At 67.9% G+C, this 57245-nt stretch carries 53 protein-coding genes and 2 pseudogenes (1 of these 55 cut by a window edge); 30 read left to right on the forward strand and 25 right to left on the reverse strand.

Annotation, left to right across the window (positions count from 1 at the left end; translation table 11 throughout):
* Together ACWCPQ_RS11290 and ACWCPQ_RS11295 are read right to left on the reverse strand one after the other, a co-directional pair.
* Nucleotides 1-142 carry the beginning of an amidohydrolase family protein gene (locus tag ACWCPQ_RS11290; protein ID WP_449897215.1) on the reverse strand. The gene continues 1055 nt to the left of window position 1, outside the view, so the window shows 142 of its 1197 coding nt (coding positions 1-142); it begins with the start codon at nucleotides 140-142; its stop codon lies beyond the left edge, outside the window.
* A gap of 38 nt (nucleotides 143-180) precedes the next feature.
* A complete protein-coding gene (locus ACWCPQ_RS11295; RefSeq protein ID WP_449897217.1) occupies nucleotides 181-1779 on the reverse strand; it encodes an AMP-binding protein in 1599 nt (532 codons plus the stop codon).
* Between the two features lie 90 nt (nucleotides 1780-1869).
* Between ACWCPQ_RS11295 and ACWCPQ_RS11300 the strand changes: the two genes are divergently transcribed.
* Entirely contained in the window at nucleotides 1870-2586 is a 717-nt protein-coding gene (locus tag ACWCPQ_RS11300) for an enoyl-CoA hydratase/isomerase family protein (protein ID WP_449897219.1), read from the forward strand.
* Nucleotides 2587-2605: 19 nt separating this feature from the next.
* Here the strand turns inward: ACWCPQ_RS11300 and ACWCPQ_RS11305 are convergent, their stop codons facing one another.
* A complete protein-coding gene (locus ACWCPQ_RS11305) occupies nucleotides 2606-3190 on the reverse strand; it encodes a TetR/AcrR family transcriptional regulator (protein WP_449897221.1) in 585 nt (194 codons plus the stop codon).
* A 357-nt stretch (nucleotides 3191-3547) separates the two neighbouring features.
* Between ACWCPQ_RS11305 and ACWCPQ_RS11310 the strand changes: the two genes are divergently transcribed.
* The 5 genes from ACWCPQ_RS11310 to ACWCPQ_RS11330 all read left to right on the forward strand — a co-directional run bounded on the left by ACWCPQ_RS11310 (nucleotide 3548) and on the right by ACWCPQ_RS11330 (nucleotide 7920).
* Nucleotides 3548-4816: a cytochrome P450 gene (locus tag ACWCPQ_RS11310; protein WP_449897223.1), complete on the forward strand. Its 1269-nt coding sequence runs from the start codon at nucleotides 3548-3550 to the stop codon at nucleotides 4814-4816.
* A gap of 64 nt (nucleotides 4817-4880) precedes the next feature.
* Entirely contained in the window at nucleotides 4881-5717 is an 837-nt protein-coding gene (locus ACWCPQ_RS11315; RefSeq protein ID WP_449897225.1) for a mycofactocin-coupled SDR family oxidoreductase, read from the forward strand.
* Between the two features lie 194 nt (nucleotides 5718-5911).
* Nucleotides 5912-6493, forward strand: a complete 582-nt coding sequence (locus tag ACWCPQ_RS11320; RefSeq protein ID WP_449897227.1) for a hypothetical protein — start codon at nucleotides 5912-5914, stop codon at nucleotides 6491-6493.
* A gap of 299 nt (nucleotides 6494-6792) precedes the next feature.
* Nucleotides 6793-7422 (forward strand): hypothetical protein, encoded by a 630-nt coding sequence (locus tag ACWCPQ_RS11325; protein ID WP_449897229.1) that lies wholly within the window; start codon nucleotides 6793-6795, stop codon nucleotides 7420-7422.
* 66 nt (nucleotides 7423-7488) lie between these two features.
* Complete coding sequence (locus ACWCPQ_RS11330) at nucleotides 7489-7920, forward strand: hypothetical protein (RefSeq protein ID WP_449897231.1); 432 nt, start codon at nucleotides 7489-7491, stop codon at nucleotides 7918-7920.
* A 15-nt stretch (nucleotides 7921-7935) separates the two neighbouring features.
* Here ACWCPQ_RS11330 and ACWCPQ_RS11335 read toward each other — a convergent pair whose 3' ends face one another.
* A complete protein-coding gene (locus ACWCPQ_RS11335; protein WP_449897233.1) occupies nucleotides 7936-8838 on the reverse strand; it encodes a serine hydrolase in 903 nt (300 codons plus the stop codon).
* Nucleotides 8835-9710, reverse strand: coding sequence for a LysR family transcriptional regulator (locus ACWCPQ_RS11340; protein WP_449897380.1), 876 nt, complete (start codon nucleotides 9708-9710; stop codon nucleotides 8835-8837). Before ACWCPQ_RS11340 ends, ACWCPQ_RS11335 begins: the two co-directional genes overlap by 4 nt.
* A gap of 163 nt (nucleotides 9711-9873) precedes the next feature.
* Between ACWCPQ_RS11340 and bla the strand changes: the two genes are divergently transcribed.
* Nucleotides 9874-10821 (forward strand): class A beta-lactamase, encoded by a 948-nt coding sequence (gene bla / locus ACWCPQ_RS11345; RefSeq protein WP_449897235.1) that lies wholly within the window; start codon nucleotides 9874-9876, stop codon nucleotides 10819-10821.
* A 99-nt stretch (nucleotides 10822-10920) separates the two neighbouring features.
* Here bla and ACWCPQ_RS11350 read toward each other — a convergent pair whose 3' ends face one another.
* Nucleotides 10921-13380, reverse strand: a complete 2460-nt coding sequence (locus tag ACWCPQ_RS11350) for an FAD-dependent monooxygenase (protein WP_449897237.1) — start codon at nucleotides 13378-13380, stop codon at nucleotides 10921-10923.
* Between the two features lie 134 nt (nucleotides 13381-13514).
* On the opposite strand from ACWCPQ_RS11350, the gene ACWCPQ_RS11355 reads away from it, so the two are divergent.
* Complete coding sequence (locus ACWCPQ_RS11355) at nucleotides 13515-14084, forward strand: TetR/AcrR family transcriptional regulator (protein ID WP_449897239.1); 570 nt, start codon at nucleotides 13515-13517, stop codon at nucleotides 14082-14084.
* Between the two features lie 11 nt (nucleotides 14085-14095).
* Here ACWCPQ_RS11355 and ACWCPQ_RS11360 read toward each other — a convergent pair whose 3' ends face one another.
* The 8 genes from ACWCPQ_RS11360 to ACWCPQ_RS11395 form a co-directional block, all read right to left on the reverse strand.
* The gene (locus ACWCPQ_RS11360) at nucleotides 14096-14740 is read right to left on the reverse strand and encodes a pentapeptide repeat-containing protein (protein ID WP_449897241.1); all 645 of its coding nucleotides are present in this window, start codon (nucleotides 14738-14740) and stop codon (nucleotides 14096-14098) included.
* A gap of 81 nt (nucleotides 14741-14821) precedes the next feature.
* Nucleotides 14822-16132, reverse strand: a complete 1311-nt coding sequence (locus ACWCPQ_RS11365) for an LLM class flavin-dependent oxidoreductase (RefSeq protein ID WP_449897242.1) — start codon at nucleotides 16130-16132, stop codon at nucleotides 14822-14824.
* 4 nt (nucleotides 16133-16136) lie between these two features.
* Nucleotides 16137-17390, reverse strand: a complete 1254-nt coding sequence (locus tag ACWCPQ_RS11370) for an acyl-CoA dehydrogenase family protein (RefSeq protein WP_449897244.1) — start codon at nucleotides 17388-17390, stop codon at nucleotides 16137-16139.
* 41 nt (nucleotides 17391-17431) lie between these two features.
* Nucleotides 17432-18424: a hypothetical protein gene (locus tag ACWCPQ_RS11375; protein WP_449897245.1), complete on the reverse strand. Its 993-nt coding sequence runs from the start codon at nucleotides 18422-18424 to the stop codon at nucleotides 17432-17434.
* Complete coding sequence (locus ACWCPQ_RS11380) at nucleotides 18421-20178, reverse strand: ATP-binding cassette domain-containing protein (protein WP_449897247.1); 1758 nt, start codon at nucleotides 20176-20178, stop codon at nucleotides 18421-18423. The genes ACWCPQ_RS11375 and ACWCPQ_RS11380 overlap by 4 nt, the downstream gene beginning before the upstream one ends.
* On the reverse strand, nucleotides 20175-21044 hold the full coding sequence (locus ACWCPQ_RS11385) for an ABC transporter permease (RefSeq protein ID WP_449897249.1): 870 nt from the start codon (nucleotides 21042-21044) through the stop codon (nucleotides 20175-20177). The genes ACWCPQ_RS11380 and ACWCPQ_RS11385 overlap by 4 nt, the downstream gene beginning before the upstream one ends.
* Nucleotides 21044-21997, reverse strand: a complete 954-nt coding sequence (locus ACWCPQ_RS11390; RefSeq protein ID WP_449897251.1) for an ABC transporter permease — start codon at nucleotides 21995-21997, stop codon at nucleotides 21044-21046. Before ACWCPQ_RS11390 ends, ACWCPQ_RS11385 begins: the two co-directional genes overlap by 1 nt.
* A complete protein-coding gene (locus tag ACWCPQ_RS11395) occupies nucleotides 21994-23544 on the reverse strand; it encodes an ABC transporter substrate-binding protein (protein ID WP_449897253.1) in 1551 nt (516 codons plus the stop codon). Before ACWCPQ_RS11395 ends, ACWCPQ_RS11390 begins: the two co-directional genes overlap by 4 nt.
* A 604-nt stretch (nucleotides 23545-24148) precedes the next feature.
* On the opposite strand from ACWCPQ_RS11395, the gene ACWCPQ_RS11400 reads away from it, so the two are divergent.
* The 13 genes and pseudogenes from ACWCPQ_RS11400 to ACWCPQ_RS11460 all read left to right on the forward strand — a co-directional run bounded on the left by ACWCPQ_RS11400 (nucleotide 24149) and on the right by ACWCPQ_RS11460 (nucleotide 38086).
* Complete coding sequence (locus ACWCPQ_RS11400) at nucleotides 24149-25756, forward strand: SMP-30/gluconolactonase/LRE family protein (protein ID WP_449897255.1); 1608 nt, start codon at nucleotides 24149-24151, stop codon at nucleotides 25754-25756.
* 7 nt (nucleotides 25757-25763) lie between these two features.
* On the forward strand, nucleotides 25764-26609 hold the full coding sequence (locus ACWCPQ_RS11405) for an SDR family NAD(P)-dependent oxidoreductase (RefSeq protein WP_449897257.1): 846 nt from the start codon (nucleotides 25764-25766) through the stop codon (nucleotides 26607-26609).
* 82 nt (nucleotides 26610-26691) lie between these two features.
* Nucleotides 26692-28071, forward strand: a complete 1380-nt coding sequence (locus ACWCPQ_RS11410; RefSeq protein ID WP_449897259.1) for an aromatic ring-hydroxylating oxygenase subunit alpha — start codon at nucleotides 26692-26694, stop codon at nucleotides 28069-28071.
* A gap of 39 nt (nucleotides 28072-28110) precedes the next feature.
* Nucleotides 28111-29934: a flavin-containing monooxygenase gene (locus ACWCPQ_RS11415; protein ID WP_449897261.1), complete on the forward strand. Its 1824-nt coding sequence runs from the start codon at nucleotides 28111-28113 to the stop codon at nucleotides 29932-29934.
* Between the two features lie 28 nt (nucleotides 29935-29962).
* Entirely contained in the window at nucleotides 29963-30883 is a 921-nt protein-coding gene (locus ACWCPQ_RS11420; RefSeq protein ID WP_449897262.1) for an SDR family NAD(P)-dependent oxidoreductase, read from the forward strand.
* Entirely contained in the window at nucleotides 30880-32586 is a 1707-nt protein-coding gene (locus ACWCPQ_RS11425) for a thiamine pyrophosphate-binding protein (RefSeq protein ID WP_449897264.1), read from the forward strand. The genes ACWCPQ_RS11420 and ACWCPQ_RS11425 overlap by 4 nt, the downstream gene beginning before the upstream one ends.
* A complete protein-coding gene (locus tag ACWCPQ_RS11430) occupies nucleotides 32586-34022 on the forward strand; it encodes an aldehyde dehydrogenase family protein (RefSeq protein WP_449897266.1) in 1437 nt (478 codons plus the stop codon). The genes ACWCPQ_RS11425 and ACWCPQ_RS11430 overlap by 1 nt, the downstream gene beginning before the upstream one ends.
* Before the next feature lie 9 nt (nucleotides 34023-34031).
* Complete coding sequence (locus ACWCPQ_RS11435) at nucleotides 34032-34562, forward strand: nuclear transport factor 2 family protein (protein ID WP_449897268.1); 531 nt, start codon at nucleotides 34032-34034, stop codon at nucleotides 34560-34562.
* Nucleotides 34555-35436, forward strand: a complete 882-nt coding sequence (locus tag ACWCPQ_RS11440; RefSeq protein ID WP_449897270.1) for an SDR family NAD(P)-dependent oxidoreductase — start codon at nucleotides 34555-34557, stop codon at nucleotides 35434-35436. The genes ACWCPQ_RS11435 and ACWCPQ_RS11440 overlap by 8 nt, the downstream gene beginning before the upstream one ends.
* A gap of 105 nt (nucleotides 35437-35541) precedes the next feature.
* Nucleotides 35542-36001 (forward strand): annotated as a pseudogene (locus ACWCPQ_RS11445) (nuclear transport factor 2 family protein).
* A gap of 130 nt (nucleotides 36002-36131) precedes the next feature.
* Entirely contained in the window at nucleotides 36132-36716 is a 585-nt protein-coding gene (locus tag ACWCPQ_RS11450) for a carboxymuconolactone decarboxylase family protein (RefSeq protein ID WP_449897272.1), read from the forward strand.
* Between the two features lie 75 nt (nucleotides 36717-36791).
* On the forward strand, nucleotides 36792-37193 hold the full coding sequence (locus tag ACWCPQ_RS11455; RefSeq protein ID WP_449897274.1) for a DUF427 domain-containing protein: 402 nt from the start codon (nucleotides 36792-36794) through the stop codon (nucleotides 37191-37193).
* Nucleotides 37190-38086 (forward strand): acyl-CoA thioesterase, encoded by an 897-nt coding sequence (locus ACWCPQ_RS11460; protein ID WP_449897275.1) that lies wholly within the window; start codon nucleotides 37190-37192, stop codon nucleotides 38084-38086. The genes ACWCPQ_RS11455 and ACWCPQ_RS11460 overlap by 4 nt, the downstream gene beginning before the upstream one ends.
* Here ACWCPQ_RS11460 and ACWCPQ_RS11465 read toward each other — a convergent pair whose 3' ends face one another.
* On the reverse strand, nucleotides 38087-38890 hold the full coding sequence (locus ACWCPQ_RS11465) for a FadR/GntR family transcriptional regulator (RefSeq protein WP_449897277.1): 804 nt from the start codon (nucleotides 38888-38890) through the stop codon (nucleotides 38087-38089).
* 566 nt (nucleotides 38891-39456) lie between these two features.
* On the opposite strand from ACWCPQ_RS11465, the gene ACWCPQ_RS11470 reads away from it, so the two are divergent.
* The gene (locus tag ACWCPQ_RS11470; RefSeq protein ID WP_449897279.1) at nucleotides 39457-41475 is read left to right on the forward strand and encodes a hypothetical protein; all 2019 of its coding nucleotides are present in this window, start codon (nucleotides 39457-39459) and stop codon (nucleotides 41473-41475) included.
* 115 nt (nucleotides 41476-41590) lie between these two features.
* Here the strand turns inward: ACWCPQ_RS11470 and aztD are convergent, their stop codons facing one another.
* From aztD to aztB, 3 genes are read right to left on the reverse strand one after another with little or no spacing between them, the layout of a single operon-like run.
* A complete protein-coding gene (gene aztD, locus ACWCPQ_RS11475; protein WP_449897281.1) occupies nucleotides 41591-42742 on the reverse strand; it encodes a zinc metallochaperone AztD in 1152 nt (383 codons plus the stop codon).
* A gap of 58 nt (nucleotides 42743-42800) precedes the next feature.
* A complete protein-coding gene (gene aztC, locus ACWCPQ_RS11480; protein WP_449897283.1) occupies nucleotides 42801-43718 on the reverse strand; it encodes a zinc ABC transporter substrate-binding protein AztC in 918 nt (305 codons plus the stop codon).
* Nucleotides 43715-45760, reverse strand: coding sequence for a zinc ABC transporter permease AztB (aztB, locus tag ACWCPQ_RS11485; RefSeq protein ID WP_449897285.1), 2046 nt, complete (start codon nucleotides 45758-45760; stop codon nucleotides 43715-43717). The genes aztC and aztB overlap by 4 nt, the downstream gene beginning before the upstream one ends.
* An 80-nt stretch (nucleotides 45761-45840) precedes the next feature.
* Between aztB and aztA the strand changes: the two genes are divergently transcribed.
* The 4 genes from aztA (at nucleotide 45841) to ACWCPQ_RS11505 (ending at nucleotide 49336) form a co-directional block, all read left to right on the forward strand.
* Nucleotides 45841-46488, forward strand: coding sequence for a zinc ABC transporter ATP-binding protein AztA (gene aztA, locus ACWCPQ_RS11490; protein WP_449897287.1), 648 nt, complete (start codon nucleotides 45841-45843; stop codon nucleotides 46486-46488).
* Between the two features lie 267 nt (nucleotides 46489-46755).
* Nucleotides 46756-47052, forward strand: coding sequence for a DUF6285 domain-containing protein (locus ACWCPQ_RS11495; protein WP_449897289.1), 297 nt, complete (start codon nucleotides 46756-46758; stop codon nucleotides 47050-47052).
* Complete coding sequence (locus ACWCPQ_RS11500; RefSeq protein WP_449897291.1) at nucleotides 47049-48050, forward strand: phosphotransferase family protein; 1002 nt, start codon at nucleotides 47049-47051, stop codon at nucleotides 48048-48050. Before ACWCPQ_RS11495 ends, ACWCPQ_RS11500 begins: the two co-directional genes overlap by 4 nt.
* An 8-nt stretch (nucleotides 48051-48058) precedes the next feature.
* Complete coding sequence (locus ACWCPQ_RS11505; RefSeq protein ID WP_449897292.1) at nucleotides 48059-49336, forward strand: acyl-CoA dehydrogenase family protein; 1278 nt, start codon at nucleotides 48059-48061, stop codon at nucleotides 49334-49336.
* Between the two features lie 60 nt (nucleotides 49337-49396).
* On the opposite strand, the gene ACWCPQ_RS11510 is transcribed toward ACWCPQ_RS11505, so the two are convergent.
* The 6 genes from ACWCPQ_RS11510 to ACWCPQ_RS11535 all read right to left on the reverse strand — a co-directional run bounded on the left by ACWCPQ_RS11510 (nucleotide 49397) and on the right by ACWCPQ_RS11535 (nucleotide 52610).
* A complete protein-coding gene (locus tag ACWCPQ_RS11510; protein ID WP_449897386.1) occupies nucleotides 49397-49543 on the reverse strand; it encodes a hypothetical protein in 147 nt (48 codons plus the stop codon).
* Between the two features lie 211 nt (nucleotides 49544-49754).
* A complete protein-coding gene (locus ACWCPQ_RS11515) occupies nucleotides 49755-49979 on the reverse strand; it encodes a hypothetical protein (protein WP_449897294.1) in 225 nt (74 codons plus the stop codon).
* An 83-nt stretch (nucleotides 49980-50062) separates the two neighbouring features.
* The gene (locus ACWCPQ_RS11520; protein WP_449897296.1) at nucleotides 50063-50440 is read right to left on the reverse strand and encodes a hypothetical protein; all 378 of its coding nucleotides are present in this window, start codon (nucleotides 50438-50440) and stop codon (nucleotides 50063-50065) included.
* Between the two features lie 525 nt (nucleotides 50441-50965).
* Nucleotides 50966-51376: a hypothetical protein gene (locus ACWCPQ_RS11525; protein ID WP_449897298.1), complete on the reverse strand. Its 411-nt coding sequence runs from the start codon at nucleotides 51374-51376 to the stop codon at nucleotides 50966-50968.
* A gap of 182 nt (nucleotides 51377-51558) precedes the next feature.
* Entirely contained in the window at nucleotides 51559-52284 is a 726-nt protein-coding gene (locus ACWCPQ_RS11530; RefSeq protein WP_449897382.1) for a cation transporter, read from the reverse strand.
* Nucleotides 52281-52610, reverse strand: a complete 330-nt coding sequence (locus ACWCPQ_RS11535) for an ArsR/SmtB family transcription factor (RefSeq protein ID WP_449897384.1) — start codon at nucleotides 52608-52610, stop codon at nucleotides 52281-52283. Before ACWCPQ_RS11535 ends, ACWCPQ_RS11530 begins: the two co-directional genes overlap by 4 nt.
* A gap of 151 nt (nucleotides 52611-52761) precedes the next feature.
* Between ACWCPQ_RS11535 and ACWCPQ_RS11540 the strand changes: the two genes are divergently transcribed.
* From ACWCPQ_RS11540 to ACWCPQ_RS11555, 4 genes and pseudogenes are all read left to right on the forward strand, one after another.
* Nucleotides 52762-53733 (forward strand): EamA family transporter, encoded by a 972-nt coding sequence (locus ACWCPQ_RS11540; protein ID WP_449897300.1) that lies wholly within the window; start codon nucleotides 52762-52764, stop codon nucleotides 53731-53733.
* A 46-nt stretch (nucleotides 53734-53779) separates the two neighbouring features.
* Nucleotides 53780-54058 (forward strand): annotated as a pseudogene (locus ACWCPQ_RS11545) (Lsr2 family DNA-binding protein); the annotation flags it as partial.
* 173 nt (nucleotides 54059-54231) lie between these two features.
* A complete protein-coding gene (locus tag ACWCPQ_RS11550; RefSeq protein ID WP_449897302.1) occupies nucleotides 54232-55491 on the forward strand; it encodes a carotenoid oxygenase family protein in 1260 nt (419 codons plus the stop codon).
* A gap of 18 nt (nucleotides 55492-55509) precedes the next feature.
* Nucleotides 55510-56400 (forward strand): GntR family transcriptional regulator, encoded by an 891-nt coding sequence (locus tag ACWCPQ_RS11555; RefSeq protein ID WP_449897304.1) that lies wholly within the window; start codon nucleotides 55510-55512, stop codon nucleotides 56398-56400.
* A gap of 184 nt (nucleotides 56401-56584) precedes the next feature.
* Here ACWCPQ_RS11555 and ACWCPQ_RS11560 read toward each other — a convergent pair whose 3' ends face one another.
* The gene (locus tag ACWCPQ_RS11560) at nucleotides 56585-57202 is read right to left on the reverse strand and encodes a TetR/AcrR family transcriptional regulator (protein ID WP_449897306.1); all 618 of its coding nucleotides are present in this window, start codon (nucleotides 57200-57202) and stop codon (nucleotides 56585-56587) included.
* Nucleotides 57203-57245 lie beyond the last annotated feature (43 nt).

Consider the following 57245-nt stretch of genomic DNA (forward strand, 5'->3'; position numbering starts at 1 on the left):
CGATCTTGGTGCGGCCGTTGATCTCGACGTACTGGATGGCGCCCTTGTACTTCTCCGGCAGGTGCCGGGTGAGCGCTTCCTTGGTCTCGTAGAGATGGTTGTCCGCGTCGAAGAGCTGGTACGGCAGCTCGACTCTACTCATGGAATCCTCCTTGGCTATTTATGAGAATCGTATTCTCATCAACGCTCGGTCGCAACGGCCTCGTCGCGCGCTGCGGCCAGATCGCGCCGGACGACGAACTTCTGGATCTTTCCGCTGGGGGTCCTTGGGAAATCGGTGACGATATGCAGTTCCTCGGGCCACTTCTGTCTGGCCAGTCCCGCCTGCGCGAAATGCGCCCGCAGCGCCTCGATATCGGGTTCGGGCCGATCGGGCAGACAGCGCACGACCGCGGCCGTCCGCTCGCCGAGGCGCGGGTCGGGGACCGCTACCGCGATCCCCTCGGCCACGCCGGGCAGGGTGAGCAGCACCTCCTCCACCTCGAGGGCGCTCACGTTCTCACCGCCCCGGATGATGACGTCGGATTTGCGGTCGGTGATGGTGAGGTAGCCGTCCGCGTCGAGAACGCCGATATCGCCGGTGTGGTACCAGCCCTCGGCGTCGAAGGCGCCGGCGGTGAGCTCGGGGTCGGTGTAGCCCAGGCACAGATCTGGGCCGCGGCTGATGATCTCCCCGTCCTCGCTCACCCGGAACTCCACCCCGGGCAGCGCGTTGCCGTCGGTGAACAGGCGTTTGTCCGCCGGTGCGGTGGAGAGGGATCCGGTGATCGACGGGTGCTCGGTACTGCCGTACGAGCGGAACACCGTGATACCGAGCTCTTCGAGGCGGGTGCTCACCGCCGCCGGTACCGCCGCCCCGCCCAGTCCGGCGTAGCGCAGTTGCGCGAGGTGGGTGGGTCTGTAGTCGGGATGATCGAGCAGACTGGTGACGAAATAGCTCACGCCGCCGCCCACGCAGATGTTCTCGCTCGCCATCAGTTCGAGTACCCGGCCGGGGTCCCAGAGGTCGAGCAGATGGATCGGGGCGCCGTCGAGCACCGGGATCAGCAGCGCGTTGAGCATGCCGATGAAATGGCCCACCGGTGCGGAGGTGAGTTGGTCACCGCGATCGGACGGGTACATCCCGGCCAGCTGGCGCACTTCGTAGCCCAGGGTGTTGTGACTGTGCACCACGCCTTTCGGGGCCCGGGTGGTGCCCGAGGTGAACGCGATACACGCGGCACTGTCCGGATCGGTGCGCAGGACACCCGTCAGCGGTTCGGGATCGAGCAGGTCGTCGAAATCGCGGCCGACCACTCCGACCACCGGTACCGCCGCGCACAGCCGCGGGTCGAATTCGTTGTGGCCGAAACGTTCACAAGTGATGAACGCCGTCGGGGCGACAGCGTTCAGGATGTAGCCGAGTTCCTTGCGTCCGTAGAAATGCGCGATCGGCACCACCGTGGTGCCCAGTAGCGCGGAGGCCCAGTAGGTGGCCGCCGCCTCCATCCAGTTCGGGAGCTGGAACGCGACCACATCGCCCGGCCCGACCCCGCGCCGTCGCAGGCCGGCGGCCAGGCGGCGTGCGATCCGTTCGACCTCGGCGAATGTTCCCGACCAGGGCCGGATCCGCGAATGGACGCGGAAGGTCGCGCCGGGGGCGTTCGCCAGGCTGCGGGCCAGCAGTTCGCCGAGGGTCTCGTCGGTCCACCAGCCCGCTTCGCGATAGCGCAGAGCCAGTTCGGGGAGGACTTCGCGTACGGGTGCGCCGGGCCCGCCCGTGCGCCGTGGCTGCGGCATATCGAACTCCCGATCCGGCCGCCGGAAATCAGCGGAAAGTATATGGTTCTCTAGGTAAGAGAATCATATTTCCGCCGAGGAGAACAAGTAGTGATCGAGCTCGAACTGGCGGACGGTCTGGCCGTCGTCACGATCAATCGACCGCAGGCTCGCAATGCCATCGCCCTCGACACGATGGACGAGCTGGACAAGGCCGTGGACGGTGCGGCCGGTGCCCGGGCCCTGGTGATCACCGGCGCGGGTGACCGAGCCTTCGTATCCGGTGGCGACCTCAAGGAACTGGCCGCGCTGCGGACGGTGCAACAGGCCTCGGCCATGGCGAACCGGATGCGGGAGGTCTGCGACAAGATCGCGGGCTTCCCGGGGCCGGTGATCGCCGCGCTGAACGGACATGCGCTGGGGGGCGGCGCCGAGGTGGCGGTGGCTGCCGATATCCGGATCGCCGCGGCCGATATCGAGATCGGCTTCAATCAGGTGGCGCTGGCGATCATGCCCGCCTGGGGCGGTGCGGAAAGGCTGACCCGGCTGGTCGGGCGCGGCCGGGCGTTGTTGCTGGCGGGATCGGGGGAGATTCTGTCGGCCCCGGACGCCGAGCGTCTCGGTCTGGTGGACCGGGTGCTACCGCGTGCCGAATTCGACGACGGCTGGCGGGCCCTGGCCCGATCCCTGGCCAACCCCTCGGCGGCCTCGATCAAACGCGTCGTCGACGGGGCGGGCCCACAGGAGGCCGTGGCCGCCTTCGCCGAACTCTGGGTGGCCGACGCGCACTGGGCGGCGGCCGACCGGGTGATGAACCGCGGTCGATGAGGCCGGGATGCGCCGCCGGTCAGGCCCCGTTCTCGAGGAAACCGATCTCGCGTTCGGCGAACGCGAAGGTTTCCGCGTGCCCCGCCGTCATCCCGAGCGCCTGCTCGAGCACGACCATCCGGGCCGCGCTGGTCATCAGGACCGAGAGCACATCGGCCGGGAAGCGGCCGGTGTCGACCCCGTATCCGTTGAGCAGCCGGGCCAGTGCCTCGGTCTGCGCGGCCCGGAACTGTTCGGAGTAGCGCACGACCTCGGCCCGGATCGCCGGTTTGTGGTTGGCCAGGCCGACGAATTCCATGGTGAACCGGGCCGCGGTGGTGTCGGTGCTGAACTCCCACAGCGCGTGCAGCGGCCGGTCCGATTTCAGGACCTGGGCCAGGGTTTCCAGGCCCTGTTCGGCGCGGCGGCGGAAGAGGTCCAGGAAGAGGTCGTCCATCGACCGGAAGTAGTAGTGCACCAATTGTGGTTTGAGGCCGGCGTATTCGGCGACCCGGCGCGAGGTCACCGCGGCCCAGCCCTGTTCCAGCATCAGCTGTTCGGCGGCATCCATCAGGACGCCGCGGTTCTTGGCAACGGGCGCGCCGAGCCGGCGGGGTGATGACATGTTTCGGCCTCCTCTGGGCTTTTCGTATTACCACGCCGGTCAAGGGATCGCCGGGAATCCTATCCCGCCCGTGACGACTGTTGACGCGCTCCCGCCGTGCATGCTATGCATGTGCTCAGCATCACATCTGAGCGCTCGCTCAGCAAGGGTCGTCCCGAATCGGAACCGGGATACGGCTGTGGCCTCGGATGGAGTGTGTGACGGCGCGAGGAGGCGGCTGTGGGCGACCCGGAGCAGCAGCGCGCGCCGCGGACGGCTTCCGGCGGCGACAGTCCCCGAGGGCCGCGGAGCAGACGAGCCGTATCAACCCGTGATCCACGGTCGGCGACAAGATTCCGTTGATATCAGGAGGTTCCCGTGACCGATTTCGATACGGTCGACTACTTCACCGATCCCGCGCTGGTACCCGACCCACATCCGTACTACGACCATCTGCGGGCCAAATGCCCGGTCACCCAGGAACCCAACTACGGAGTCTGGGCCGTCACCGGGTACGAGGAAGCCATCGACGTACTGCGCGATTCGGACACTTTCTCCTCGTGCATCGCCGTCGGCGGCCCGTTCCCACCGCTGCCGTTCACCCCCGAGGGCGACGACATCACCAGCCAGATCGCCACGCACCGCGAACAGCTGCCGATGCACGAGCACATGGTCACCATGGATCCGCCCGATCACACCGCCGCCCGGTCGCTGCTCAACAAACTGCTCGTTCCCTCGCGCCTGAAGGAGAACGAGGAGTTCATGTGGAAACTCGCCGATAAACAGCTCGACGAGTTCATCGACGCCGGCCGCTGCGAATTCCTGTCCGCCTACGCGAAGGTCTTCACCCTGCTGGTGATCGCCGACCTGCTGGGTGTGCCGGAGGAACACCACGAAGACCTGCGGATCAACCTCGCCGGTGGGCCGACTGTGGGCTCCATCGACAAGGAGATCGTGCCCGTCAACCCGCTGGAATGGCTGGACAATCTGTTCAGTGAGCTCATCTCCGACCGGCGCTCGCACCCGCGTGACGATGTACTCACCTCGCTGGCCCAGGCGAAATACCCGGACGGCTCCACCCCCGAGGTGATCGATGTGGTGCGTACCGCGACGTTCCTCTTCGGTGCCGGTCAGGAGACCACCGCGAAACTGCTCGGCAGTGCCATGCAGTTCATGGTCATCCGCCCCGATCTACAGGACGCGTTGCGCGCCGACCGCAGCCGTATCCCCGTTTTCATCGAGGAGACTCTGCGGATGCAGGCGCCGGTGAAGAGCGGTTTCCGGCTCGCGAAGAAGCCGGTGGAAATCGGTGACGTACCGCTGGAAGCGGGTTCGCTGGTGATGGTCTGCCCCGGTGCGGCCAACCGCGACCCGCGCCGTTTCGAGAACCCGCACCTGTTCGATCTCGACCGCCCGAACTTCCGCGAGCACATGGCCTTCGGCCGCGGTGTACACACCTGCCCGGGCAGCCCGCTGGCGCGGGTCGAGGGCCGGGTGTCGCTGGAACGGATCCTGGACCGGATGCTCGATATCCGGCTCGATCCGGAGAAGCACGGTTCGCTCGACGACCCGACCTTCAACTTCGAGCCGACCTTCATCCTGCGCGGTCTGACCGACCTGCACATCACCTATACGCCGAAATCCTGAAACGACATTCACCGCAACACAAGCCGGTGGGCCATCGCCACCGGCACGAGGAGAAGAGGTAGTCATGACCGGACGGGTCGAAGGCAAAGTCGCCTTCATCACCGGCGCGGCCCGCGGCCAGGGGCGCAGCCACGCGGTGCGGCTGGCCGAAGAAGGCGCCGACATCATCGCCATCGATATCTGCAAACCTATCGATACGGTGGAGATCCCCCTGGCCACCCCCGACGATCTCGTCGAGACCGAGGAACTGGTCGAGGCCACGGGCCGCAGGATCGTCACCGCCGAGGTCGACGTCCGCGATTCGGCCGCCCTGAAGGCCGCCCTGGCCGAGGCGGTCGGTGAACTCGGCCGCCTCGACATCATCGTCGCCAACGCCGGAATCGCCAGTGGCGGAGATACGCTCGCCGAGACCGACGAACAGGTCTGGCAGGACATGATCGATGTGAACCTGAGCGGCGTGTGGAAATCGGTGAAAGCCGGCGTCCCGCACATCCTGGCGGGCGGACGCGGTGGCTCGATCGTGCTCACCAGCTCGGTCGGCGGCCTGAAGGCTTACCCACAGACCGGCCACTACGTCTCCGCGAAACACGGTGTGGTCGGCCTGATGCGCGCCTTCGCGGTGGAACTCGGCCAGCATTCGATCCGGGTGAACTCGGTGCATCCCACGCACGTGAGCACCGCGATGATCATGAACGAGAAGACCTTCGCCATGTTCCGGCCCGATCTGGAGAACCCGACCGCCGAGGATATGGCGCCTATCTGCCAGATGTTCCACACCCTGCCGGTGCCGTGGGTCGACCCGATCGATATCAGCAACGCGGTGCTGTACCTGTCTTCGGACGAGGCCCGCTATCTCACGGGCGTCACCTTGCCCGTGGACTGCGGATCGCTGCTCAAGTAGGCCGATCCGGTCCCACACCTGCGCGGGCCGGACGGCCGTGCCGTCCGGGCCGACGCGGATGCGACGGTATCTCGCCGAAGGACGGCGGAGCCGCGCCTCTCAGCAGTGGCGAGGGCAGGGGCCGCGGCGGTTCACGGCAGCCGGATACTCGACCGGCAGCGACCCACTCGGGGGCGCCGTCGGAAGGAGTGCGGATGGGGTCCGCGTACACCACCCGCGAAGTGGTGGACCGGCTGGTCGAACTCGGACTGGTCGACGCCTCGACGCCGGGCGAGGTCTTCGAGTCCGACGAGCTGGATCGGCCACTGAGCGATTTCGGCCATACCGACCAGGACGGGGTACGCACTCTGCTGAGCGAACTCGGTATCCGTTACTCGTTCAGCTACAAAGCCTTTCGTGGAATCCAGGACGTCGACGACGAGGCGCGGCTCTTCTGGTACCGCAGGCAATTGGAATCCGTCGTCGAATGCGCTCGAGGATCGGTGACCATCGCGGAGGTGCGTTTGGTCGAGATCGACGAAGGCGACTGGCGGCTGCGGTTCGACTGGAACGGAAAGACCGAGCAGTGGCCGGTCTATCCGGGTGCGGAGGACGAGGACTTCGAAGCCAGGCTGGTTTTCGCGACCTATCTGCACGGTATGGGCGCGCCGCCGGCCGGGATCTTCTGCTCGGTGGATCCGATCGACGAAGACAGCAGCGGGGAAGCCGTTTTCGGTGACCCCGAGGTGTTGAACCGGTTCGGCGAGCCTTTCGGTCTCACCTTCGGGGAATGCTGAGGGCACCCTCGAACCCGCCCGGTCCGCACGGGTGCGGCCCCTGCTGCGCGACCCGATGTCGGGTGAGTCCGCATCCCGGCTCGGAGGTGGGCGTTGCAGTGAGGACAGTGGCTGGGGCCACCGCGGTGCGATCGGACCGGATACTCGGCGCGAAGGTGGAATCCCATGAGAACCCGACACATTCATCGAGACGGAGCATCTTCGCGCTGGTCGGTGTCGGCGGATTGGATATCGTCCGGTCCGGCACCGATACTCGATCCGGCGTGTGGCCGGCGGGGCCGCCGCCGGAAGGAGGATACGTGGGTTCCGCACACACCACTCGCGATGTGGTGGATCTGATCGTCGAGCTCGGACTGGTCGATCCGGAGAAGCCGGAGGAGGTGTTCGAACACGGCGAACTCGACGAACCGCTGAACTATTTCGGCCATACCGATCGAAGTGCGGTACGCAGCCTGCTCAGCGAACTCGGTATCCGGTACACGTTCGACTACAAAACCTTTCGCGGTATCGAGGACTGCGCGGACGCGGACCGGCTCGACTGGTATCGGAGTGAACTGGAAACCGTCGCCGGATGTGCCCGGGGCGCGGTGACGATCGGCGATGTGCGGCTGGTCGAGAACGACGACGAGTGGGAACTGCGCTTCGAGTGGAACGGCGCGACCGAATCGTGGCCGGTGTACCCCGGTGACGAGGAGGAGAGTCTGGAGGCCTCGCTCACCTTCGCCACCTACGTGCCGGGTATGGCGGCGTATCCGGCCGGTGTCTTCTGCCTGGTGGATCCGATGGACACGGACTACAGCGGCGAAGCCGTCTTCGGCGTTCCCGAGGCGCTGAACCGGCTGGGCAGCCGATTCGGCCTGACCTTCACCGGGCCCGGGTCGTACAGTCCGGAGGCGCCGAACGAGTCCGGGCCGGTGGCCGCCGGCTGAGGCTCCGGCCGCGGCGGCGCCCGAATCGTGCCGGCCGGGCGCCGCGATCTGCCAGGATCGTCAGGTATGACGCCCTCGAGATTCCTGTCGTGCGCGATCCTCGCGGGACTGCTCCTGGTATCCACGGGCTGCGGTGCCGCGGCCGAACCGCCGGCATCCCCGTCGCTCGCGGAACTCGGTGTGCCGTTCACTCTGCCGGTCGGTGCGGCGGCGCGCCTCGACGACGACCGGGTGATCGTCTCGTTCGCCGAGGTACCGGACGACAGCCGCTGCCCGGCCGGTACCACCTGTGTATGGGAGGGCGACGCGACGGTGGTGGCCGAGGTGACCGTCGAGGGGCACCGCTCCCGTCCGGAACTCCATACCAGCCCTCGTTTCACCACCGAGGTCGTCGTGGACGGCTATCGGATCGCCCTGGTGGCACTGCGTCCTTCGCCACCGGGCGAGACGGTTCCGGTGGGTGACTACCGAGCGGATCTGCTGGTCACCGAGGCGTGACCGCCGCAAGCGGCGCTACGGTCGTTCAGCGGGCAGTGCCCGGCGCAGTTCGGTGACCGCGATCCGCGCCGCTTCGGCGATCGCCGCGTCGACCGCGGGCAGGGCGGGATCGGCGCGGGCGGCCCGGGTGAACACGGCCACCGCGACCGGATGTTCGTCCGGGAACTCCACCACGGCGACCTCGTTGCGGATGATGCCGATGGTCCCGGTTTTCCCGGCCACCGCGACACCCCGGTGCGGGAATCCGGCGGCGATCCGATGCGGCCAGACCTGGCGGCGCATGACCGCGCACGCGAAATCCGTCTGTTCCCGGGACAGCACTCGGCCGCGCCAGAGCGCGGACAGCAGCCGCGTCATCTCCTCGGGGGTGGTCGCGCTCGTATAGGCCGGATCGTAGGCGGAGACCGTCCAGGCCTCGTCGTTGTCGGCCAGCGCGGCGAACGCCTCGGCCGTGTTGTGGGTATCGGTATCGCGCACCAGGCTGCGCTGGATATCGGCGGTCCCGCCGACCAGCCGGGTGCTGTTCAATCCCAGTGACTCCAGCAGGTGGTGGACCGCGGCCGGTCCGATCTCGCCGAGCAGTTGATCCGCTGCCGCGTTGTCGGACACCGTCATCATGGAGGTTGCCAGATCACGCCGGCTCATCGTGATCGGATCGTGCAGGGCGGAGATCCCGGTGGGACCCGGCGTGCATTCCGCCGGGGTCAGGGTGAGCCGGGACAGCGGATCGAGGTCACCGGCGTCCACGGCGCGACAGAAGGCGAGCAGCAGCGGCAGTTTGTACACCGACGCGGTGACCACGCGTTCGGTTCCGCCGACCGAGACCTCGTCGCCACTGCCGTCGCAGCGGCGGGCGTGCAGCCGCCCGGTGCAGCCCGCGTCGGCGAAGACCGCGCGAATACGATCGGTCGTGGTCACCGCAGGCGTTCCCGGTAGAGGACACGGTCCAGGGCGTCGGCCTGTTCCTCGGCGCCGGGCCGGTGGATCACCCGGCAGCGCAGGGCGACCGCCTGCGGCGCCATCCGCAACCAGGCGACACCCGGTATATCGGACGGTGCGGTGGTGGTCAGCCCGAAGCTGGTCCCGGCGGCTACGGCCGCGAGGACGGCCCGGTCGTCGTGCACGGTGACCGTCTGGACGTCGAGCCCGCGTTCCCGTAGCAGATCCCGGACCGTATCGGAGGCAGGGGGATTGGCGGCGCGGGGGTAGGCGGCATACGTGAGGTCGGCCAGCATCGGGAACGCCGGGCGCTCGGTGGCCGCGCTGCGGTGACCGGCCGGTACGACGATCCAGCGGGGGAGTTTCACCACGGATCGGGTCTCCACGCCGTCGACCAGCGCCGGATGCTCGATCACCGCCAGATCGCACAGCCCCGACCGGACGGCCGCCACCAGGTCGACCGTCGTCCCCATATCGGTGGACACGGCTTCCCCGGCGGTGTTCCCGGTGCGCAGTACGGTCACACAGGCGGTGACCATCCGGTCGGGTAACGCCGAGGTGGCACCCCAGTGCACCGTGCCGCGGGTGCGGGCGATCCGCTGCGCTTCGGCGAGCAGCCGTTCCGCGTCGTCCACCAGCAGCCGTGCCCGCGGCAGCAGTTGCCGGCCCGCCGCGGTGAGCACCGCGCCCTGCCGGGTGCGGTGGACCAGTTCGACGCCCAGCCGGTTCTCCAATCGCCGCAACCCCTGCGACAGCGGGGGCTGGGTCATATCCAGTACGGTGGCGGCCCGTCCGAAATGTCCTTCATCGGCGATCGCGACGAAATAGCCGAGGTGGCGGATCAGGTCCATAGCGATATTGAACCAGCGACGCGGGACGGGCCCACCGAACTGCGGTTTCACCGGCCGTTCCGAGCTACTAAAACGACTTCTAGCTGGTGTTATATCAAACTCGACTGGTGCGCGGGAGTGTCGGATATTGGCGACGGCCGGGCGGGCGGTGTCTGCTGCGAGAGTGAAACCGAACCGATCCGCGTATCGCATCCCGTCGAGTCGGCGTTCATTGGCCCTTGTCCTCACGGCGGTCGCATTGTCCGCCGCCGGGTGCGGGGGCGGAGATTCCGATACACCGGCCGCCCCGCCCCCGGCCGGTGCCCAGGAGACCACCGACCTGAGCAACACCCTGATGGCGCTCCAGGCGAGATACAATGTGCTGTTCGGTATCGCCGCCGTCGATACCCGGGGCGGCCGGACCTTCGAATGGAACGCCGACGACCGCTTCGCGATGTCCTCGACTTTCGAGGTGTACGCGGTGGCCGCGATACTGCGCCTCGCCGAGCGCCGGGAACTGGATCTGAACGACAAGGTGCTGATCACCCGGCAGGATCTGGTGATGAGCTCACCGGTCACCAGCTATCACGCCGGTGAGCTCATGAGCTGGTACGACCTGTGCCGGGCGGCGCTGGTGCGCAACGACAACACCGCGGCGAACCTGCTGCTGCGGCGGCTCGGGGGTCCCGGAGCGGTGACCGAGTTCGCGCGTTCGATCGGTGATCCGCAGACCCGGTTGGATCGCTGGGAGCCGGAACTCAACGAGGCGCTGGCCGGCGACCCCCGGGACACCAGCACCCCGTCCGCACTGTCCCGCGGTTACCGCAAACTCGTTCTCGGCGACGGGCTGAGTACCGAGTACCGCCGGATGCTCACGAGCTGGATGCGTTCGAGTGTGACCTCGCGGGAACGGCTGCGCAAAGGGCTGCCGGTGGGGTGGGTGGCCGCGGATAAATCCGGCAGTGGCGCGTACGGTACCGCCAACGACGCCGGGGTGGTGTGGAGTCCTACCGGGACATCGCTGGTGCTCGTGATCTTCAGCCGCTCGACCACCGGCTATCCGATGGCGGCCGGGGCCGACGCCGCGGTCGCGGATGCGACGGCCGCGGTCCTGGGCACCATGTCGCAGTGAGACCCGCCCGGGCGCGATGCCGGTGTGCGGACGAAGGAATTCCGCCTCTCACGGGCGGCCGGGCGCCGACCCCGGTCCGCGCGGTATCCACCCGGCCCGTCACGGGGTGAATCGCACGGTCACGGTCGCGGTGACCGGCCGGGCCCGGCACGGCAGTATCCGGCCCGCCTCGCGATCCTGTGCTGTGATCGCCATGAGCGGGTCGTCGTCCATTTCGGCGCGCCCGTCTTCGACAGTGGCGAGGCAGGTTCCGCACGAGCCGCCGAGACAGGAATAGGGGAGGTCCTCACGCCGGGTGAGCGCCGCGTCCAGGATCGTGCGGTTACGGGGCATCTCGAATTCCAGCGGTTCGCCGTATCCGGTGAGGGTCACCCGGCTCGGGGCCCCGGCGGCGGGAGGTGGTCCGGGGGTTCTGGTCTCGAACAGCTCGGTTCGGATCCGGGTCCGTTCGACGCCCTGCGCTTCCAGCGCGGTGATCGTCGCGGTCAGCAGAGCTTTCGGTCCGCACAGGAACCATTCGTCGGCTTCGTCCCGCACGATCTCGGCCGGATCCATCCGATCGAACCGGAAGCGCGTGTCGGGGGCGGCGAACCGCAGTCCGGTGCGCTGCCGGGACAGATGGTGGGTGACGTGCAGCCGTCCCGGATAGCGTTCGGTCAGTTGCCGGATCGGTGCGGCGAGCATGATGTGCGCGTGGTCGCGGCTGCCGTAGTGCAGGGTGACGGTGCTGTGCGGTTCGGCCGCGAGCAGGGTGGCGACGATCGATACGATCGGCGTGATACCGCTTCCCGCCGCGATCGCGGTGTACCGGCGCCGGGCCACGGGATCCGGGGCCGGGGTGAAGGTTCCGGTGGGCTCGGAGACATAGAGCGCCGTGCCGGTGATCCGGCGATCGGATACGTAGGAACCGAAGGCACCGAGATCGTGGCGGCGCACCGCGATTCGCAGCCTGTCCGATCCCGCGGGATCGCACAGCGAATAGCTGCGACGAATCGGTTCGCCGTACCTGATGCCCCGGATCACCACGTGCTGACCGGCCGCGAAGCCGTACGCGGCGCGCAGTGGCGCGGGGACCTCGAACTCGACGATCGCGCTGTCGGGGGTATCGCGGACCACCGAGCGCACCGTGAGCCGATGGAAGCCGCGTGCCGGGCCGTGCGGTACCGGATCGAACAGTACGGGCGGTGCGGGCGCGGGCCGGTGCGCACCCGGCCGCAGTAGCTTCCGGACCGCGAGACCACCCAGGACGCGTGTGGTCCGGGCGACGAGATCGGGACGCAGTATCGCGGTGGGTGGTTCCAGCAGGCCGGCGATCCGGGAGATCTGCCGGCCGATCGCCGCGTCGCGTTCGCCGACCGCCATCGCGAGTCCGGCCAGCGGGCCCAGCGCCCGCATCGCCGGCCGCCCGGAGGCGTCCACATGGGGCATCGCCAGATCGAAGAGTGCGGTGATCGCCCACGCGTCGTCGACGGCGGCCGCCGCGGCCCGGAACCAGCGCCGGGGCAGGTCGTGGTCCCCGGCCGCCAGCACGGCCCGCAACTCCAGTGCCTGGAGCGCCGAGACCGTCATACCCTGGCCGAAGGCGGGACTGAAACTGCATACGGCATCGCCGAATACGAGCAGGCCCGCGGGAAAGCGGTCGAGACGCTCGTAGCGCCGGCGTCGATTGGCGGGATAGCGGTAGGTCGCGATATCGGTCAGGGGTTCGGCGTCGACCAGGGCCGCCCGGATATCCGGCGGTGCGACAGACGACGCGAATCGCCAGAATCCCTCTGGATCGTCGGGTGGATGATCCGCGCCGTAGCCGATCAGCGTGAGAATATGCCGGCCGCCCTCGACCGCGAACAACGCCAGACCCCGGGCGGGGTTCTGGTTCGCCACCACGATCTCCTTGTCGGTGGGTGCGGCACCGGCGGGTAGCCGCAGGTAGCGGCTCGCGTATTTCATATCGATCCGCACCCCCTCCTCGGCCGGGCGCGGGTAGTCCAGCCCGGCCAGCCAGTCACCGATCGGGCCGTGCCGTCCCATACAGCTCACCACCAGATCCGCCGGGAAGTCCCGGCCCGCCGCCCGGACACCGGTGATCCGGGTCCGTTCGGCGTCGGTGCGCAGCGCCGTGGCGGGGGTGCCATCGATGAACCGCACACCGGGTAGTGCCCGTACGCGTTCGCGCACCCGGTGTTCGAGGAACGGGCGACTGGCCTGGAGCAGGGAGTATCCCGAATCGGACTGCCGCAGCGTATGACCGGCTATGGTCATCCGCATCTCGGTCAGGGACCGGCATTCGACCGCACCCTCGGCGAGCAGCCGGTCGGTGAGGCCGGGGAACAGTTCCTCGAGGATTTCCCGCCCGCGGGCCAGCAGGGCGTGGACATGCCTGCCCTGGGGGACTCCCCGCCGATCCCCCGGGGCCGCCAGGTCGTCGCGCTCGATCACCGTGACCTCGGCGTAGCTCTCGCTGAGCACCCGTGCGGCGAGCAGTCCGGCCATGCTCGCGCCCAGCACCACGGCCCGCTCGCGGCCCGGCGGTGCTACCGACGTATATCCGGTACCGGACATCTGCGCCTCCGACCTCGTCGTCCTCGTCGTCTCGGCGCCATCGGAACTCTGCGACAATCACTGAGACTATTCGACAAATTAGTCTCAGCAACGTGGATGTGGCAAGCCGCCGGTGTCGCGCGGTAGAAAGAGCCATGACCTCGTCGACCCGATCATCGGACGTGCTGCTGGACGCGGCGGTCGCGCTCATCGGGGAGAGCGGCCTGGACGGCCTCACCCACAGCGCCGTCGCCGCTCGGGCCGGCGTATCCCGGGCCACCGCCTATCGTGAGTTCGGGGACAAGGAGGGGCTGGTATCCGCGGTCGGGCGGCACGAGGTGGGGAAAATGGTCGCCGCCGCGTTCGGCGTACTCGAACTCGACGGCACGGTCGACGAGATCGCCCGTTCGGCAACTCTCTTCGCGCTGCGCTACCTGCGCGACCATCGCGCCTTCAACTATCTGCGTGTACACGAGCCGGCCTGGTTGCTCACAATCGCCATCGAACACGAGAACGCCCAGCTGAATCTGGTCGAATCGGTCGCCGCGATCGCCGAACCGCTGATCGCGGGCCGCGATGACGAGCGCCTGGCACTACCGCCGCGCCACGCGGCCGAAGTTGTCGTCCGGACCGTGCTCTCCCACGCGCTGATCCAGGACAGCGGGCTGACCGACGACGAGATCGCCGCGACGGTGGCCCGGGCGATCACCCGCGCGCCGCGCTGACGGCCACGGCGTCATTCGGGCCGGACCAGCAGGCCCACCGATGCGGCGAACGCCGGGGCGAGATCGAGCAACTGGTCCGGAGTCACGATCGCGCCGCGCAGGGCATCGACTCCGTCGTCCACCCGAAGCGACCGCGCCCCACGGAAATCCACCTTCGTCAGCCGCGCGTCGCGGACCGCCAGCGCCGAGATCTCCGAGCCGGGGAACTCGACCTCGGTCAGTTTCGCGCTCCCGAAATCGACATGCCGGAGCATGCAATCGACGAACCGGACCTTTGTCAGGTTCGCCGCCCGGAAGTTCACCGAATCGAGTTTGCAGTTGTGGAATTCCACCCGGCGCAATTCGGCGCCACTCGCCTCGACTCCCGACCACGCCCCCTCGACGATCTCGGCGTCCGTCCAGACCGTGTCCGCCGTATCGGTTCCGGTGATCCGCACCCCGTGCAGCCACACCTCGCTGAATCGCGCGGCCCGCGCCGAACCTCCGTCCAGGTGCACCGATCGGAAGGCGCACTGGTCGAACACGGTATGCCGGGCGTCCGGATCGGCGAGGGCCGTATCGTCGAACAGCAGGCAGTCGTATTCGCCTTCGACGCCGATCGGGCCCGCCGGTTCCAGCAGGTTCGCGAACGGCAGATCGGACAGTTCCCGCGGCATGGCACCCTCACGAGATCGCAATCGACAACTCGGTGGACTTCGGCCGCAGACGCTACACCCGGCCGGGGACACGGGTCGCACTCACGGTCGTGTCGCGGTCACCGCCGGTGCGGGATCCGGTCGCGCCGCCGCGAAATGACCACGGAGGGTGGTCGATTCGTAGTCGTCACGGTAGAGGCCACGGGCGCGCAGCAACGGGATCACCTCATCGGCGATCACCTCCAGGCTGTCGAGCAGGACATCGGGTTGCAGGTTGAAGCCGTCGCAGGCGTATTCGCGATACCAGTGCTCGATCCGGTCGGCCAGCTGCTCGGGAGTGCCGACGAACCCGCCGTGCCCGGAACCGGAGTAGCGGGTCTGGCGCAGATACTCCCGCACGGTCGGCCGGGTCTGGCGGATCTGTTCGAGAATGGATTCGCGGAAGCCGATACTGCCGGTGAATATGTCCGGATCAGCCGGTCCGCGCAGCACCTCGTCCGGGAACGGCTCGTCCAGGTCCAGCGTGCCGACATCGACCCCGATCGCATGGGACAGCCAGGCGGCCGAGTACGCGCTGGGGCTCGATTCGTACAGTTCGTCCACTCGCCGCCGCGCCTCGGCTTCGGTGGACCCGAGGGTCAGCAGCAGACCGGGCATGATGGCGACTTCGGCGGGGTGGCGCCCGGCGCGTACCGCGCCGTCCTTCACCGTCCGGTAGTGCTCGCGGGCAGTTTCGAGGGTGATCTCCGCGGTGAACACGCCGTCGGCGTACCGCGAGGCGATATCCCGGCCGCCCGGCGACCCACCGGCCTGGAAGAGCACGGGCAGCCCCTGCGGTGAAGCGGGTGCGCGGAATACGTCGTCGTACCGGAAATGTGTGCCGTGGTGGCTGACCCGCCGCCCGGTTCCGGCCGCCGACCACAGGGCACGGGCCAGTTCGGCGAATTCGGCGCCGCGTTCGTAGCGTCGGCCGCGGGGGACCACCCGTTCGAGGCCGAAATTCGCCGCTGAGCGGTCGTCGCGGGTGGTCACCAGGTTCCAGCCCGCGCGACCGTTCGAAACCTGGTCCAGGGTCAGGATGCGCGCGGCCAGGTCGACCGGATCGTTGAAGGTGGTCGAGGCGGTGGCGATGAGACCGACCCGCTCGGTGGCTCGGGCGACCCGGGCCCAGACGACGAACGGATCGAGCCGGATGGGGTTGGCGTCGTAGGCGGGATCGCCGAGACCGAGTGCGTCGGCGAGGAATACCGCGTCGAGGCGCGCCCGTTCGGCCAGCCGGCCGATCTGCTCCCAGTACTGCGGGGTGAGGAAATCCCGCGTCTCGAACAGCGGCGTCCGCCAGGCCGCCGGAATATATCCGTAGACCAGCACATTGACGCCGAGCAGCACATGACCGGAGCGCGGTTCGGGCACGGTCTCAGGCCCCCTGGCCCTGCGGACGCAGGAAGGAGTTGGAGCCGCCCGGCGGCGGCGTGCCGTTGACGTAGTAGTCGCCGAGCACCCGTTCCTTGAAGACCCGGGGATTGTGCGAGGCGAGGGTGCGGGCATTGCGCCAGTGCCGGTCCAGGCCCGCGGAGACGGCGGTCGCGGAGGCACCCAGGGCGTCGAACACGGTGGTGGTGACCTCGAGCGCGGCTTCGATCACCACCGTCTGCGCCTCGTGGGTGCGCACGGTCGCCGTGACCAGCGCCTGCTCCTCGGCCTGCTCGTCACCGCGCAGATGGGCGCGGGCCACCGCGTCCAGGGTCGCGGACTGTTTCTCCAGGGCGGCCTCGGCCTGGAACACGCGGGTGGCCAGCAGGCCGATCCGCTGCTGGAGCAGGACGTCGCGGGCCGGGACCTCGTCGGTGCCCAGCGGATAGTTGCGGGGGCGCCGGTGCAGTGCCCGGGCCCCGTCGCCGAACGCCGCCCGCGCTATGCCCACCAGTACCGCCAGCAGCGCGGTCTGATAGAAGAGTCCCTGGTAGGCGAAACGCTCTTCGGCGGGGAAGAGTCCGTGCTCGTCCACCACCGCGTCCCGGTACCGGGCGGATCCGCTGGCGGTGGTCTGCTGGCCGAAACCCTCCCAATCGTCGACCAGCGTGACACCGGGCTGGTCGCGTGCCACGAGGGCGGTGATCAGTCGATCGTCGTCGTCGCGGCCGATCACATCGAGCCAGTCCGCGTAGAGACTGCCGGTCGCGTAGTACTTCTCGCCGGTGAGCCGGGTGGTTCCCTCGACCGTGCTGATCCGGGTACCGATATCGCCGAACTTCGCATGGTTGGCCTCGGTCCAGCCGCCACCCACGAATTCCCCGCGCCGGAAGCGTTCCAGCCAGACCTCGGTGGCCGGATGATCCGGCGAGTTCAGCCGGTCCTCGACGAAGGCGAGATGGTTGCGGAAGATATGGGCGACATTGGGATCGGCCGCACCGAGGTCGGCGAGCAGCAGGAAGACCTGTTGCAGTGTCGCGCCGTCACCGCCGTGCGCCCGCGGGATCCGCAGCCGGGAGAAGCCCGCGTCCACGAGCAGGCGGACCTGCTCGTACGGAAACTCCCGGGCCCGCTCCCGGGCCGGGTTACCCGCCGCGATCCGGTCGAAGAGCGGACGGTAGGTCGCGGCGAGCGAATCGTAGTCGGCCTCGGGATGGGCCAGCAGCGACCGCAGAGCGGCCGACGTGGGGGCTGCCATGGAGGTGGTCCCTTCGGTAGGTGGGATCGGGTGCGCGGTGGTCAGCGGTACACGCTCGCGGTCGGGACGGGGAAGGCCGCCGTGGCGGTGCCGAGTAGGTCGGCGGGTGGTGGCAGGCCCAGTGCGTCGCGCAGGGTCGTATCGCCGGGCCGGGCCGCCTCGGGAAACCGGGCCGCGAAATCGGTGTCCAGCAGGTATGCGGCGGTTTCGGCGGGCGGTCCGCCACCTGTGGTGCGTAGCAGGAGACCGCGGGCACCGGCGGCGAGGAGTCCGGTCGCGGTATCGAGATCGCGGACCGATGCCTCGGCCAGGACGGGCACCCCGCCCGGGCGATCGGCCGCGGTGGCCACCGCGGCCCGATCCGGCCGCCCGCCGAGCACGACGAGGTCGGCGGGATCGGGGGTCCGCGCGCCCGGATCGGCTTCGTAGCGGCCCAGCACCGGTATGCCCTGGTTCGAGGTGGGAATGCTCAGCGGCCCGGCGGTTTTCGTGGCACCGCGGTGGTCGACCCGGCGGATGCGATCGGAGTGCACCAGGATGCCGGATGCCTTGTCGCCGACGATGCTGTCCAGCGGCCAGCTCTGCCACAGCCGCACGAGTGCGCGGGCCGTATCCGCTGTGGTCTCGGCGCCCAGCACGGCCTCCGTGCCCAGACCCGCCCCGCTCCACGCATTCTCGGTGCGACCCCGCGGATCGCGACTGCCCAGCAGTACCCCTGATCTGCCGCCGGTGAGATGGTCCAGCGACAGCGCGCGCCGCGCGAGGTTGTAGGGGAGATCGATATGCGCGGCCGCGGCGACGACGACCGCGGGACCGCCGTGCGCCGCCAGCGCGGTGGCCAGGACGCTGGGATCGAGATCACCGGCCGGCGGGGTGCTCGCGGTGCCCGAGAGCCGATCGATCCCGATCACCGTGAACGCGGCCCGATGCCGGGTCCACGCCGCGCGCAGTCCCGGATCGCCGAGGACGGCGGCGGCTTCGGCCGTGGTCAGCGCCGTGGTGAGGACGAGAAGGTGTGAATCCGGAGCGGTCATGGGAGCTGCGCTTTCCTGGTACCGAGATCGGCCTCAAGCAGGGCCCTGGTCGCGGGGGAGCGGGTGCTGTCGTAGAGGTGTTCGGTGCGGAATTCGTCGACCAGCCGGCCGCCCGACAGCACCCCGATCCGATCGCTGACCCATTCGACGAGACCGAGATCGTGCCCGATGAACACGCAGGTGAGGTTCAACCGCTGCCGTAGTTCGAGCAGCAGGTCGATGATCTCGGCCTGGGTGGACACATCGAGCGAGGACGTCGGTTCGTCGAGGATGAGCAGATCGGGTTCCAGCGCGAGAGCACGCGCCATCCCCACCCGCTGCGCCTGACCGCCGGAGAGCGCGTGCGGATAGCGATCGGCGAATCCGGTGGGCAGGCCGACGAGTTCGAGGGCCCGGGCCACCGCGTCGGCCGCGGCTCTCCGGTTCGGTGCCCGGTCGAAGCGGCGAAGCGGCCGGGCGATCTGTTCGCCGATCCGGATACCGGGGTTGAGCGAGCCGACCGGATCCTGGAACACGTACTGCAGCCGGGATCGCAGTGCCCGCAGGGCCGCCGGCCGCGCGCCGACGAGTGCGCTCCCGTCGAAGACGACCGAACCGGTCGTCGCGGGCAGCAGACCGCCCATGACCCGGCCGAGGGTGGATTTGCCGGAGCCGGACGGCCCGATCAGGCCGTAGATCTCCCCCGGGTGGACGGCGAGCGAGATATCGTCCACCGCCGGGAGTTCGCGTTTGGGGAGTCCGGTGCCGAAACCACCGACGGTGAATCTCTTGGTGACCGCTTCCAGCCGGAGCAGCGGTTCGCCGGTATCGTCGCGCGGCGGCGACTCGGGCACCTCCGGTGCGGGTTCGGCGGACGACAGCCGCCGTATCCCGTACCAGGACGGCAGGGCGGCCCGTTTACCCAGCCGTGGTACCGCGGCGAGCAGGCGTCGGGTGTACGGGTGCTCGGGTGTGGTGAGCACGGTCTCCCGGGGTCCCTGCTCGACGATCCGGCCCCGCGCGAGAACCGCCACGGTATCGGCCATATGCGCGACCACATCGAAATCGTGGGTGATCAGCAGGAGCGACGATCCGGTGGCCCGGGTGACATCGCGCAGCAGATCGAGGATCTGGCGCTGCACGACGGTATCGAGCGCGGTGGTGGGCTCGTCGGCGATGAGGACGGCGGGTTCGGACAGGGCGGCCAAGGCCAGCGCGACCCGCTGACGCATACCGCCGCTGAGTTCGTGCGGGTAAGCGCCCAGCACGCGGTCCGGGCTGTCGAATCCGACCTTGGTGAGCCATTCCGCCGCCAGTTCCCGGCGGGCGGCGCGGGTGGCGCCGGGGCGGTGCCGGATCAGCACCTCGTCGAGCTGGGCGGCGATCCGGTGCGCGGGATCGAGTGCGCCGAGCGGGTTCTGGAACACCATGCCGATACCCGAGCCGCGATAGGCGGCCAGGCGGCGTTCCGGTAGCGCGGTCAGGTCGACCGGCGACTGCGCCCCGTGGTGGAAACGCACCGTTCCGCCGCTGACGCGAGCCCCGCCCGGCAGCAGGCCGATGATGGCGGCGGCGGTGAGACTCTTGCCCGACCCGGACTCTCCGACCAGGGCGAGTACCGCACCGGCGGTGAGATCGAAGGAGATTCCGGCGACCGTCGGGCTGTCGGTATCGTCCCCGGCGAACGCGATGCTCAGATCCGCGACCTCCAGCACCACCGAGGCCGTGGGCCCGGCTGTTTCCACGCGGGCGCCGCGTGCCGTCACCGCGGTCATCGCCGCCCTCCTCGGGTTCTCGGATTCGCCAGATCGTGCAGGCCGTCCCCGAGCCAGTTGAAGGCCAGGGCCACGAGCACCACGGTCAGGCCGGGAATCACCGCCACGTACATATGCCCGGAGAGCACGACCTTGGCGCCGGAGGCGATCATCTGTCCCCAGTCCGGCGTCGGCGGTTGGACCCCGATCCCCACCGCGCTCAGGCTGGCGGAGAACACCACCATGGTCGCGACCAGTCCGGTGGCGTAGACCACGATCTGACCCGTCACATTGGGCAGCACCTCACGCACCATCAGCGCCCAGCGGTTCGCGCCCAGTGCGGTCGCGGCCTCGACGTATTCCCGCCTCGTATGTTGCTTGACCTCGGTGAACACCACCCGGGTCACGTAGGGGACCACATAGAACACGATGGCCACCACCACCACGGGCGCGCCGGGACTCAGTACCGCAGCGAGGGCGACCGCGACCAGGATCACCGGGAAGGCGAACAGCATGTCCACCAGCCGCATGACCACGCCGCTCACCCGGGTGCCCGCGAAACCGGCGAGCAGCGCCGCGACCGATCCGATGGCGGTGGCGCCGGCCACCGAGAGCACGGCCAGCAGCAGTGAGGTACGGCCACCCCACAGCAGCCGGCTCAGCAGGTCCCGGCCCAGATCATCGGTGCCGAGCAGATGCCCGGCACTGCCCGGGGGAAGGAATTCGGCGGCGGGGTCGGTCGCGAGCGGATCGTAGGGGGCGAGTAGCGGTGCGAACAGCGATACCAGCACCACGATGCCGATCAGCACCCCGGCGGCGACGAGTTGCGCACTGTGCCTGCGGCGGGTGTGCCCGCTGAGCGAGGCACGGGGCAGCGCGAAAACCATCACACCCCCCGCAGCCGTGGATCGAGCGCATCGACGATCACGTCGGTGATCAGGTCGACCAGCAGGTAGCACAGCGCGACCAGCACGATTCCGCCCTGGATGACCGGATAGTCCTTACCGTTGACGGCATTGACGAGCTGGGTGCCGATACCGGGCCAGTTGAAGACGATCTCGACGAAGAACACCCCGGTGATCAGGGTGCCGATCTCGAGACCGGTGACGTTGACGATGCTCGGCGCGATATTGCGGAAGATATTGCGCCCGTAGATCGTGCGCAGCGGCACGCCCTGTGACCGGAACGTGCGGACATAATCGGTCGCCGTCTCGCGAATGACGCCGATCCGCACGAAACGGGCCAGTACCAGCATGGAGATCAGGGCGGCCGAGACCGCGGGCAGGACCAGATGTTCGAGCAGGTCGGTGAATCCGCCACCGCCGCGCGATTGCATACCGCCGACCGGGAGCCAGCCCAGCTGGAGGGAGAACACGCTGATCAGCACGAGCCCGAACCAGTACACCGAGAGATTGCTGCCGATCTGGGCGAGCAACATCACCGCGCGGTCGATCCAGGTGCCGTGGAAGATCCCGGCCACCGCACCGATGAGGGTGCCGAACACCACGCAGACGAAGGCCCCCGCCACGGTCAGGATCAGGGTGTTGAGGAAAGGCGGTACCAGCATGTCGAACACCGGTGTGCCCAGCGTGAGCGACAGCCCACCGCCGTCGGCGACGAGGTTCTTCAGCCAGACGAAATACTGCTCCCACAGCGGCCGGTCGAGACCGTAGGTCGCGCGCAGTTCGTCGAGCTGTTCGGGAGTGAACCGCGAGGCGAACTGGGCTTCCACCGGATCGCCCGGGGTCAGCACGCCGAGCAGGAACGCGAGGATCGAGACCAGGAACAGGATCGGCGTGACGTTGAGTACGCAGAACCCGATATGGCGCAACTGCTTCATCGGGAACCGGACAGCCAGACCGGTGCCAGGTCGTACCAGTTCGTGGACGCGTAGACGAAACCTTCCACGTTCGGGCCGGTCGCGTAGTAGCGGTTCAGATTGACCGCCGGGATCACCAGCGCGTTCGTGCGCAGTTTCGCCTCGGCCTGCTGCCACAGCCGGATCCGGGTATTCGGATCGGGATTGCGCAGTGCGGTCTCGATGGCCCCGGTCACCTCGGGATATCGGGCCGGATCGAGGCCGCGGTTCTTCAGGCCGTTGTATCCGTTGTAGAGCCATTCGGCATTCGTCTCGCCGAACTCGTCGATACTCAGACCGTCACCCGGCTGCGGATTGTAGACCCGCGCCGAATAGTTGACCCGGTCCAGGCTCACGATGTCCACCTCGACCCCGATACCCTTCAGGTGGGCCTGCAGCCATTGCCCGAGATTCTCGTTGGCCACATCGATGACCAGGTTGAACCGCAGCTGCCCCGGGCCGTAACCGGCCTCGGCGAGCAGTTGCCGGGCGCGATCGGGGTCGTAACCGAAATCGCGGACCGCCGGATCGTAGGCCTCGTTACCGGGCGGCAGGAACGAGTACTGCGGTGACGCGTAACCGTTGTAGACCTCTTTCGCCAGCGCTGCGCGGTCGAGGCCGTGGATGAGCGCTTTGCGCACCCGGTCGTCTTCGAAGACGGGGTTGCGGCGGTTGAAGGAGAAGTACACCAGTTCGGCGGCGGTGCCCTGGGGGACATCGAATCCGGCGTTCTCCAGCGATTCCACATCGTCGGGTGGAACGTAGCTGATCAGGTCCACTTCACCGTTGAGCAGCGAGGCCACCCGGGTCTGATTGTTCGGGATGACGCGGAAGGTGAGTGTGTCCAGGCGGGGCCGCGGTCCCCAGTAGTTCGGGTTGCGCTGCAGGACGATCCGGTCACCGATCGCGCGCGAGCCGAAGCGGTAGGGCCCGGTCCCCTCGGGGTGCTGAGCGAATTCGTCGTTGCCGTATTTCTCCCAGACCGCCGGATTCCCGATCGGCAGTGTGTACATCGACTGGGCCAGGATGCGCGGGAAACCGAGGAACGGTTTGTCGAAGACGAATGTGTAGGCGTGGTCGCCGGTGGGCCGCGCCTCTTTCAGATTGCCGAACCACACCTTCACGCGGCCGGCGCTCTCCTCGTCGAAGAACTCGTAGGAGCGGTCCCACACCCGGCGCACGTTCTTGTGCAACGCCGCCGCGTCGAAGGGCGAGCCGTCGTGGAACCGGACGCCCTCGCGCAGCCGGAAGGTCCATACCCGGCCGTCGTCGCTGTGCTCCCATTTCGTGGCGAGGGCGGGGACCAGTCCCGGGACACCGGAGTTCGCGGTCAGGTCCTCGCCGACGAGGGGTTCGAAGATATTGCGTGAGACACGGTAGGTCTCCCAGTAAACCTGCCGGTGCGGGTCCAGTCCGCGCGGTTCGAGGTACAGGCCGGTGATGAATTCGCCGCCGTCCACCGGCAGGCCGTTGTCGTTCCCGGACGTGCAGCCCGTAAGGAGTACCAGGGCGGCGATTCCGATCGCCATGATCGCATTGCGCCTTCTTTTTCGCACTTCAGTCGCACACTTTCCGTCCGGCAACGAACCCTCCGGCCACGCAACGTATCCCGGTGCGCGCCCGTGTTCACGGCATGAAATCAGCGCGATTCCTTTTCGGAACCGCCCACGTTGCGTACCCGGTACCGCCGGGCGGAAGGGGCGCGTGGATCGCTTCCGCCGTTCCGGGCTCCGTCGTGGCCGTCGTCGGCCGACGCTGTCGTCGGCCGGTGGGTCGATGCGAGCGTGGGCGCAACGGGTCGGTCGGCGCCCGTCGTGACAGTCGGCAGGACGCCGGACCCGAGGGCGGCGAGCGCGCGGCCCGGTGTCTGTGCCACGGCCATCGATCCGGGCGAACTGCACCTTTCCTGAATTGAGAATGTTATTCTCGCAGGTGTTGCTCCGGTGGCGCGGGGAGGGCTCTGCCGGAGGTTGAAAAGCCTCGTGTGCATGCGGATATCGCATGCTCGTATCTATCCTTACAAAGATTGCAATACTTGTTGCGCTTGCCTGGATAGGGCGTTAGATTCCTTACAAGTCCTCGACATCGAGGCGGATCAGCGCTATCGGCCGGGTCGGTTGGGAGTCAGTCGGAATGTTGCAGCAAGGGGCGCGCTTTCAGGGCGGCCAGTCGATCGGACTCGCGGCGGGCTGGAGCCAGCGGCGGGTCACCGCGCCCAGCCGGCTGTTCGGCGCCAACGGATTGCGGACCGGCCCGGACGGCCGGATCTACATCGCTCAGGTAACCGGCAGTCAGATCAGCGCACTCGATATCGATACCGGCGCGATCGAGACGGTCAGCGCCAAGGGCGGCGATATCGTCGCCCCGGACGACTGCGCCTTCCATCCGGACGGCACCCTCTACGCCACCGAGGTGATGGACGGCCGGGTCAGCGCCCGGCATCCCGACGGCACCACCAGGCTGCTGCGCGCGGACCTGCCCAGCGCCAACGGCATCACCGTGCACCAGGGCCGGTTGTTCGTGAACGAGTGCCGCCCGGGCGGCCGGCTCATGGAGCTGCCGCTCGACGGTGGCGCCCCCCGCATCCTGCTGGAGAACATCGAACAGCCCAATGCCATGGAGGTCGGGCCGGACGGGCTCCTCTACTACCCGGTGATGGGCACCAACGACATCTGGCGGATCCACCCCGACGGCGGCGAGCCCGAACGCGTCGCGGGCGATCTCGGGGTACCCGACTCGGTGAAGTTCGACGCGGACGGTTTCATCGTCTCCACCCAGGTGGCCTCGGGCCAGGTGCTGCGGATCGACCCGCGCAACGGGGAGAAAACCCTGCTGGCCCAGCTGAACCCCGGCCTGGACAACTGCACCCTGGTGGACGGGCGCCTGTTCGTCTCCAACTTCACCGGTGAGATCACCGAGATCCTCGCCGGTGGGGAAACCCGCGCCACCCTGCCCGGCGGGTTGAACTGGCCGCTGGATCTGACGGTGGGCCCCGACGGCACCCTCTTCGTCGCCGACGGTACCTACTTCTATGCCGTCGGGGCGGACGGGCTGGAAACCCAGGGCATGCTGTTCAGCCCGGGTTACCCCGGGTTCACCCGCGGCGTGACCGCCACCGGTCCGGGCGAATTCGTCGTCGCCACCGCGGGTGGACAGATCGCCCGCTGGCGCCCGGCCGCCGGGGAATGCGAATTCCTGGCCGGCGCGGAAGCACCGTTCGATCAGCTCTACGGCGTCGAAGTGGGCCCCGGCGGAGTCGTCGTGACCACTGAGTTCGGCACGGGGCGCGTCCTGGGAGTGAACAGCGGCGGCGGTGTCGATGTGCTCGCCTCGGGTCTGCGAAAACCGCTCGGTGTGGCCTTCACCGGCGGCGGCACCCTGCTGGTGGCCGAATCCGGGGCGGGCCGGGTCGTCTCGGTCACTCCGGCCGGGGTGGACACCGTTGTCGACGGTCTGGACACCCCGCAGGGGATCCTGGTGCGCGGATCCCAGCTGTTGGTGGTGGATTCCGGGGCCAAGAGTCTGGTCTCGGTCGATCTGGAGACCAAGGCCCGCGAGGTGCTGGCCTGGAATCTGCCGGTCGGCGCACCGCCGGGAGTGACACCGAAACCGCTGCTGGGTATGCCGCCGTTCTCGGGTCCGCAGGGACCGTTCGCCGGTATCACCGCCGCCGCCGACGGCACCCTCTACGTCGCCGCCGACGCCGAGGGCAGTGTGCTCGCGTTCCGGAAGGACGGGTGAGGAATCCATGACGAACGACCTCTTCGGGCTCGACGGACGCGTGGTGATCGTGTCCGGCGCGGGCGGCGGCGGTATCGGCACCGCGGTGACCAGGCTGGTCGCCCAGGCCGGCGCCACCGTGCTCGGGGTGAGCCGGGGCGCCGAGAATCTCGCGAAGCATGTGGAACCTCTCGCGGGGGAGGGCCTGAAGGTGATTCCGGTGCAGGCCGACGCGGCCACCGACGAAGGAGTAGCCGCCGTCCTGGCAGCGGCGGGCCGGACCGACGGCGACCTCTACGGTCTGGTGAACATCGCCGGCGGCGCCGCGCCCGCCACCTGGATGCCCGCGACCCGGGTCACCCGCGCGGACTGGCGGGCGCTCTTCCACCAGAACCTCGAATCGATGTTCTTCATGAGCCAGGCCGTGGCCGCGGAGATCAGGGCAGCGGGCCGGGCGGGGTCGATCGTCTCGCTGTCCTCCATCAGCGGGATGAACACCGCACCGTTCCATATCGCCTACGGCACCGCGAAAGCCGCACTGGTGGCGGCCACCCGGACGCTGGCGGTGGAACTGGCGCTCAGCGATATCCGGGTCAACGCGATCGCGCCCGGTGTCACCGAGACCCCGGCTTCGGGTACCTATGTGGACACCGACGCCGAACGGGACCGGACGGCCATCGCCATGGGCCGCCGCGGCCGCCCCGAGGAGCAGGCCGGCGCGGTGCTGTTCCTGCTCTCGCAGCTGTCGTCCTATATCACCGGCCAGACCCTGCTGGTGGACGGCGGACTGAATCTGAAATGGACCCATCTGGGCGCCGACAACACCTCGCTTTTCCTGAAGGACGAGGGTTTCCGCGCCGCGATCACCAGTTGATCACCGAGATGAACCGCACCGACACCGATTGTCCCCGGACCCGGGGTGGGAGAACGCCATGAGTGAGCGTAGCGAGCGATCAATGCACACAGCCGAGACCGTCGACGATATCGCCACGAACACCGAACCGCTGTCCGCGCCGATGACGATCGGGGTGGAGGCCTACCTCAGTCCCGAGTACGTGCGGGCCGAACGCGACAAACTGTGGCGCAAGGTCTGGCAGCAGGTGGGACGGGTCGAGGAGATCCCCCGGGTCGGCGACTACCTCACCTACGAGATCCTCGATGATTCGCTGATCATCGTGCGTACGGCACCGGACAAGATCCGTGCCTATCACAATGTGTGCGCCCACCGCGGCCGCCGCCTGGTCGACACCCCGGCCGGCGAACGCAACGCCCTCGGTCGGAAGAAGCAGTTCGTCTGCGGATTCCACGGCTGGCGTTACGACCTCGAAGGCCGCAACACCTTCGTACCCGAACGCGAGGACTGGCCGTGCGGTCTCACCGAGGGCCGGGACGGGCTCGTCGATGTGCACGTCGACATCTGGGGCGGCTGGATATTCGTCAACCTGGACCCGAATCCTTCCGAGACCCTGCGCGAATACCTGGAACCCGCGGCCGGCCTGCTCGAGCCGTTCCAGTTGGAGAACATGCGCTACCGGTGGCGGCGGTGGCTGGTGTTCGACTGCAACTGGAAGGTCGCTCTCGAAGCCTTCATGGAGACCTACCACGTGCCCTACACCCATCCGGAGTTCATGAATTTCGGCATGTTCCTGGGTTGGGCGCGGGCACAGGGCAAACACAGCAATATCGGCTACGACGCACCGAAGGGCCAGGAGGAGAGCCAGGGCAAGATCCGCCTCGGCCACGGGCCCGATGCCCGCAAGTCCACCATCGAACTGCAGAACTTCACCTGGGAGAACGCCAACACCAACACCACCTGGACGATGGTGGAGGCGGCGCGGCGGCTCGTCGACGAACTGCCCGAGGGCACCCCGGGGCCGGAGGTGATGGCGCACTGGCTGGCCTCCGCCCGTGCCGACGACGAGAAGCGCGGGGTCGTCTGGCCGACGGTCACCCCGGCCGATGTCGCGGCGGCCGGTACCGCGTGGCAGATCTTCCCGAACTTCCAGATCGGCCACGCGGTGAACAACATGCTCTGCTACAGCGCCCGGCCCTACGGCTACGACCCGGACAAATGCATCTTCGAGGCCGCGGTCTACGAGCTGTTCCCCGAAGGCGAGGCACCGGAAACGGAATGGATCCACACTCCGGAGGGCGACCCGGCCTGGCGCACGGTCCTGCCGCAGGACTTCGACAATATGGCCGCGGTGCAGCAGGGCATGAAGACACTGGGCTTCTCGGGCCCGAAACCGAATCCTTATCGCGAGCGCAGTGTCGTGAACCTGCACCACAACCTCGCGAAATACATGGGCACCGGCGCACCGCGTGACCTCACCTGACCCTGCCGCCGGCCCGATCCACCCCACCGAGGAATCCGAATGAACAACTGCGCACCCACGCAGACCCCCGAGATCGACCGAGCCGCGTTGCGGGCCAAATACCTGGCCGAACGCGATAAGCGGCTGCGGCCCGAGGGACAGAAGCAGTACGTGGCATCCGAGGACGGATTCACCGACTTCTTCGAAGGCGACCCCTACACCCCGGTGACGCCCCGGGAACCGCTGACCGAGGAGATCGATGTCGCGATCCTCGGTGGTGGCTGGGCCGGGCTCACCGCGGGCGCGCGGCTGGTCCAGGCCGGGGTCGAGGATTTCCGGGTCATCGAACTCGCCGGTGATTTCGGCGGCGCCTGGTACTGGAACCGCTATCCGGGCATCCAATGCGATTCCGACGCCTATTGTTATCTGCCGCTGCTCGAGGAGACCGGGTACATCCCGACCCAGAAGTACGCGTACGGCGACGAATGTTTCGAGCACGCGCAACGGATCGGCAAACATTTCGGGTTGTACGAGAAGGCCGTCTTCTCCACCATGGTGAAATCCCTGGAATGGGACGACGCCGTCGACCGGTGGCGGATCGGCACCAATCGCGGCGACGATATCCGCGCCCGGTTCGTGGTGATGGCCCAGGGGCCGTTCAACAAGCCGAAGCTGCCCGGTATCCCGGGACTGAGCGATTTCACCGGACACACATTCCATTCCGCCCGCTGGGACTACGACTACACCGGCGGCGATATGCGCGGCGGGCTCACCGGCCTCGAGGACAAGAAAGTGGCGGTGATCGGTACCGGCGCCAGCGGTATCCAGGTGATCCCGCATATCGCCCGGTCGGCCGAGCATCTCTATGTCTTCCAGCGCACCCCTTCCTATATCAACGAGCGCGGGAACGTACCCACCGATCCGGACTGGGTGAAATCCCTGCAGCCGGGCTGGCAGTTGCAGCGCCGCCGTAATTTCCACACAGCCGCGTTCGAGGCATTCGCTCCCGGGCAGCCGGATCTGGTGTGCGACGGCTGGACCGAGGTCAGCCGTAATGTGCAGTCCTACCTCGACGAGAACAACCTCTGGGCCGAAGTGACGCCGGAGAAGTTCATGGAGATCAGGGAGAACCAGGACTATCGGGCGATGGAACGGGTCCGGCAGCGGGTCGATGCGATCGTGTCGGATCCGGAAACCGCTGCCGCGCTCAAACCGTATTACCGGTTCCTGTGCAAGCGACCCTGTTTCAACGACGAGTATCTGCCGACCTACAACCGTGACAATGTGACCCTGATCGATGTTTCGGCCACCAAGGGCGTCGAACGGATCACCGCGAAGGGGATCATCGCCGCCGGGGTGGAGCACGAGGTCGACTGCATTGTCTTCGCCAGCGGATTCGAGATCACCACCGAGCTCGACCGCCGCTACGGGATCCATCCGTTCGCCGGCCGCGACGGGCTCTCGCTCTACGAGCACTGGGCGAACGGCTACCGCACCCTGCACGGGCTGACCAGCAACGGTTTCCCGAATCTGTTCTTCACCGGCTTCGTCCAGGGCGGGGTCACCGCGAGCACCACCGATATGTTCGATCAGCAGGCCACCCACGCCGCCTACATCATCGGTGCGGCACTGAGCCGGGGTGCGCGCACGGTGGAACCGACCCCCGAAGCGGTGGACGGCTGGTGCGCGACCATCCGGGAAACCGCCGTGGACAACAGTAACTTCCAGCGTGAATGCACCCCCGGCTACTACAACAACGAGGGTGAGCAGAACATCCGCTCGCATCTGGGCGAACCGTACTGGCCGGGCTTCTACGCGCTGGAGGACATCCTGCAGGCGTGGCGCGAGACCGGCAGCCTGGAGGGTTTGGCGCTCGGCGAATGACTCGCCGGGCACAGGGTTAGGAGAAGTGTTGCCCGAGATGCGGTTCGACGAACGGGTCGCCGTGGTCACCGGCGCCGGTCGCGGTCTGGGCCGGGCATATGCCCTGCTGCTGGCCGCCCGGGGCGCCAAGGTCGTGGTGAACGATGTGGGCGGCGGTATTCCGGGCGGCGACAGCGATATCGGGGTCGCCGCGGCGGTGGCGGCGGAAATCGTCGCGGCGGGCGGGCAGGCGGTGGCCAATGCCGATTCGGTGGCCACCCCGGACGGCGGCCGGACGATCGTCGACACCGCGCTCGGCACCTACGGCCGGATCGATGCGCTCGTCCACAACGCGGGCAACGTCCGCTACGCCCCGCTCACCGAAATGAGTTACGAGGATTTCGATTCCGTCCTCGACGTCCATCTGCGCGGTGCGTTCCACGTCGTCCGTGCGGCCTTTCCGGTGATGCGGGAGGCCGGGTACGGACGGGTCGTACTGACCTCCTCCATCGGCGGTCTGTACGGCAACAGGAACGTCGCCAATTACGCCGTCGCCAAAGCCGGTGTGATCGGACTGTCGAATGTGGTCGCGCTCGAGGGCGCCGAATTCGGGGTGCGGTCGAATGTGATCGTGCCCGCAGCGGTCACCCGGCTCGCCGACGGTATCGATACTTCGAAATATCCGCCGATGGAACCGGAACTGGTGGCCCCCGCGGTGGGGTGGCTGGCACACGAATCATGCTCGGTGAGTGGGGAAATGCTGGTGGCGCTGGCAGGCCGGGTGGCGCGGGCGTACATCGCGGAAACACCCGGGGTCTATCAGCCGGAATGGTCCATCGAGGACGTCGGGGCCCGTATCGACGAAATACGTGACATCAACGATTCATGGTTGCTGCCGGTCGTACCGTCGGCCCACAACGACCATATCGGCCGGAGTTTCGCAATGGCCATGGGAGGTAAACGAGTATGACGGTCAAAGTCTACGAACGGATTCTGGATCTCTTCGAGGCCGAGGGTATCGACACCATCTTCGGCATCCCGGACCCGAATTTCGTGCACCTGTTCCACCTCGCCGACGAACGGGGCTGGAATGTGGTGTCCCCGCACCATGAGGAATCGGCGGGGTTCATGGCCGAAGCCGTCTCCCGGATGACCGGGAAAGCCGCACTGTGCATCGGTACCCTCGGCCCCGGTGTGGCCAATCTCGCCGGCGCCATGATGTGCGCCAAGGTCGAGAACTCGCCGGTGATCTTCCTGGGCGGACAGCGCGCCCGGATCACCGAACAGCGGGTGCGCCGCGGCCGGATCCAGTTCGTGAAACAGTCCGGACTGTTCGAGCCCTCGGTGAAGTACGCGGCCAGTATCGAATACGCCGATCAGACCGACGAGGTGATCCGGGAAGGTCTGCGCAAGGCGCTGTCGGGAACCCCGGGCCCGGTCTACATCGAATATCCCTCCCATGTGATCCAGGAGGAACTCGACGTCGCCGCACCGCTGCCGCCGCACCGGTACCGGTTGGTGGATCAGACCGCCGGACAGGACAAGGTGGACGCGGCCGCCGATCTCATCCGGCAGGCGAAGCAGCCGATCCTGCTGGTCGGGCACGGTGTGCACACCACCCGGGCCGGTGCCTCGGTCAAGGCGCTGGCCGATCTCATGGCCTGTCCCGTCGTCCAGACCTCCGGCGGCACTTCCTTCATCGAAGGTCTCGAGGACCGCACCTTCCCCTACGGCTTCTCACCCTCGGCCGTGGACGCCGTGGTGAAATCCGATCTGTGCCTGGCCATCGGTACCGAACTCGGCGAACCTGTGCACTACGGGCGCGGCCGACACTGGGTCGCCGGGGAGGACACGCGGAAATGGATCCTGATCGAACAGGACCCCACCGCGATCGGGGTCAACCGGCCGATCGACGTACCCCTGGTCGGCGATCTGCGCGCGATCGTCCCGCAGCTCACCGCGGCCCTGCGGAACACCCCGCGTACCGCGACTCCCGAACTCGCGCAGTGGATCGAACAGGATGCTTCCCGGCTCGCCGAACTCGCCGAGAACGCCCCGTCGGGTAGTACGCCGGTCCATCCCGCTCGCCTGGTCGTGGAGGCCACCAAGGAATTCCCGGCCGACGGGATCCTGGTCCGCGACGGCGGCGCCACCACGATCTTCGGCTGGACCTACACCCAGTGCAAACCGCACGATGTGATCTGGAACCAGAACTTCGGCCATCTCGGTACCGGCCTGCCCTACGCGGTGGGCGCTTCGGTGGCCGACGGCGGGAAGCGTCCGGTGCTGATGATCACCGGCGACTCTTCCTTCCAGTTCCAGATCGCGGAGCTGGAAACCGCGGCGCGGCTGAACCTTCCGCTGGTCTGCGTGGTCGCCGTCGACTACGCGTGGGGACTCGAGGTCGGGGTGTACAAGCGCACCTTCGGCCAGGGCTCGCGGGAGACCGCGGTGCACTGGAGCAAGGACACCCGGCTGGACAGGGTCGCCGAGGGATTCGGCTGCTACGGCGAATACGTCGACACCGATGCCGAGATCGCGCCCGCCATCAAACGCGCCTTCGCCAGCGGTAGACCGGGCGTGATCCACGTCGCAGTGGACCCGAAGGCCAACTCCGAGGAAATGCCCAGCTACGACGAGTTCCGCACCTGGTACGCGGAAGGGATGCAGTGATGCGCGAATACCTGAAGTTCTATATCGGCGGCCGGTGGGTCGAGCCCACGGCCGATCGGACCTTCGAGGTGATCAATCCCGCCACCGAAGAGGTCTGTGGACGGGTCGCCGCCGGATCCGCCGTGGATGTGGACGCCGCGGTGGCCGCGGCCCGAACGGCATTTCCGGCCTGGGCCGCGACCTCGGTCGCCGACCGGCTCGAGCTGTTCGGTGCCATCGGTGCGGAATATCAGAAGCGCACCGGGGATCTCGCCGCCGCGCTCACCGAGGAGATGGGTGCCCCCCGCGGCCTGGCCGGGGGGTTCCAGGTGGATCTGGTGCTCGGGCACCTCCAGCAGGCGGCCGAGGTGCTGCGCGACTTCCGTTTCGAGGAACAGCGGGGCGCCACCCTGTTCGTGAAGGAACCCATCGGGGTGTGCGGTCTCATCACCCCGTGGAACTGGCCGATGGCGTTGATCGCGGTGAAGGTGTTCCCCGCCCTGTCCACCGGATGCACCATGGTGCTCAAACCGTCCGAGCGTTCCCCGTTCACCGGCCAGATCTTCACCGAGGTGCTCGATGCGGCCGGGCTGCCCGCCGGCGTGTTCAACCTCGTCCAGGGCGACGGTCCCAGTGTCGGCGTGCCGCTGTCCGCGCACCCCGGCGTGGACATGATCTCGTTCACCGGCTCCACCCGGGCCGGTATCGATATCGCCCGTAATGCCGCGCCCACGGTGAAGCGGGTCGCCCAGGAACTCGGCGGCAAAGGACCCAACATCATCCTCGACGACGAGGATCTCGCCACCAATGTCGGTCAGGGCGTGGCCGATATGATGGGTAATTCCGGCCAGACCTGTAGCGCGCCGTCGCGGATGCTGGTTCCGACCGCCCGGATGGACGAAGCGGTGGCCGCGGCGCGGGCGGCCACCGAGGGCATCACCGTCGGCGATCCCACCGGCGATGTCGCCGTCGGGCCGGTGGTCGCGGGTTCACAATTCGACCGGGTCCAGGCACTCATCCAGAAGGGCATCGACGAGGGCGCCACCGTGGTCGCCGGCGGTCCCGGCCGGCCCGACGGTCTCGACAAGGGTTTCTACGTCAAACCGACGGTGTTCGCGGATGTCACCAACGATATGACCATCGCCCGGGAGGAGATTTTCGGCCCGGTCCTGGTGATCATCGGTTACGACAGTATCGATGATGCTGTCGCGATCGCCAACGACACCGAATACGGCCTGGCCGGGTTCGTGGCCGGCCGTGATCTGGATCGGGCCCGGGCCGTCGCCCGCCGGTTGCGGGCGGGATCGATCGCCATCAACGGCGGTTTCGATTTCGCTGCCCCGTTCGGCGGATACAAGAAGAGCGGGAACGGGCGCGAATGGGGTGCGGCCGGCTTCGACGAGTACCTGGAACTCAAAGGTATTCTCGGGTACGCGCCCGACGCGGCGCAAGCTTAGTTCGCCACCGTGGACGACAGCATCACCGAGGTCGCCACCGTCCTCGCCCACGCGCGGATCCGGGACTGTATCGTCCGGCTCGCCCGAGGTGAGGACCGCCGCGACGCGACCCTGGTGCAGAATGCGTTCTGGCCCGATGCCACCGTGGATTTCGGAATCTTCGACGGTACCTTCGACCAGTATCTGAAATGGGTGATTCCGGGCTCGCCGGTGGTGGTGGCGACCCAGCATCTGCTCGGGCAGACCTCCGTCGATCTCCGGCACGAGGTGGCGCTCACCGAAACCCAGGTGATCGCCTACCACCGGCTCGATACCGGGTCCGAACACCGGGATTCCGTACTCGGCGGCCGCTACCTGGACCGGTTCGAACGCCGGGACGACCGGTGGCGGATCGGTCGGCGCATCATGCTCTACGACTGGGCACAGGATCAGGGCGTCTCGGTGGACTGGTCGCAGGGCGTCCTGGGCGCACCGCTGCGGGAGGACCGGTTCATCGGCCGCGCGCACGACGACTACAGCGAGAAGTTCTTCGATGAATAGCTATCCGGCGCCGGGCTCGCTGTCCGGGCGGGTCGCGGTGGTCACCGGTGCCAGCCGCGGGATCGGGAAAGGGATCGCGCTGGCGCTCGCCGGGAACGGCGCGACCGTCTACGTGACCGGTCGCACCGTGGTGCCCGGCGATCACGAATTGCCGGGCACTGTCGGAGAAACCGCTGCCGAATGCACCCGCCGGGGCGGTGCCGGAATCGCCGTGCGAGTCGACCACCGCGCCGACGACGAGGTCGCGGCACTCTTCGAACGGGTGGACGCCGAACAGGGCGGCCTGGACATCCTGGTGAACAACGCCTGCGCGCTGCCGCCGGATCTCACCGATCCGGAACCCTTCTGGGAGAAGCCGCTGTCGAACTGGGACATGATGGATATCGGGGTCCGGTCGAATTTCGTGGCAGCGCGCTGTGCCGTACCACTGATGCTGCCGCGGAAAACCGGTCTGATCGTCGCGGTATCCGGCTACACCGGTGTCGCGTACACCTACGGTGTCGTTTTCGGCACCGCGAAATCGGCGGTCGACCGTATGGCCCGGGATATGGCGATCGAGCTGAAATCCGCCGGTATCGCCTCGCTCGCCCTGTGGCAGGGGCTGACACGCACCGAACGAGCCGAGCGCAATCTGGCCGCCGTTCCCGGACTGTCCGGGCAGGCGGCCACCACACCCGCCCACAGTTGTTCCCCGGAGTATCCCGGACGGGTGATCGCCGCACTCGCCACCGATCCGGCGCTCATGAGCCGTAGCGGCGGCACCTTCATCACCGCAGAACTGGGGCGGGAGTACGGCATCACCGATATCGACGGCCGGGAGATCCCCTCGCTGCGGGATATCCGCGGGGCGCCGATCTGGGCACCCGTCACCTGACCACGCACCGAGACTTCCGAGGACGCCATGACCACCGAAGACCGGCTCATCGCACTGCTGGACCGCCAGGACATCGTCGACTGCCTGACCCGGTTCAGTCGGGGAATGGACAGATTCGACCGCGCGCTGCTGCTGTCGGCGTTCCATCCCGACGCGGTCATCGCCGCCGGAGATTTCGTCGGCGGTCCCGGCGAACTCTACGAGTGGGCGGCGCCCATGCACGAGCAGGGGCAGTCGGCCACCCAGCACAATCTGCTCAACCACACCTGCGATATCGACGGCGACACATACCGAAACGTACTACCTGTTCGTGGCCCGTAACCGGGACGAGACCAACTGGCTGGCCGGTGGCCGGTATCTCGACCGGCTCGAGCGCCGGGACGGCGAGTGGCGGATCGCCCTGCGTACCAATGTCGTCGAATGGTCGGGGACGGTCCCGACCATGCCGCTCCCGTTCGCCGAGGTGGCGGACCTGTTCGCCAACGGTAGGCCCGCACGCAGCGGTGACGACCCGTCCTACACACGCCCGCTGCGCAATCTGCGACCGCGCAATATTCCGGGCTGAGGGCGCGGTCCGGGTCCGCACTGTGCGCCCGGACCGGACAGGTGGGTAGCGGATCCGGTCGCGGACCGGGTCCGGCGGGACGGCGATACGACCACCCGAAGACGGATGCGATCTCGAGAAGGAGATGGATATGGAGCGGATACCCCCGCTGAACCCCCGGGACTGGCCGGTCGAACTACGGACCTTCTTCGCCGGCTTCCGGTCCCAGGTGCACCACGGCGCCCCCGCCCCGGCGAATACGCAATCCGGGATCAATCTGCTGGGGACGCTGGCCCGTTACCCGGCGCTCACGATGGCTTTTCTGCCCTTCAACGGGCATCTCCTCTACGGTACGAAGCTCACCGACCGGCAACGGGAACTGCTCGTGCTGCGGGTGGCGAATCTCTGGGACAGCGAATACGAATGGGCGCAGCATGTGGTGCTCGGCGGAAACGCGGGACTCACCGACGACGAGATCGCCCGGATCGGAGCCGGCCCCGACGCCGTCGGCTGGACGCCGGAAGAGGCGGGGCTGCTGCGGGCCGCCGACGAACTGCGCGAGACCGGAGCGGTCGGCGACAGCACCTGGCAGGCGCTGGCCGAGACGTTCGACGAACAGCAACTCATGGACATAGTCTTCACCGTGGGCACCTACGCGATGCTTGCCATGGCCCTGCGGTCCTTCGGGGTCCGCCCCGAACCCGGCCTGGCCCCGTATCTGCCGGTGTCCCGATGAGATCGGCGCCCGGAGTCCCGTATCCGGCGGTCCGGATCCGGTCGTGACCCGCAGCAGCGAAGATTCGGAGCAGTGATGAGCGAAGCCCCCGTCCCGTCCGGTTACCGGCAGCGTCCCGACTACCGCGTGGACCTGCTCGCCCGCACCAATGCGATGACCGCGACCCTCGGCTCGCGGCAATTGGCCGCCAGCGACGCCTGTCTGGTGGTGGACGAACAGGATCACGGCCTGGTCGTGTACTTCCCGCGCGATTCGGTGGATCTGACCCAGCTCGAAACCGTCGACCTGCACTCCGTCTGCCCGTTCAAGGGCGAAGCGTCCTATTGGACCGTGCCCGGCAGCGAACGGCCCTGGATCGCCTGGACCTACCCGCGCCCGCACCCGCCGGTCGCCGCCCTCGCGGACTACATAGCGTTCGACCAGAGCGTTGTCGCCGTGACCGTCGGTGCCGGACGCTACACCGGGGTCCGATCATGAGCGCCGACCCGGAACACACCGGGCTACCCGGATCCTCGATGGCCCGGATGGTCGAGATCTTCGATGTACGGGCCCATCCCGCCGAACCCACGCGCTTCGCCGGGGACAGCGACGGGGGGAGCAGAAGAGTTGTGGACGGCAGCCAGATCCTCGGACAGAGCATCGTCGCCGCGGCCCGGGCCCTACCCGGCCGGACGGTCCGCACCGCGCACGCGCTGTTCGTCTCGGCCGCCGATCCGGATATCCCGCTGGACTTCGCCGTCACACCGATCAGATCCGGCCGGAGTTTCGGAAGCGCCACGGTGACCGTCCGGCAGGAACAGAAGATCCGGACCAGTTGTACGGTGCTGCTGGATTTCCCGCAACCGGATCTGGTGCGCCGGGACACGCCCACCGGTCCGCCGGTCGCGGGCCCCGAAACCGCCCGGCCGGAGGAAAGTCTGGCGTTGCCGGGGCGCGAGGTCCGGATCATCGAGTGTGCCGATATCAACGACCCGGACGAGGTGGGCCCGCCGGTGGTCGACGCGTGGCTGCGGTACGACGAAGTTCCCGCCGCCGATGAACTCCGGCGCGCGGTACTCGCCCATTTCACCGGCCATCTCGGGATCTCCACCGCATTGCGGCCGCATCCGGGTCTCGGTACCGCGCAGGCCCATCACACGCTGTCGACCGCGCCCATGGGGATCGGCATCACCTTCCACGATCCGGTGCATTGGGACGGCTGGTTGCGCTATCACCACGAGGCGACCTTCGTGGGGGCGGGCACCGCCCATATCCGCGGTCAGATCAGTACCGGTGCCGGCTCGCTGATCGCATCGTTCACCCAGGACGCCATGATCCGTGCGTTCGATTCCGGGCCGGTGCGCGAGATACCGAGCGCGGCCCGGTTGTAGTCAGCGCCGACCCTGGCCCGAACGGATCGCCTGCTGCGCGGGGGCCGACGACGCGTTGACGATACCGTCGTCGAATCGCTCCAGCAGCAGCGCCTGGGTGGCCGCCAGATGGGCGCACGCCATGTGCTCGGCCGCCGAGGCCCGGCCCGAGGCGATATCGTCCACGATCTTCTGGTGGGTGCGGACCGCGGCCCGGGCCTGCTCCGGTGACGGGTATTCGCCCCGGCCGGTCAGTGCCTCGGCCCAGGCCTCCTCCTGAGCGGACCAGAGGGCGACCAGGCTGCTCACCACGTACCGGACAGTCGCGTTGGGGGTGAACGACACCACCAGATCATGGAACTCACGGGCGGTCTGGGTGAAGGCCACACCGTCGTCGATGAGGTCCATGGATTTCGCGATATTCGCGGTGAGTGCCGGGACGACCGCCTCGAGCCGGTCCTCGCGGCGCGCGCATTCCGCTGCGCACATGGGTTCGAGCATCTGCAGGCCGGTGGCGAGATCCCGCAGTGTCACCCGGCCACCCTGCAGGGCGAGGCCGAGATGGTATGCGGCCGAGGTCTCGTCGGGTCGGTGTACCTCGGCGCCGCCGACGTTCCCCCGCCGCACGGTGACCAGGCCTTCGGTTTCCAGGATCCGGATGGCCTCCCGGATGGAGGGGTAGGAGACGCCGAACTCCTGGACCAATTGATCCTGGGTCGGCAGGCGGTAGTCGTCGGTGCTGTTGAGGATCCGGGTCCGTAATTCGGCCGCCACGGTCTGCGCCACCCGATGCTGGGTGACCCGACCCCGCCGCGGGGCCGTCACGAGAACCGCCCCCGATCGCAAAGATGCACCATAGCCGGGAGTTTATCAGTGAACCTACTAGTTCTTAAAAGATTGCAATAGTTGCAAGGATAGAAGCTACGGCGTCCTCGGCAGCGGGCTCAGGTGCTGCGGCCTCGAACTGGTTCACCGGTCCCTTCTCCGTTCGCACTTCCACCGGGGCCGGGTCGGCGTGGTCGGCCGGGCCGCCCGCGATGTGGCCGGGGGCCGTCTCGTGCCCCGGGCCGCAGGTTGATCGGACAACCATTTCCATCAGAGAGAATTCAATTATTGCCGTGGCCGATCCGAAATGGATAATCCATCGGTACGTCGAATCCGGTGAAGATCGTGGAAAAGAGTATTCATATGGTGTCAGTTCTTCTCGGCGGTTGACCGGAGTGGGAACGGAATCCTCGTCTTTCCGCGGACGGATCTCTGCTGCGGGTGTGTGGTTGCGGCGTGGGAAATACTGTGCGGCATCAGTTTACGGAATTCTGCTGTTTCCGGGGGGAGTCGGTGCGGTGGCGGTCGCCGCCGAGCCGGGGCAGGCGGGCCCTGCCATCTCCCGAATGGACGGTTTGTCCTGGACAGGGGTGGTCGACTCGGCCGGCGTGCCACTGGCCGACTACTCCTTCCTGGTGGATCGCGGTGGTCTGGCGGACCCCGGCGGGACTGCCCTGTGGACGTTGCTCGGCCTGGAATTCGTCGGCTACATGGTAATCGTGACGACGGCGATATGGTTCATCGGTTATGCCCTGAGTTTCCGGTGGATGGAATTGTTCTCGACAGCCGTTCACGGTGTGGCGGAAGCGATTTCCCGACAGCTCGCGGATCCGGTGATAATGATCACCGCGGCAACTGTCGGCGCATTCTTGGTGGCGTGGTTCATAATTCGCGGAAGTCCCGCCCGGGCGGCCCGGCAAATAGTGACCATGACAACGGTGGCCGTGTTCGGCGGTCTCCTGCTGTTCGGTCCGGCGCCGGATCTCCTGTCCGCCGACGGATGGCTGGCCCAGGGGCGGGATGTGGGGGTGGCGATCGCCGCGGGACTCAACGGTTCGGACGCCGACCCGGATCGGCTCATCGAGACGCTCTCGGCGGAGATGTCCGACGATTTCGCCCGAAATCCGGTGCAGGTGTGGAATTTCGGGCATGTACTGGACGACCGGTGCGGCGCGGTGTGGAGCGCCGGTATCGGCGGTGGTGAGATGGACGGCCTGCGGTCGAGCATCGCGGGTTGCGGCGATACCGCGGCCGCCGATCGCATCGCCCACCCGACGACGGGGCAGCTCGGCGTGGGTCTGCTTCTGCTGCTGTGTGGCGCAATCCTGCTGGTCTTCGCCGTTTTCCTGGCCGGTCTCGTGGTCCGGTGCGCGCTGGACGTCGTCTATCACGGATTCCTGGCGATCTTCGGGTTCGCCGCCGGCGGTTATATCTACGGCCCGACCCAGACCTTCCTGGTCCGCAATGTCGTCACCTGCGGGTTCGCGGCGATCCGGATGTGCGCGTTCACCGTATTCCTCGGTATCTATCTGTTGTTCCTGGGAAATCTGTTCCGTCAGGCGCCGGGGCAGGTGATCGCCGTGATCGTGGTCGCGGCGCTCGTCGAGGTCATCGCCGTCTCCCAGATATCCAGGCTCCGCCGGGGCCTGGACCGGGGTGCGGGGCAGGTGTCCCGGCGTATCGGCGCGATGGTGCGGGGCAGCGCCGGAGCGCCTCCCGGCGGTGGTGGAAGCGGCCCGTCCGGGGGCCGGTCCGGCTCCGGTGTCATGGCATCCCTCGGTGCGCTGAACACACTCGACAACTCACCGCTGGTGGCGTGGGTGGCGGCGGGCACCGTCCGCCCGTTCGATCCGCTCGCTCGCGGTGCCCGGCTGGTGCAGCGCGCGGCCATCGCGTCCAGCGCGCATATGGAGGAGTCCTATCGCTGGAGTCATCTGGCTCGGCACAACTGGCGGCTGGTCGCCCTGCGGGAAGCGGAGCGATTCGGCGGCGCCGGTAGTGAGATGGGTGTGGCCCGGACGCTGAAGATGATGCGTGACAACCGGATCCCGGACGCCCAGCTGGCGCCTGTGCTACGCGCCATCGGCGCGCCCGACCATCTGGTCGCCGGTGCGCTGGAGGCGTTCGCAGTGCAGGAGGCGACCCGGTCGCAGAGCCCGTACGGATTCCAGCCGTTGCAGAAGACGGTGGCGGCGGCCTACGCGGCGCACAACCGGGCCGGGGAGCCCGGGGCGCGCGCATTCGCGGCGCAGGCGGTGGTCGCGGCAGAGGGTTTCGCCCGGCACAGTAACGCGCCTGCCGCATCCGCCGTGCTGGACGAGAGCTTCATCAGCCGGGTCGAGCAGAACTGGGATTCCGGGCGTGCGCTGAGCGCGGCGATCACACCCGCCGAGTGGAATTCGGTGGGTCGCGATACCCGGTGGTCGATCGGGAGCCGTCTGTCGGCGGCGCATCTGGCCATCGCGCAGGAGCACTACGATCACCCGACGGATACCAATCGGGAACGGCTCCTGCGCTCGGCGATGCGGGTGTCCAATCTGGACCATATCGACCCCGCGCAGGGTTTGGATCCGTGGCAGTCCTGACCCGCGGCCGCACCGCCCACGGTGGCGGGCGGCCCGATGGTCTCGGGTCGCCCGCCACCGGGTGGTCCCCGCCCGGCCCCTCACGCCGCGCCGGGCGGGACAGTCGGTACCGCGCTCAGGAGACGACGCCGCTGATCTCGTTCGGGGTCTCGTCCAAGGTCACCGAGGCGGTCACCGCACCGGTGGCCAGATCGATGCGATGGATCCGCTTGGTCGCAGTATCGCTGACATAGGCGATACCGCCGCGGACGAACAGCGCCGGGCGGGGCTGCTGCCAGTCGATCGGCTCCTGCCACGGCTCGAGCACATCGATCGTGCGCTCGATCTTTCCGGTCACCGGGTCGAGCACGCGCAGGGCGCCGTCGGTGCCGAGCACGAGTGCCTCCCCCTGCGGGCCGCGGGCCAGGGAACGGAAGGTGTAACTGGTCCCGATATCGACCAGGCGGATGGTGCCGGCCTCGGTGTCGATCAGCGAGACCTGTTCGGGCCGTTCCAGTTCCGCGTGTTCGTCCTTCTTGTAGTCGCCGAGCACGATCGGCGAGACATCGCTGCCGGCCTGATTGCCGATCCGGCCGTACGGGGTGGGTGCGGCGACCTTGGTGAGTGTGCCGTCCCGGTAGACGAGCGCTCCGTTGCGGCAACCCACCACGAGGGTGTCGCCGGCCGCGGTCGCCTCACCGTGTACCCCGGGGCACTGCTCGCTGCGGGTGATCTCCCGGCGATCGGCATCGAGGATCGCCAGCCCGACCCGCTCTTCGGCGGTACCCAGCGTGACGGCCAGTTCCCCGTTCTCCAGTTCCACCGCCACGCCGTGATGTGGCGCCGCGGCACGGTATTCGGAGGTCTGCGGGGCCCCGTCGGCGAGTTCGGCGGGATCGAACGAGGTCACGGTGCCGGTGCCGTCGGAGAACAGCACCGTACGCCCGGCGTGCCTTACGACGTGACCCGGCTTGGGTGCGGGGAACTCGATATCGGTGAACTGCCCGCCGACGGCGTCCAGTACCCGGAACCTGTCCGCGGTCGACACGATCACGTGCCGATCGTCGCCGGCCGGGTTGACCCGGTTGAATCCCGCCAGTTCGAGTTCGCCGCCACGAGCCAGGGTGTTGCCGTCCAGGAGGTGGATCCCGCCGTCGTAGGTCACGGCCAGTGGTTCGGCGATCGCCGTCTCGTCGGCGGTGTCGCTGCCACAGCCGCTCAGTGCAACGACCGCGGTGAGCAGGCCGGACAGGGCCGCGGCCCGTTTCGGGTCGGTTCGGATGTGCATAACGCTCCCTCATTCTGTTGTGCTGGCTGCGGCAGCGAGATAACGCAGCTGTCCCGGGTTACGCGGCGGCCAGCCCCGCGACCATCGCGGTCGTGTTGGCGCGCATCATTTCCAGGTAGGTGGCCGCGCCTGCCCCGGGCGCGGTCAGTGACTCCGAATGCAGTCCGACGATGCGGACCCGGACACCCGCCTGTTCGGCGAGGGCTCGGGCCAGCCGGTCCGGCCGGGCGGAATCGACGAAGATCGCCGGAACTCCGGTGGTGCGTACGGCGGCTGCCAGGTCCGCGAGATCGGCGGCGCTGGGGGAGGCCAGGGTGGTGCCGCCGGGAATGACGGCCCCCACCACCTCGAAGTCGAACCGTGCGGCGAGATAGCCGAACACGTGATGATTGGTCACCAGTTTGCGGCGCTCGGGCGCGATCCCGGCGAATTCGCCGGACATCCACTGCTGCAGCCGATCGAGTTCGCCGAGGTAGCGGTCGGCGTTGGCGCGGACGGCGGCGGCGTCCACCTCGGGCACGCTTTCGATCACCCGGTCGCGGATCGCCTCGACCGCGCGGTGCACTCGCTGCGGGTCGGTCCAGAAATGCGGATCGGGCTGTCCGGCCGCATCGCCGGCCCGGTAGGGGAGCGGATCGATCTCGTCGCCCACCGACAGGATCGCGACCCCGGCCGCGGCGGCGGTCTCCACGTGACGCGCCAGGCCTTCCTCGAGACCCAGACCGTTCTCGACGATGAGATCGGCCTCGCCGAGTGCGGCTGCCTGCTGCGCGGAGAGTGCGAAGGAATGCGGGTCGGAATTCGGCGGCATCAGCACGGTCACCGGTGCCGTGTCGCCGACCACCGCCCGAGTGATATCGCCGAGAATATCGGTGGTGACCACGATCCCGGCGCCGCCGGAGTCCGTGCCGCCGCAACCGGTGAGAGGGATGATCGCGACAAGCAGCGCCGCGCAGATTCGGAGTGCGCTGTTCATCGTCCGGTCTCCACCATCAGGTCGGGGGTGATCTCGAGGTCGAAGGTGCGAGCGATGCGCAATCCGTCGGCGTAGTCGATCTCGTGGATCCGGCGGCCGGCCGGATCGTTGACGTAGGCACGTTCGGCGTCCACCAGCAGTGCGGGGGGCATCGCCGGATCCAGGGGCCCCGGCAGCAGTGCTCGTTGCGCGGTCTCGGCGCCGGTCTCCGGATCGTAGGAGTGCAGAACACCGGCGGGATCCAGCGTGAGTACATCGGTTCCGGCGCCCGCGGTGGTCGCCGCGACGACCGGGCCGGTCCCGATCGGTCGCCACTCGCGTCGGCCGAGGTCGAGGACCAGGACCCGGGAATCCCGGACGACCACCAGCACATCGCTGCCGCGGCGGTGGAAGAACCGGGCGGTGCTGCCGGTCGTCCCCACCGGATAGGGCAACTTCGCCGCGGCGAAACGATGCTCGCGCTCGGTCACCACCAGCGCGCCGTCCGCGCAGGAGAACACGGCGCCGCGGCGGGTGACGGTCTGCCCGCCCGGGTGCGGGCACGGTGGTTCGAGGACCTGGACCAGCGCGTTGTTCCGGTCGCGGACCTGGATCCGGCCGGCGCCGGTATCGGAGACCAGGAGCCCGCCCCCGAAGGGGAGTGCGGCGCCGTCGAGCACCGGTCCCGGGGTGAGGGTGCCTTCGTCGAGTGCCGCCCGGTCGGCGAGTGCGGTCGAACCGTTGTCGAGAACCGGTGCGGCGAGCACCGCATCGCTGAACGCGCTCCGGACGGACCCGGGCAGTGTGCCGATCCGCCGCGGCTGGGCTCGGTAGTAGTGCACGTGGTCGCCGTGGTCGACGACCCAGCTTCCGCTGTCGAGGATCGTCGTCGATTCGGCGCCCGCGAGGTAGGCATAGCGACCGTCGTCCGAGAGATGGGCGACGCCCGGCACCGGATCCGCGGTGATGATCTCCTCGGTCACCAGATCGAGGAGCTGCACCGTGCCCGAGGACCGCTCGGCGATCACCAGTCGAGACTGGGCGCTCGCGCTCTCCTCGGCACCCTCGACATAACCGTGCGGTGCCGGTTCCGTTGTGGCCTGGTCTGTTCCGCTGCCACAGGCGGCGACCGGTGCGAGCAGCAGTACTGCCGTGACGACCCCGGCCGTCCGCCGGGCCCGGAATCTTCCGGTGCGCGGGCGGGTCGGATCCGGCCCGGCGCCCGGCCCGCCGGGTGACCTGCCGCGCCATGCCGCGCGCAGGCGGGCACCGGCCGCGACGCCGAAGAAGATCGTCACCGCCGTCGCGGCGATCGTCGCCCCGGCCGCGGTACCCGCGTGCCAGGAGATGAGCAGGCCCGCGACGGTGGCCAGGGCGCCGAAACCGGCGGCCAGCAGCATGATCCGCGGGATCCGGTGGGTGCAGTAGGTGGCCGCGGCGGGTGGTGCGACCAGTAATCCGAACACCAGCAAGGTGCCCACGACGTGGAACGACGCGGCGATGGCGAGCGTCAGCAGCGCGAGCAGCGCGACCTGCGCTCGGCCCGGTCGCAATCCGAGCGTCTGCGCGGTGCGCGGATCGAAGGCGAGGGCGAGGAATGCCCGGTGGCCGAGCACGGTGATCACCAGGGCGATACCGAGTGCGGTCAGCAGGAAGAACAGATCGCGGGGCCGGGTCGCCAGGACATCACCGAAGAGGAATCCGGTCAGATCCACCGCGAAGGATTGTGAGCGCGAGATAAGGATTACCCCGGTCGCGAGCATGCCCACGAACAGCAGCCCGATACCGGTATCGGTGGACAGCCGCCGATTCCGGCTCAGCACCGACACTCCGGCCGCCATGGCGGACGCGCTCACCACCGCGCCCAGCAGCAGATTGCCGCCGAGCAGGGCCGCGACCGCGACCCCCGGCAGCATGCCGTGTGCCATGGCCTCGCCGAGAAAAGCCATCCCGCGCACCACGACCCAGGTTCCGGCGAGCGCGCACAGGCAGGAGACCAGCAGTCCGCCCCATAGAGCTCGTTGTACGAAGGTGACTTCGAACGGGGCGATCAGCCAATCCATGAATACAGACAGTAAACTGATAACGATTGTCATTACAAGTTATCGGCGGGAGTCACAGTATGCGCACGGCGGGAATCGAGATGACCGGCCTATCCGCCGGTTACCGGGGGAATCGGGTATTGCACGAGGTCAGTGCCACGATTCCGGGCGGCCGGGTCACTGCGCTGATGGGCCCCAACGGCTCCGGGAAATCGACATTGCTCGCGGTGCTCGGCGGAATCGTCACGCCGCTGGCCGGATCGGTCACCGGCCTCGGCGCGACCGGACCCGCGCTGGTCGTCCAGCAGCAGGCCATACCCGCCACCCTGCCGATCACGGTCGGCGAAACGGTGGCCATGGGTCGCTGGGCGCATCGGGGACTGTGGCGCCGGATGACCCGGGCGGACCGGGCGATCGTGGCGGATTGCCTGGCGCGGATGGATATCACCGACCTCGCGGACCGGCGTCTCGACACTCTCTCCGGTGGGCAACGGCAACGTGTGCTGCTCGCTCGCGCGCTCGCCCAGCGGTCCGATCTGCTGCTGCTCGACGAACCCGGTACGGGGTTGGACGCGGCCGCGCGGGCGGCGATCGGCGCGGCGATCCGGGAGATCGCCGACTCCGGAGTCACCGTTGTGCACGCCACCCACGACCCGGCCGAGGCGCGCACTGCCGACCACTGTGTACTCCTGCGCGACGGCCGGGCGATCGAACAGGGGGAGCCCCGAGCGGTCCTCGACGCGGCCTGATCGACGGCGCGCGCGGAACCCCGGTGGGTTCACACGTATGCGGCTGTGGCCCGGGGCCGAGTTGCCCGATCGGGTATCGGACCGTCCTTCGGCCGGCCGGAAGGTCTGGCCCGGAACCCTGGTGCGACGATGAGAAAATCCTCTACTGTTTGTCTCACCGTTCGCCCGCAGCAGAAACAAGGAGGTCGGATCGTGGTCGCTCACCGGCCGCCCATGGCCACCCCGGACCTGCGCCGCCGAGCCGGAACCCATCGAGGGGAGTCGTAAGTGCAGAACCGCCCGACCGCAGCCGAACTGCTGGAATCGCTCGCCGAACTCCTGGAGGACACACTGCTCCCGGCATTGCCGCCGGACCTGCAGCACAGAGCCCGGGTCGGGGCGAATCTGGCTCGCATCCTGGGACGTGAGGTCGAAGCGGGACCGGCGGCCGCACTCCGGGAGCGCGAACTGCTCGCGGCGGTCCCGGCCGGCGACGAGACGGCACTGTGGCAGGCGCTCACCGAGGTGGTCCGGGCCGACCTGGCCATCGCCAAACCGGGCTACGACAGCTGGGAGGGCGAATGAGCGACGATCCGGTCGCGGGCCTTACCGACTATCTGACCGGCGCGTTCGGCGGCCCGGTCACGATCGGCGATTTCCGGTTCCTCTCCGCCGGCGCCCGGCGCCGCAACATCGCCTTCACCGCCACGGTGGCCGATACCCCGCGCCGCCTGGTGGCGACCCTGGTGCCGCCCGCCGTCGAACTGATGCCGGTCGACGCCGAGGCCGGAGTCCGCGAACTGGCCCGGGCACACGGGGTCCCGGTACCGGCCGTGGTCGCGGTCTGCACCGATACCTCCTATGCCGGCGAACCTTTCGTGGTCTCCGAACACATCGATGGGGAAACGGTGCCGCGCAGAGTGTTACGGACCCTCGCCGCGTCCGGGAACGCGGCGGAGACAGCGCGCCGATGGGGCGCGGCGATGGCCCGGTTGCACGCAATCGACCCGGCCGCCGCACCGGCGGCGGTGCCCGCCGCCGGTGCCGACCCGGCCGCCGAACATCTGGCCGAGGTCGAGGCGGGCGCCCGCGCACTCCTGGCCGACCGGCCGGTGTTCGCCCTCGCACTGCGCTGGCTGGAGCAGCGGCTGCCCGGCCCGCCGCCCACGCCCGCGCTGGTGCACACCGATATGCGCAACGGGAATCTGATCATCGGCGCCGACGGATTGCGCGCGGTACTGGACTGGGAAGGCACCCAGCGCTTCGGCGACCCCATGCGCGATGTCGCCTGGCCCGCGCTGCGGATGTGGCGGTTCCGCGAAGACGACCGGGAATTCGGTGGTTTCGCCGACCGCGAGACATTCGTCGGCGGCTACGAGGCGGCGGGCGGGACCTTCGATCTGGACCGCTACCGCTGGTGGAAGGTCATGGGCACGCTGTACTGGGGAGTCGGGTTGGCCCAGCAGGCCGCCGCCCACCTCGACGGCACCGTCCGCGATATCGTCATGGCCGCCAGCGGGCGCCGGGTATCGGAAATCGAATGGGATCTGCTCATGCTGATCCGTCCCGGAGTCACAGCATAGGAGAGACAGTGGATTTCGAGTTGCCCGCCGATCTTTCGACCTATCTCACCGAACTCGACGAGTTCATCGAACGCGAGATCCGGCCGCTGGAGCTGGCCGACGACAATATCCGATTCTTCGACCACCGCCGTGAGGACGCCCGCACCGATTGGGATCGTGGCGGCCTGCCCACCGCGGACTGGGAGGCGCTGCTGGCCGAATCCCGCCGCCGTGCCGATGCCGCCGGTCACTATCGTTACGCCTTTCCCGCGGAGTTCGGCGGCCGGGACGGTACCAACCTCGGGATGGCGGTGATCCGGGAACATCTGGCCCGGCGCGGTCTCGGCCTGCACTGCGATCTGCAGAACGAGCACGCTGTCGTCGCGAACAATGTCGGCCTGCTGCTGATGCTGGAGTACGGCTCCGCGGAACAGAAGGCGGAGTGGGTGGACGGTCTCGCCGCCGGGACCAGTTTCTTCGCCTTCGGTATCACCGAACCCGAACACGGATCCGACGCCACCCATATGGAGACCACGGCCGTCCGCGACGGCGACGACTGGGTGATCAACGGCACCAAGACCTGGAACACCGGCGTCCACCTCGCCGACGCCGATCTCGTCTTCGCCCGGACCTCCGGTGCCGCGGGTGAGGGCCGCGGCATCACGGCGTTCCTGGTGCCCACGGATACCGCGGGCTTCGTGGTCGAGGAATACCTGTGGACCTTCAATATGCCCACCGACCATGCCCGGGTCTCGCTCACCGATGTCCGTGTCCCGGATTCCGCGATCTTCGGACAGGAAGGCCGCGGCTTGGGCGTGGTGCAGCATTTCTTCAACGAGAACCGCATCCGGCAGGCCGCATCCAGCCTCGGCGCCGCCCAGTACTGCGTGGATCGGGCCGTGGCCTACGCGAACGAACGCAAACCGTTCGGCAAACCGCTGTCGTCCAATCAGGCCATCCAGTTCCAGTTGGTCGAATTGCACACCCAGTGCGAGATGTTGCGGGCACTGGTGCACAAGACCGCCTGGTCGATGGACACCTACGGCACTTTCGCGGTGTCGGAACAGGTATCGATGTGCAATTACTGGGCCAACCGGTTGTGTTGTGAGGCAGCCGATCGGGCCATGCAGGTGCACGGCGGCCTCGGCTATTCGCGCTACACCCCGTTCGAGCACATCTACCGCCACCACCGCCGGTACCGCATCACCGAGGGTGCGGAGGAGATCCAGATGCGGCGGGTGGCGGGCTACCTGTTCGGGTTCATGGACCGGGCCGCGGTGAAGGGCGTCGGGGCCGGGAAGCCGTAGCGGCGGGCCAGTTTTGCCGGACGCCTTGTCCATCCAGATCCGTTCGCATCCGGCGGGCGGTCAGAACAGGGTGTCGCGGACACGTAGCGGTCGGTAGCCGGTGGCGCCGAGCTGGGCGAGTTCGGCAAACGAGCCGGGCCATCTCGATGTACGAGCAGAGGCGGCGACGGCTGCCCGCTCGTCGGATTCCTCGGCCAAGGCGGTCATCCGGCGAGGTCGTCGCCCCCGGTCGCGGTACTCACCGAGAGGGAGACCGAACCCCGGAAAGCGGGGAAGCTTTCCGGGGTTCGGCGGCCTGACGACCAGTCACCTGAGGTTGCGCAGATTCGGGTGGTGCCCTACGTTGCTCTCGCGAAGTGGACGCGCCGGCTTCCCGGTACCGAGATCGTCCACGGAGGTTCGTACGGGGTGGTGCTTGTTACAGGTTGCCGCCGGAGTAGTCGGACCCGGTCTGCAGCAGCTGCAGTATCTGCGCCAGCTGGTTCGCAGATCCGGTGGCACCTCCGGTCCCCGGGTCGGTATCGGTAACCGGTGCCGCCGGGGTCAACTGCACCGGCGCCGCGGAGGCGGTCCCGGCCGCTACGCCGAGACCGGCCGCGGCGATGGAAACGGCGGCGACGGCGGTGCTGAATCTGGATCTCACAGTGTTCCTATCATCGGTGTCCCACGCCGGGACAGATCGTTGCACCCGCGCATCTCGGCGGACGCAATTTCGTACGGCGTGTTTCAGATTATGTCGATCGCTGCGTTATCGATTGCCCCCAATTTCCGGGTCGCTCGGCGGCGCGCACGTCCGGAACGGGAACTCGTGCGCAACCCTTCGCGAGTGATTCCGCAGCTGCAACACCGACCAGCCATGCCGCGACCGCGGGACGTACCGGGATGAGCGGCGGTGTCCTCGGGCGACAGGCTGTGCAGATAATCGGCTTCCACCAATTCGATGGCGCCCAGCTCGCCGGAATCCACCGACTCCCGCAGCAGCCGGATGTGTGGGTGTAAGACGTAGTTCTCCGCGAACGGATAGGTTGCCGTCGACCGCTCGGCCGCGGCTATGAGCCGACGCCCTTCCTCTTCGGACACGCAGGCCGCCGTCTCCGACAGCACATGGATCCGCGATCCAGCAATGCGACGGCCAACGCCGCGTGCGCGTCGAAATCATTGGCAAGTACGACACCGTCGAGACCAGCGTCGAGCAGCCCTGCCCAGTGCTCGGTCGTCCGGGCCGCCGGAAATCCCGCTTGTGCAGCAGCCAGTCGTTCGGAATCGCGATCACCTCGACCCCGATCCGGTGTGCCGACTCGGCCATGTACAGACCGCGCAACAAACCCACGATTCCGATTCGCATTCGATTGGGCACGCAGCGGAAATCCCACAAAGGTTTTTGCATCCAACACGTTCCCGGGGTGGCGTCTCTCGTCGGAGTGCGCTGCGACACAGTGTCGTAGAAGGATGATTTCTTGGGCACTCAGGCGCTGAATAATCGCTGATCATCGCTGCTCATCAGTTGGGATTTGTCCAGGCATGTCCCTTTGATGAACGCGCACGGTCGCGCCGGATCAGTGGCTTCGGCGACAATGGTCTCGCGACACGCACGGCTTGCCCGGCGCCGGCGGCCGCGATGGGAGTCGGTCAGTCCCGCTCGAACAAGTGGTCGTAGCCGATTGCGAAGGTGTAGTCGGAGGGGTCGACCACCACCTGGTGCCGGTCACCGACCCGCGGAAGCGGGACAACGGCCGGTATTTCACAGTCCGCCACGAACGTATCGAAGCCCGGACCGGTGATGCGGACCCGAAGCTCGGCGACATCCGGATTCTCGCCCCCCTTGCGTATCCGGACCGCGACGATCTCCGCTGTCGAAATGACCCCGAAGGCCCGGAACCGCTTGACGTTTGACCGCTGCCCGTAGGTCGTCATCGCGATGGCGAGGCCGATCGGGAAAGTAATGATCGCCGGACACAACGCATCCCACAACGAATCACCTGCCAAGGCAAGAACAGGTCCCGACAACATCAGACCGGCCGCGATCGAGTACGTGAACACTCGAGCAACCGGGCCGATGAGTTCGACTTGCCTCGGCTCTCTGTCGCTACCGGACACTTCGACATCATAGTGGCGAAACCGCGCTAGAACGCAGGGCTTCCGCCCCCTTCCATGAATCAATAATTGCGAAGGTGTCTATCTATTGCGCACAGAGCCGTTGCGCCCCTTTTCCTGCGGCGGATTCAGTTCTGGCAGCAGTCGCAGTCGTGTCCACCGCCATCCGTGGCGCCGCGGGTCGCGGGCGCCATCGGCGGTGTGGGGCAGCAGGTGTCACCCTTCCGGGCGTTCACCCCTTCTTTCACCGCGATGACCGCGATGACCAGGGCAGCGATCGGATCGGCCCACGACCACCCGAAGGCGCTGTTGAGCAGCAACCCGACCAGCAGCACCACCGACAGATAGGTGCACAGCAGGGTCTGTTTCGAATCGGCCACCGCGGACGCGGATCCGAGTTCACGCCCGGCGCGGCGCTGCGCGGCCGAGAGCACCGGCATGATCACCGAACTCGCCGCGGCCAAACCGATTCCGATCGCCGAGTGCCGGGCTTCGCCGAGCCCGGACAACGCCCGGATCGAATCGACGGTGACATACAGCGCCAAAGCGAAGAACGAGAACGCAATGACCCGCAGCGCGACCTTCTCCCGGGCCTCGGGATCACGCCCGGCGAACTGCCAGGCCACCGCGGCCGCCGAGGACACCTCGATCACCGAATCCAGCCCGAACCCGATCAATGCCGTCGAGGAAACCCGGGCGCCCTCGGTCAGCGCGATGATCGCCTCGATCACGTTGTAGGTGATGGTCGCCGCGACGAACCAGCGGATCCGCCGCGCCAGCAACGCCTTCCGGGCCGGGTCGGGTCCGGCAGTCACCGCCGACGGAAGCGCGGGCATGCCGAGAGAGGCCATCAGCAGCACTCCTCGGTCTCGGCCTCCGGGCAGCACGCCGGATCCACTGCCAGCACCAATCCCAGCAGATCACCCAACGCCGCCGCGATCCGGGCATCGGCGAGTTCATACCGGCTACGCCGGCCTTCGGGCACTGCCACCACCAATCCGCACCCCCGCAAACACGCGAGATGGTTGGACAAGATCTGCCGGGTCACCCCGATCTGCTCGGCCAGCTCCGAGGGATACCCCGGCGCCTGCCGCAAACTCAACAGGATCCGGGTACGCGTCGGATCCGACAGCGCATGCCCGAACCGGGCGAGCGCGTCATGGTGAACAGCGGTTTCGATCCCCATACGCGGACAGTACATCAAAAACTGTATTCAGAAACCCGTGAATCTTCCGGCGCTGCCCTCTGCGCGCGAACGACCACATAGACCGAACTCGAACGTTCGGAAATTCCGTGGTCCTGACGGTGTTCGCTCGGGAACACTGCCAGGAATGGTCGTATCGGAGAAGGCTGTGCGGGCGCCGAGCCGGGCCCGGGCGACCGGGCTGAGTTCGGTCTCGTGGGTATTGTTCGCAGGTTCCGGCTCGCTGGCCGCGGCGATGATGGCAGTGGGCTGGTCTCCGGCTGCGGTGACCTCGGTGCGGATCGTGTTGGCCGCAATACTGCTGTTGCCGCTGGTTGCGGTACTGCGGCCGCAGGCGCTGCGGTTCGGTCGCACCGACCTCTGGCTACTGCTCGGTTACGGTGTGCTCGGCGTCGCCGGGGTGCAACTGCTGTTCTTCGTGGCCGTGGCCAGGGTTCCGGTCGGGGTGGCGATGGTGCTGGTCAATGTGGCGCCCACGCTGGTCGCGCTATGGGTGCGGGTGGTGCGGGGCACCCGGCTGCCCGGACTGGTGTGGCTGGGTATCGGGCTGGCCTCGGCGGGACTGGCTTCGGTCGCGCAGATCTGGCAGGGCGCGGGGTTGGACCTGCTCGGTGTCGCCGCCGGGCTCGGCGCGGCGATCTGCTCGGCCGGGTACTTTCTGCTCGGCGAGCGCGGCGCGAGCAAGCATGACCCGCTCGGGTTGACCGCGGTGGGTCTGGCGATCGGCGCGGTGACGGTGGCAGCGGTCGCCCCGCCGTGGACGCTGTCTTCGCAACTACTCACCGCCGATGCGGTACTGGGCGGCCTGCGGGCCCCGGCGTGGCTGGTGCTGCTGGTGCTGGCTGTGGCCGGCACCGTGCTGCCCTATGTGGCCGGGTTGCGGGCGCTGCGCGTTCTGCCCGCGGCCTCGGCCGGCGTGCTGGCCCTGGTGGAACCGCTGGCCGCCGCGGTGCTCGCCTGGCTGCTGCTCGGCCAGGAACTCGGGCCTGCGCAACTGGCCGGGGCGGTGCTGCTGCTCATCGGCGCGGTGCTGGTGCAACTTGCCCGGCCCGAGACCACTTCCGGACACCAGGTCCAGATACAAGGGCCGGCGATCTGATCAAGAGCATCAACCGCGCCGATGACGTGGAACGTGGTCGCCACACCGCACGTGGGCTCGAGCCGACGGACACGAACTACCCGAGCGTGGGCGGATTGCCGCCGTGTTGACAGAGGTGTGGCGCAGGCGACCGATTCGGTCCGACGAACCGCCCCTGATTTCGGCCCATGCGCAACCAGGGTGTCGTAACTCGTTGCTCGGACGCCTGCAGGTGCTCGCCACCGTCTCCACAACTCGTCCTGACCCGCAGGTGACAACCTGGAGTCCCGCACCGCACCCTCCACGCCGACATGATCATCCACGCGGTGATGCAGTGACCGATTGAGCCCGAGTTCCATTTGTGGACAAGTGGTAGGTCATGGGCGCTGCTGAGTGAACGGACCACTGCGGCGATCGTGTCGCGAGACCGGGCCGACATATTTGGGCTGCACTAGTACACAGCGGAGTGATCATGCTCTGCGAAAGCAGTTTTCGGCTGCCTGTTCGTACGGTGTGCTCATGAGGTACTCAGAGGGGCTCTTTGCGCCCGTGGAGGAAGAGATCACGGCCTTCGACCTGCCGGTGACCGGACGGGTCCCGGTCGAGCTGGATGGTCGCTATGTGCGCAACGGTCCCAATCCGATGGGAGCAGAGGATCCGGGGACGCATATCTGGGGGATGGGCCAGGGAATGGTGCACGGGGTGCGGCTGCGCGACGGCCGGGCCGAGTGGTATCGGAATCGTTTCGTGCGCGTCCCCGGGTTCGCGCCCATGGTGCACGTGATCGGACATGCGCACCGGACATTCGCTCTGGCGGAAGGCGGATTGCCGCCGGCTCTGCTCGATGAGGAACTGAACACCGTGGGGTCCTGCGAGCTGGGCGCAACACCGGAGGGGTTTAGCGCTGGGGCCCATTCCAAGCACGATCCGCGGACTGGGCAGTTGCACTCGCTGTCGTACATGCCCGGCCGTGATTTCGTGCAGTACATCGTGACCGACGCTGCGGGTGCCGTAGTGGATACCGTGTCGATTCCCATGACGAGGACACCGTTTCTGCACGATTTCGCGCTGACCGGCGATCATGTGGTGCTCTGGGATACGCCCCTGGGCTTCGACGGGTTCGACTGCTGGTGGCGGCCGGACCATCCCACACGCGTCGGGGTCATGTCCCGGCGGGGCGGGGCGGTGCGGTGGCATGAGATCGATCCCGTCCACGTCAGCCATACGCTCAACGCCTATGACGTCGGCGATGCGGTCGTCGTCGACCTGATCACCGCACAGGGACCGTTCGATCCCGCCGACCCGGGCGCTATCCGACCGGTGTTGGATCGTTGGACCATCACCACGGAGAAGGTGCACCAGCAGCGCATCGACGATCGGCCCCAGGACTTTCCTCGCATCAACGATGCCTTCGCCGCCCGCCCCCACCGCTATGGATATGCCGCGGCGACGGCCCTGTATGGGGTGCCCTTTGCTTCCGGCAGCACACCGCCGGACGAGGTCTTCACCAACGCCCTGGTCAAACACGACTTGCTGCGAGGGAGCGCGGAGGTCCACGCCTTCGGACCCGACGAAGCCGTGGGCGAGGCGGCGTTCGCGGCGACCGGGCCGGGTGAGGACGAGGGATACCTGCTCACTTACGTACACAACCCCGTACGCAACGCCGCCGACCTGGTCGTGCTGGCGGCTCAGGACTTCACCGGTGAACCCGTTGCGCGGATCCATCTACCGGCGCGGGTACCGCTCGGGTTGCACGGCAACTGGCTGCCCGCCCAGTGAGCCTGTCAGCATGATGGCGTGACCGATCCCCGACCGCCCTACCTCCGCATCGCTGCCCAGATCGAGCAGCGTATCGTCACAGGAGAGTTGCGGCCGGGTGATCCGGTTCCCACCACCAGGGCCATCGTGCGCGAGTGGGGCGTCGCTATGGCCACCGCCACCAAGGCCCTGGCAACGCTCAAACAATCGGGCGTCATCGAGACCAGTGCCCGCGTCGGTGCCGTCGTCGCTGCCCGGCGGCTGCCCAAGCGATCCAGCGACGGACTCGAACGCGAACAGGTCGTGCGCGCGGCGATGCGGATCGCTGATGCCGGCGGTTTGGCGGCGCTGTCCCTGCGGGCAGTGGCCACCGAACTCGGCGTCGCGACGATGACTCTGCACCGCCACCTCGACGCCGAGCCCGAGCTCGTCCTGCTGATCGCGGACGCCGCGTTCGCCGAGATCGACTATCCGGAGCCGCCTCCGGGATGGCGTGCGCATTTACGGGTCGCCGCGCAGCTGCAATGGGAGGTCTATCAGCGACATCCCTGGGTGCCGCGGCTGGTGTCCATCACCCGCCCAGCCACCCTGCCGGCCATGATGGGCTACGGATTGTGGACCCTTCGTGCCTGCGACGGCCTTCGACTGGATCCCTCCACCCGACTCCACATCTACGCCACCCTGGTCAACTACGTGCGGGGCACCGCAATGAACATCGAAACCGAAGCAGCAGCCGAACTGGACACCGGGATGACCAGTAAACAATGGGGCGCAACCCGGCTCGCCGTCGACCGACCGCTCATCGCGCAGCTCACGGAGCCGACCGCGGAGGTCGACCTGGAGTCGCTGTTCGCGTTCGGACTGGAACGGCTGCTCGACGGCCTGACCATCGTGATGACACCGGACAGGACTCGGCTACCGAGGATGTGAGCCCAACGCAGGTCCCGACTGCGCCCGCCGGACAACTGAGGAAGCGGGAACAGCCCCGCGGCGTTCGTCGCGGACCGATAGTTCGCCTACCAGGGCTGCCGGCACACCGGCCGAAGGCCGCGGCGATCGGCCGGTGCCCGGTGCTGCCGAGGTGTCATGTACCGAGGGTGTGGAGCGACCCGGCCTATCGCGTGCCGGGGTCGATGACGGGTTCGGGTGCCGGGGTCAGTTCGGCGAGGCGAGCGCTCATGGCGCGGCCCGCGGCCAGCAGCGGTTCGGTGGACCGCAGGGTGCGGCTCAGGACGAACGCGCCCTCGAGGGCGGTGACGATACCCACGATCAGCTCCCGGGCGGTATCCGCCGGCAGGCCGCGCGAGACGAAATACGCTGTTCCGTCGGTGATCCAGGCACCGACTATCTCGGCGAGCACCTCCCGTAGCGCAGGCTCCGAATCCGCGACCTCACCGGCGATCGTTCCCACCGGGCACATATTGATCCACCCGGTCTCCTCGATCTGACCGGCCGCGGCGGCGAACGCCGCGGGAACCGCGTCGCGCAGATCCGGGTAGGGCGTGAGCAGCAGCGGGATCAACTGCCCGTAGGCGATTCCCGCCGTTCGCAGGGCGGCCGCGGCGAGTTCCGGCTTACCTCCGGGGAAGTGGTGATAGAGCGATCCCATCGGCACGCCCGCGGCCACGGTGATCTGTTTGACGCCGGTACCGGTGTAGCCGCGGACGCGCAGCAGTTCGACGGTGGCGGTGATCAACCGTTCGCGAGTGCTGGTTGACATCTTCTCGGTCACCGTTCCAGAATAGAGCAATCACTCTAGAGCGATCGCTCGAAAG

It is taken from the genome of Nocardia sp. NPDC001965 (assembly GCF_053594175.1).

Bases quoted from the DNA above. Each gene is read 5' to 3' on its own strand.
- ACWCPQ_RS11295 (WP_449897217.1), bottom strand. From the start codon at position 1,779: ATGCCGCAGCCACGGCGCACGGGCGGGCCCGGCGCACCCGTACGCGAA.
- ACWCPQ_RS11305 (WP_449897221.1), bottom strand. From the start codon at position 3,190: ATGTCATCACCCCGCCGGCTCGGCGCGCCCGTTGCCAAGAACCGCGGC.
- ACWCPQ_RS11315 (WP_449897225.1), top strand. From the start codon at position 4,881: ATGACCGGACGGGTCGAAGGCAAAGTCGCCTTCATCACCGGCGCGGCC.
- ACWCPQ_RS11320 (WP_449897227.1), top strand. From the start codon at position 5,912: ATGGGGTCCGCGTACACCACCCGCGAAGTGGTGGACCGGCTGGTCGAA.
- ACWCPQ_RS11330 (WP_449897231.1), top strand. From the start codon at position 7,489: ATGACGCCCTCGAGATTCCTGTCGTGCGCGATCCTCGCGGGACTGCTC.
- ACWCPQ_RS11340 (WP_449897380.1), bottom strand. From the start codon at position 9,710: ATGGACCTGATCCGCCACCTCGGCTATTTCGTCGCGATCGCCGATGAA.
- ACWCPQ_RS11350 (WP_449897237.1), bottom strand. From the start codon at position 13,380: ATGTCCGGTACCGGATATACGTCGGTAGCACCGCCGGGCCGCGAGCGG.
- ACWCPQ_RS11355 (WP_449897239.1), top strand. From the start codon at position 13,515: ATGACCTCGTCGACCCGATCATCGGACGTGCTGCTGGACGCGGCGGTC.
- ACWCPQ_RS11360 (WP_449897241.1), bottom strand. From the start codon at position 14,740: ATGCCGCGGGAACTGTCCGATCTGCCGTTCGCGAACCTGCTGGAACCG.
- ACWCPQ_RS11370 (WP_449897244.1), bottom strand. From the start codon at position 17,390: ATGGCAGCCCCCACGTCGGCCGCTCTGCGGTCGCTGCTGGCCCATCCC.
- ACWCPQ_RS11375 (WP_449897245.1), bottom strand. From the start codon at position 18,424: ATGACCGCTCCGGATTCACACCTTCTCGTCCTCACCACGGCGCTGACC.
- ACWCPQ_RS11380 (WP_449897247.1), bottom strand. From the start codon at position 20,178: ATGACCGCGGTGACGGCACGCGGCGCCCGCGTGGAAACAGCCGGGCCC.
- ACWCPQ_RS11385 (WP_449897249.1), bottom strand. From the start codon at position 21,044: ATGGTTTTCGCGCTGCCCCGTGCCTCGCTCAGCGGGCACACCCGCCGC.
- ACWCPQ_RS11390 (WP_449897251.1), bottom strand. From the start codon at position 21,997: ATGAAGCAGTTGCGCCATATCGGGTTCTGCGTACTCAACGTCACGCCG.
- ACWCPQ_RS11395 (WP_449897253.1), bottom strand. From the start codon at position 23,544: ATGGCGATCGGAATCGCCGCCCTGGTACTCCTTACGGGCTGCACGTCC.
- ACWCPQ_RS11400 (WP_449897255.1), top strand. From the start codon at position 24,149: ATGTTGCAGCAAGGGGCGCGCTTTCAGGGCGGCCAGTCGATCGGACTC.
- ACWCPQ_RS11405 (WP_449897257.1), top strand. From the start codon at position 25,764: ATGACGAACGACCTCTTCGGGCTCGACGGACGCGTGGTGATCGTGTCC.
- ACWCPQ_RS11410 (WP_449897259.1), top strand. From the start codon at position 26,692: ATGCACACAGCCGAGACCGTCGACGATATCGCCACGAACACCGAACCG.
- ACWCPQ_RS11415 (WP_449897261.1), top strand. From the start codon at position 28,111: ATGAACAACTGCGCACCCACGCAGACCCCCGAGATCGACCGAGCCGCG.
- ACWCPQ_RS11425 (WP_449897264.1), top strand. From the start codon at position 30,880: ATGACGGTCAAAGTCTACGAACGGATTCTGGATCTCTTCGAGGCCGAG.
- ACWCPQ_RS11430 (WP_449897266.1), top strand. From the start codon at position 32,586: ATGCGCGAATACCTGAAGTTCTATATCGGCGGCCGGTGGGTCGAGCCC.
- ACWCPQ_RS11440 (WP_449897270.1), top strand. From the start codon at position 34,555: ATGAATAGCTATCCGGCGCCGGGCTCGCTGTCCGGGCGGGTCGCGGTG.
- ACWCPQ_RS11450 (WP_449897272.1), top strand. From the start codon at position 36,132: ATGGAGCGGATACCCCCGCTGAACCCCCGGGACTGGCCGGTCGAACTA.
- ACWCPQ_RS11455 (WP_449897274.1), top strand. From the start codon at position 36,792: ATGAGCGAAGCCCCCGTCCCGTCCGGTTACCGGCAGCGTCCCGACTAC.
- ACWCPQ_RS11460 (WP_449897275.1), top strand. From the start codon at position 37,190: ATGAGCGCCGACCCGGAACACACCGGGCTACCCGGATCCTCGATGGCC.
- ACWCPQ_RS11470 (WP_449897279.1), top strand. From the start codon at position 39,457: ATGGACGGTTTGTCCTGGACAGGGGTGGTCGACTCGGCCGGCGTGCCA.
- aztD (WP_449897281.1), bottom strand. From the start codon at position 42,742: ATGCACATCCGAACCGACCCGAAACGGGCCGCGGCCCTGTCCGGCCTG.
- aztC (WP_449897283.1), bottom strand. From the start codon at position 43,718: ATGAACAGCGCACTCCGAATCTGCGCGGCGCTGCTTGTCGCGATCATC.
- aztB (WP_449897285.1), bottom strand. From the start codon at position 45,760: ATGGATTGGCTGATCGCCCCGTTCGAAGTCACCTTCGTACAACGAGCT.
- aztA (WP_449897287.1), top strand. From the start codon at position 45,841: ATGACCGGCCTATCCGCCGGTTACCGGGGGAATCGGGTATTGCACGAG.
- ACWCPQ_RS11500 (WP_449897291.1), top strand. From the start codon at position 47,049: ATGAGCGACGATCCGGTCGCGGGCCTTACCGACTATCTGACCGGCGCG.
- ACWCPQ_RS11510 (WP_449897386.1), bottom strand. From the start codon at position 49,543: ATGACCGCCTTGGCCGAGGAATCCGACGAGCGGGCAGCCGTCGCCGCC.
- ACWCPQ_RS11540 (WP_449897300.1), top strand. From the start codon at position 52,762: ATGGTCGTATCGGAGAAGGCTGTGCGGGCGCCGAGCCGGGCCCGGGCG.
- ACWCPQ_RS11550 (WP_449897302.1), top strand. From the start codon at position 54,232: ATGAGGTACTCAGAGGGGCTCTTTGCGCCCGTGGAGGAAGAGATCACG.